Annotated in this window: 47 protein-coding genes and 1 tRNA gene (1 of these 48 cut by a window edge); 26 read left to right on the top strand and 22 right to left on the bottom strand. The window is 60.9% G+C overall.

All coding sequences use genetic code 11. The features are described 5' to 3' along the window. From DW003_RS07760 to DW003_RS07750, 3 genes are all read right to left on the bottom strand, one after another. Positions 1 to 2,298 carry the 5' portion of an RNA helicase gene (locus tag DW003_RS07760; protein ID WP_118388414.1) on the bottom strand. 384 nt of this gene lie to the left of the window's left edge, so 2,298 of the gene's 2,682 nt are visible here — the first part of the coding sequence; its start codon is at positions 2,296 to 2,298; the stop codon falls past the left edge of the window. 309 nt (positions 2,299 to 2,607) lie between these two features. Beyond that, a complete protein-coding gene (locus DW003_RS07755; RefSeq protein ID WP_118388412.1) occupies positions 2,608 to 3,447 on the bottom strand; it encodes a tRNA (guanosine(46)-N(7))-methyltransferase TrmB in 840 nt (279 codons plus the stop codon). Between the two features lie 119 nt (positions 3,448 to 3,566). Further along, on the bottom strand, positions 3,567 to 4,439 hold the full coding sequence (locus DW003_RS07750; protein WP_118388411.1) for a hypothetical protein: 873 nt from the start codon (positions 4,437 to 4,439) through the stop codon (positions 3,567 to 3,569). A gap of 267 nt (positions 4,440 to 4,706) precedes the next feature. Between DW003_RS07750 and DW003_RS07745 the strand changes: the two genes are divergently transcribed. The 4 genes from DW003_RS07745 (at position 4,707) to DW003_RS07730 (ending at position 9,209) form a co-directional block, all read left to right on the top strand. After that, positions 4,707 to 5,429, top strand: coding sequence for a helix-turn-helix domain-containing protein (locus tag DW003_RS07745; RefSeq protein WP_118238326.1), 723 nt, complete (start codon positions 4,707 to 4,709; stop codon positions 5,427 to 5,429). Further along, the gene (locus tag DW003_RS07740) at positions 5,429 to 6,325 is read left to right on the top strand and encodes a DUF4097 family beta strand repeat-containing protein (RefSeq protein ID WP_158573206.1); all 897 of its coding nucleotides are present in this window, start codon (positions 5,429 to 5,431) and stop codon (positions 6,323 to 6,325) included. The genes DW003_RS07745 and DW003_RS07740 overlap by 1 nt, the downstream gene beginning before the upstream one ends. 97 nt (positions 6,326 to 6,422) lie before the next feature. Then, positions 6,423 to 8,330 (top strand): elongator complex protein 3, encoded by a 1,908-nt coding sequence (locus tag DW003_RS07735; RefSeq protein WP_118388407.1) that lies wholly within the window; start codon positions 6,423 to 6,425, stop codon positions 8,328 to 8,330. Beyond that, complete coding sequence (locus tag DW003_RS07730) at positions 8,331 to 9,209, top strand: spermidine synthase (protein ID WP_118388405.1); 879 nt, start codon at positions 8,331 to 8,333, stop codon at positions 9,207 to 9,209. Between the two features lie 27 nt (positions 9,210 to 9,236). Here DW003_RS07730 and DW003_RS07725 read toward each other — a convergent pair whose 3' ends face one another. The 9 genes from DW003_RS07725 to DW003_RS07685 form a co-directional block, all read right to left on the bottom strand. Further along, the gene (locus tag DW003_RS07725) at positions 9,237 to 11,681 is read right to left on the bottom strand and encodes a DEAD/DEAH box helicase (RefSeq protein WP_118388403.1); all 2,445 of its coding nucleotides are present in this window, start codon (positions 11,679 to 11,681) and stop codon (positions 9,237 to 9,239) included. Positions 11,682 to 11,797: 116 nt separating this feature from the next. Further along, positions 11,798 to 13,102: an ATP-binding protein gene (locus DW003_RS07720; RefSeq protein WP_118388401.1), complete on the bottom strand. Its 1,305-nt coding sequence runs from the start codon at positions 13,100 to 13,102 to the stop codon at positions 11,798 to 11,800. Beyond that, the gene (locus DW003_RS07715; protein ID WP_233545547.1) at positions 13,095 to 14,855 is read right to left on the bottom strand and encodes a TerB N-terminal domain-containing protein; all 1,761 of its coding nucleotides are present in this window, start codon (positions 14,853 to 14,855) and stop codon (positions 13,095 to 13,097) included. The genes DW003_RS07720 and DW003_RS07715 overlap by 8 nt, the downstream gene beginning before the upstream one ends. A gap of 87 nt (positions 14,856 to 14,942) precedes the next feature. Further along, on the bottom strand, positions 14,943 to 15,659 hold the full coding sequence (locus DW003_RS07710; RefSeq protein ID WP_172622415.1) for a DUF554 domain-containing protein: 717 nt from the start codon (positions 15,657 to 15,659) through the stop codon (positions 14,943 to 14,945). A 118-nt stretch (positions 15,660 to 15,777) separates the two neighbouring features. Next, positions 15,778 to 17,208 carry a hypothetical protein gene (locus tag DW003_RS07705; protein WP_118388399.1) on the bottom strand — a complete coding sequence of 477 codons (1,431 nt, stop codon included), beginning with the start codon at positions 17,206 to 17,208 and terminating at the stop codon, positions 15,778 to 15,780. An 18-nt stretch (positions 17,209 to 17,226) separates the two neighbouring features. Continuing rightward, positions 17,227 to 17,442: a hypothetical protein gene (locus tag DW003_RS07700; RefSeq protein ID WP_117862423.1), complete on the bottom strand. Its 216-nt coding sequence runs from the start codon at positions 17,440 to 17,442 to the stop codon at positions 17,227 to 17,229. 49 nt (positions 17,443 to 17,491) lie between these two features. Then, positions 17,492 to 18,091 (bottom strand): hypothetical protein, encoded by a 600-nt coding sequence (locus tag DW003_RS07695; protein WP_118388397.1) that lies wholly within the window; start codon positions 18,089 to 18,091, stop codon positions 17,492 to 17,494. 90 nt (positions 18,092 to 18,181) lie between these two features. Further along, positions 18,182 to 18,691, bottom strand: coding sequence for a hypothetical protein (locus tag DW003_RS07690; RefSeq protein WP_099431401.1), 510 nt, complete (start codon positions 18,689 to 18,691; stop codon positions 18,182 to 18,184). After that, the gene (locus DW003_RS07685) at positions 18,688 to 18,984 is read right to left on the bottom strand and encodes a hypothetical protein (RefSeq protein WP_089573322.1); all 297 of its coding nucleotides are present in this window, start codon (positions 18,982 to 18,984) and stop codon (positions 18,688 to 18,690) included. The genes DW003_RS07690 and DW003_RS07685 overlap by 4 nt, the downstream gene beginning before the upstream one ends. Positions 18,985 to 19,330: 346 nt before the next feature. On the opposite strand from DW003_RS07685, the gene DW003_RS07680 reads away from it, so the two are divergent. Genes DW003_RS07680 through DW003_RS07670 form a run of 3 tightly spaced genes read left to right on the top strand, consistent with a single transcriptional unit; the run spans position 19,331 to position 22,956 of the window. After that, positions 19,331 to 20,932 (top strand): FAD-binding oxidoreductase, encoded by a 1,602-nt coding sequence (locus tag DW003_RS07680; protein WP_233545546.1) that lies wholly within the window; start codon positions 19,331 to 19,333, stop codon positions 20,930 to 20,932. A gap of 2 nt (positions 20,933 to 20,934) precedes the next feature. Continuing rightward, positions 20,935 to 21,750 (top strand): electron transfer flavoprotein subunit beta/FixA family protein, encoded by an 816-nt coding sequence (locus DW003_RS07675; RefSeq protein WP_118388395.1) that lies wholly within the window; start codon positions 20,935 to 20,937, stop codon positions 21,748 to 21,750. Then, positions 21,751 to 22,956: an electron transfer flavoprotein subunit alpha gene (locus DW003_RS07670; RefSeq protein ID WP_118388393.1), complete on the top strand. Its 1,206-nt coding sequence runs from the start codon at positions 21,751 to 21,753 to the stop codon at positions 22,954 to 22,956. Here the strand turns inward: DW003_RS07670 and DW003_RS07665 are convergent. After that, complete coding sequence (locus DW003_RS07665; protein WP_118388391.1) at positions 22,953 to 23,765, bottom strand: HD domain-containing protein; 813 nt, start codon at positions 23,763 to 23,765, stop codon at positions 22,953 to 22,955. The genes DW003_RS07670 and DW003_RS07665 overlap by 4 nt on opposite strands. Positions 23,766 to 23,891: 126 nt before the next feature. Between DW003_RS07665 and DW003_RS07660 the strand changes: the two genes are divergently transcribed. The 4 genes from DW003_RS07660 (at position 23,892) to DW003_RS07645 (ending at position 27,395) form a co-directional block, all read left to right on the top strand. Then, complete coding sequence (locus DW003_RS07660; protein ID WP_117629653.1) at positions 23,892 to 24,584, top strand: AzlC family ABC transporter permease; 693 nt, start codon at positions 23,892 to 23,894, stop codon at positions 24,582 to 24,584. Further along, positions 24,574 to 24,897, top strand: coding sequence for an AzlD domain-containing protein (locus tag DW003_RS07655; RefSeq protein WP_117629654.1), 324 nt, complete (start codon positions 24,574 to 24,576; stop codon positions 24,895 to 24,897). The genes DW003_RS07660 and DW003_RS07655 overlap by 11 nt, the downstream gene beginning before the upstream one ends. A gap of 142 nt (positions 24,898 to 25,039) precedes the next feature. Beyond that, positions 25,040 to 26,062, top strand: a complete 1,023-nt coding sequence (locus DW003_RS07650; RefSeq protein ID WP_117776079.1) for a 2-keto-3-deoxygluconate permease — start codon at positions 25,040 to 25,042, stop codon at positions 26,060 to 26,062. 190 nt (positions 26,063 to 26,252) lie between these two features. Next, positions 26,253 to 27,395 carry a diguanylate cyclase gene (locus DW003_RS07645; RefSeq protein WP_158573204.1) on the top strand — a complete coding sequence of 381 codons (1,143 nt, stop codon included), beginning with the start codon at positions 26,253 to 26,255 and terminating at the stop codon, positions 27,393 to 27,395. Positions 27,396 to 27,493: 98 nt separating this feature from the next. Here the strand turns inward: DW003_RS07645 and DW003_RS07640 are convergent, their stop codons facing one another. After that, positions 27,494 to 28,429 carry a DMT family transporter gene (locus tag DW003_RS07640; protein WP_118388388.1) on the bottom strand — a complete coding sequence of 312 codons (936 nt, stop codon included), beginning with the start codon at positions 28,427 to 28,429 and terminating at the stop codon, positions 27,494 to 27,496. Positions 28,430 to 28,528: 99 nt separating this feature from the next. Beyond that, positions 28,529 to 32,275, bottom strand: coding sequence for a phosphoribosylformylglycinamidine synthase (locus tag DW003_RS07635; RefSeq protein WP_118388386.1), 3,747 nt, complete (start codon positions 32,273 to 32,275; stop codon positions 28,529 to 28,531). A gap of 184 nt (positions 32,276 to 32,459) precedes the next feature. On the opposite strand from DW003_RS07635, the gene DW003_RS07630 reads away from it, so the two are divergent. After that, positions 32,460 to 34,022 carry a cation:proton antiporter gene (locus DW003_RS07630; protein ID WP_006234446.1) on the top strand — a complete coding sequence of 521 codons (1,563 nt, stop codon included), beginning with the start codon at positions 32,460 to 32,462 and terminating at the stop codon, positions 34,020 to 34,022. A gap of 284 nt (positions 34,023 to 34,306) precedes the next feature. On the opposite strand, the gene DW003_RS07625 is transcribed toward DW003_RS07630, so the two are convergent. Beyond that, on the bottom strand, positions 34,307 to 35,056 hold the full coding sequence (locus DW003_RS07625) for an SDR family NAD(P)-dependent oxidoreductase (protein WP_118388384.1): 750 nt from the start codon (positions 35,054 to 35,056) through the stop codon (positions 34,307 to 34,309). Between the two features lie 222 nt (positions 35,057 to 35,278). Continuing rightward, the gene (locus DW003_RS07620) at positions 35,279 to 36,622 is read right to left on the bottom strand and encodes a homoserine dehydrogenase (RefSeq protein WP_118388382.1); all 1,344 of its coding nucleotides are present in this window, start codon (positions 36,620 to 36,622) and stop codon (positions 35,279 to 35,281) included. A 251-nt stretch (positions 36,623 to 36,873) separates the two neighbouring features. Between DW003_RS07620 and DW003_RS07615 the strand changes: the two genes are divergently transcribed. The 6 genes from DW003_RS07615 to DW003_RS07590 all read left to right on the top strand — a co-directional run bounded on the left by DW003_RS07615 (position 36,874) and on the right by DW003_RS07590 (position 43,173). Next, positions 36,874 to 38,040: an ABC transporter substrate-binding protein gene (locus DW003_RS07615; RefSeq protein WP_118388380.1), complete on the top strand. Its 1,167-nt coding sequence runs from the start codon at positions 36,874 to 36,876 to the stop codon at positions 38,038 to 38,040. Between the two features lie 271 nt (positions 38,041 to 38,311). After that, positions 38,312 to 39,499 carry an ABC transporter substrate-binding protein gene (locus DW003_RS07610; protein ID WP_117766004.1) on the top strand — a complete coding sequence of 396 codons (1,188 nt, stop codon included), beginning with the start codon at positions 38,312 to 38,314 and terminating at the stop codon, positions 39,497 to 39,499. Between the two features lie 139 nt (positions 39,500 to 39,638). Next, complete coding sequence (locus DW003_RS07605; RefSeq protein ID WP_099432746.1) at positions 39,639 to 40,520, top strand: branched-chain amino acid ABC transporter permease; 882 nt, start codon at positions 39,639 to 39,641, stop codon at positions 40,518 to 40,520. Between the two features lie 9 nt (positions 40,521 to 40,529). Continuing rightward, positions 40,530 to 41,609, top strand: coding sequence for a branched-chain amino acid ABC transporter permease (locus tag DW003_RS07600; RefSeq protein WP_118388379.1), 1,080 nt, complete (start codon positions 40,530 to 40,532; stop codon positions 41,607 to 41,609). After that, complete coding sequence (locus DW003_RS07595; protein WP_118388378.1) at positions 41,599 to 42,459, top strand: ABC transporter ATP-binding protein; 861 nt, start codon at positions 41,599 to 41,601, stop codon at positions 42,457 to 42,459. Before DW003_RS07600 ends, DW003_RS07595 begins: the two co-directional genes overlap by 11 nt. A gap of 12 nt (positions 42,460 to 42,471) precedes the next feature. Next, positions 42,472 to 43,173 carry an ABC transporter ATP-binding protein gene (locus tag DW003_RS07590; RefSeq protein ID WP_117563737.1) on the top strand — a complete coding sequence of 234 codons (702 nt, stop codon included), beginning with the start codon at positions 42,472 to 42,474 and terminating at the stop codon, positions 43,171 to 43,173. Here the strand turns inward: DW003_RS07590 and DW003_RS10150 are convergent. From DW003_RS10150 to DW003_RS07570, 4 genes are all read right to left on the bottom strand, one after another. Further along, positions 43,063 to 43,431, bottom strand: coding sequence for a transposase (locus DW003_RS10150; protein WP_118388377.1), 369 nt, complete (start codon positions 43,429 to 43,431; stop codon positions 43,063 to 43,065). The genes DW003_RS07590 and DW003_RS10150 overlap by 111 nt on opposite strands. 254 nt (positions 43,432 to 43,685) lie before the next feature. Continuing rightward, positions 43,686 to 43,949 (bottom strand): hypothetical protein, encoded by a 264-nt coding sequence (locus DW003_RS07580; RefSeq protein WP_117637816.1) that lies wholly within the window; start codon positions 43,947 to 43,949, stop codon positions 43,686 to 43,688. 14 nt (positions 43,950 to 43,963) lie between these two features. Then, complete coding sequence (locus DW003_RS07575; protein ID WP_118388376.1) at positions 43,964 to 44,596, bottom strand: DUF1700 domain-containing protein; 633 nt, start codon at positions 44,594 to 44,596, stop codon at positions 43,964 to 43,966. Further along, a complete protein-coding gene (locus DW003_RS07570) occupies positions 44,583 to 44,903 on the bottom strand; it encodes a PadR family transcriptional regulator (RefSeq protein WP_187361915.1) in 321 nt (106 codons plus the stop codon). The genes DW003_RS07575 and DW003_RS07570 overlap by 14 nt, the downstream gene beginning before the upstream one ends. Positions 44,904 to 45,364: 461 nt before the next feature. On the opposite strand from DW003_RS07570, the gene DW003_RS07565 reads away from it, so the two are divergent. Together DW003_RS07565 and DW003_RS07560 are read left to right on the top strand one after the other, a co-directional pair. Next, the gene (locus DW003_RS07565; RefSeq protein ID WP_089573303.1) at positions 45,365 to 46,042 is read left to right on the top strand and encodes a copper homeostasis protein CutC; all 678 of its coding nucleotides are present in this window, start codon (positions 45,365 to 45,367) and stop codon (positions 46,040 to 46,042) included. A gap of 3 nt (positions 46,043 to 46,045) precedes the next feature. After that, the gene (locus DW003_RS07560; protein WP_118388375.1) at positions 46,046 to 46,843 is read left to right on the top strand and encodes a DUF4931 domain-containing protein; all 798 of its coding nucleotides are present in this window, start codon (positions 46,046 to 46,048) and stop codon (positions 46,841 to 46,843) included. A 30-nt stretch (positions 46,844 to 46,873) separates the two neighbouring features. Here the strand turns inward: DW003_RS07560 and DW003_RS07555 are convergent, their stop codons facing one another. After that, entirely contained in the window at positions 46,874 to 47,872 is a 999-nt protein-coding gene (locus tag DW003_RS07555; RefSeq protein ID WP_089573301.1) for a bile acid:sodium symporter family protein, read from the bottom strand. Positions 47,873 to 48,148: 276 nt separating this feature from the next. Here DW003_RS07555 and recJ point away from each other — a divergent pair, with 276 nt between their 5' ends. The 6 genes from recJ to DW003_RS07525 all read left to right on the top strand — a co-directional run bounded on the left by recJ (position 48,149) and on the right by DW003_RS07525 (position 57,552). Next, positions 48,149 to 51,436, top strand: coding sequence for a single-stranded-DNA-specific exonuclease RecJ (gene recJ, locus DW003_RS07550; RefSeq protein WP_118388374.1), 3,288 nt, complete (start codon positions 48,149 to 48,151; stop codon positions 51,434 to 51,436). 15 nt (positions 51,437 to 51,451) lie between these two features. Beyond that, positions 51,452 to 53,812 carry a bifunctional (p)ppGpp synthetase/guanosine-3',5'-bis(diphosphate) 3'-pyrophosphohydrolase gene (locus DW003_RS07545; protein WP_118388373.1) on the top strand — a complete coding sequence of 787 codons (2,361 nt, stop codon included), beginning with the start codon at positions 51,452 to 51,454 and terminating at the stop codon, positions 53,810 to 53,812. An 84-nt stretch (positions 53,813 to 53,896) separates the two neighbouring features. Next, positions 53,897 to 54,580, top strand: coding sequence for an MBL fold metallo-hydrolase (locus tag DW003_RS07540; RefSeq protein WP_118388371.1), 684 nt, complete (start codon positions 53,897 to 53,899; stop codon positions 54,578 to 54,580). Between the two features lie 194 nt (positions 54,581 to 54,774). Next, positions 54,775 to 55,641 (top strand): class II fructose-1,6-bisphosphate aldolase, encoded by an 867-nt coding sequence (fba, locus tag DW003_RS07535; protein WP_035137086.1) that lies wholly within the window; start codon positions 54,775 to 54,777, stop codon positions 55,639 to 55,641. Positions 55,642 to 55,992: 351 nt separating this feature from the next. Then, positions 55,993 to 57,426, top strand: coding sequence for a transglutaminase-like domain-containing protein (locus tag DW003_RS07530; RefSeq protein WP_118388369.1), 1,434 nt, complete (start codon positions 55,993 to 55,995; stop codon positions 57,424 to 57,426). 39 nt (positions 57,427 to 57,465) lie between these two features. After that, positions 57,466 to 57,552, top strand: a tRNA-Leu gene (locus DW003_RS07525). Positions 57,553 to 57,671 lie beyond the last annotated feature (119 nt).

Genomic DNA, 57,671 nt, shown 5'->3' with positions numbered 1-57,671 from the left:
GCGGTCCGCCACGACCTCGTCGATGCCCTGCGGCGGCGTGGCGTCGAGGGCTGCCGGGTTGCCAGCGTTTTCCCACTCGTCTACCAAGCTCGAGTCGACCGAGCGCACCACAAAGCCCAGCCACGAGATAATGTCGCGCAGGCGCTCGTCGCGCTTCTCGATGGGTACGGTGCGGTCGAGCGAACGGTAAGCCTCTGCCAGGTAGCGCAGCAAAATGCCCTCGGAGCGGGCGATGCCGAGCTTTTGAATGTAGCCCTTAAAATCGCTCGCGCTTTCCAGCATATCGCGCAGGACGCTCTTGGGAGAGAGCTGGTAGTCGTTTGCCCAGGGTACTTCCTGGCAGTACTTGTCAAAAGCGGCGTCGAGCAAATCCTCGAGCGGCTTTTCGTACGTGACGTCTTGAATGCGCTCCAGACGCTCCTCATACTCGATGCCGTCGGCCTTCATCTCGGCCATAGCTCGATCGCGTGCGGCACGCTCCTGCGCACGCAGCACTTGCTTGGGATCTTCGAGCGTCGCCTCGACCATTGAGATTAAATCCATGGTATAGGTCTCGCTCTCGGGATCGAGCAGCTCCAACGCGGCGAGCAAGAACGGCGAGAGCGGCTGATCGAGCGCAAAGTCCTCGGGCAGGTCGACCGTCAGCGCGTAGTCGATGTCCGGCGCGGCGTCAGCCGGAGCGTCGGGTGCGGGCGGCACCTCGGTGCGAACGACGACACCGGAATCGATGAGCGTGGCGAAGATTTCGTCGGCGCGAACCTCGAGCTTTGCCTTTTCCTCGGGCGTTTGCAGGCTCGTCTCGATGAGGTCGTGCACGCGGGCACGGGCGTCGCCACCCTGTTCGACCACGCTAATCACCATGGAGTGTGTGATGCGAAGGCGCGGCTTGAGCGTTTCGGGCTGCGTCTCGATCAGGCGCTCAAAGGTCTGCTTGTTCCAGGTGACAAAGCCCTCGGGGGCCTTCTTCTTTTTAATCTTGCGGAGCTTCTTGGGGTCGTCGCCCGCCTTGGCCATGAGCTTGGCATTCTCGATCTCGTGCTCGGGTGCCTCGGCAATCACCATGCCCTCGGTATCGAAGCCCGAGCGGCCGGCGCGACCGGCAATCTGATGAAACTCGCGGGCGCGCAGACGACGCATCTTGTAGCCGTCGAACTTGGTGAGCGCGGTGAGCACCACGGTATGGATGGGCACGTTGATGCCGACGCCGAGCGTATCGGTGCCGCAGATGACGGGCAACAGGCCCTGTTGTGCCAAGCGCTCGACCAGCAGACGATAGCGCGGCAACATGCCAGCATGGTGCACGCCGACGCCGCATCCGAGCAAGCGCTTAAGAATTTTGCCAAAGGCCGTCGAGAAGCTCGTGCCCTTGGCCGCCTCCTTGATGGCCCCACGCTGCTCCTTGCTGGCAATACCAAAGTTGGCGAGGGATTGCGCCGTCGCAAGTGCGGCGTCCTGGCTAAAGTGCACGATGTAGAGCGGGGCCTCGCCGCGGCGCATTGCGAGCTCGACCGTGCCCTCGAGGGAGGTCGTCACATAGTCATAACTCAGCGGAACCGGACGCGGGGCGTCGACAACCAAGTCGCAGGTTGCGCCGGTGTGCTCCTCAAGTGAGGCGGCGATGGCAGTGACATCGCCGAGTGTGGCGCTCATGAGCATGAATTGCGTGTGAGGCAGGGTGAGCAGCGGCACCTGCCAGGCCCAACCGCGATCGGGGTCGGCAAAGTAGTGGAACTCGTCCATGGCGACGCAGCCAACATCGGCATCTTCGCCCTCGCGCAGTGCGTCGTTGGCAAGGATCTCTGCCGTGCAGCAGATGACGGGCGCTTTGGTATTGATATGCGTGTCGCCGGTGATCATACCGACGTTATCGCGGCCGAGCACCTGTACCAGATCGAAGAACTTTTCGCTGACCAGGGCCTTGATAGGGGCCGTGTAATAGCAACGTTTGCCCTGCGCCATGCCCATAAAGAGCATGCCCAGCGCGACAAGCGACTTGCCCGATCCGGTCGGTGTTCCCAAAATGACATGGTCACCGGCGGCTAGATCCATGAGGGCCTCTTCTTGGTGATCCCACAGCTCAATGCCGCGATTGCTCGTCCATTCAAAGAAGCGTTCGAAGGCCTGATCGGGCGTGAGCCACGGTTCGGGCTCACTGCCGTCTTCGGGCTCCCACCAGGTGGGGGAGAGCGCGCCGAGCGAGCCGAACTCGGCCTCGGTTCCCGTGCCGCCCGAGAATGAGCTGGCGGCGCCGGCGCCCGAGACGGTGCTGGCGGCGGTATCTGTCGTGGTCTGTGCCATGTGGTTGCTTTCTCTCGCGTTTGTTCGCCATCCATTATGGCGTAGCGGCGGCGCGGGGTGCTAGCGCGCGGGAAAATGCAGGAAATGGGCGTTCTGCCCAGCCGTTTGGTGCAGTCGCCAGCTAAGTGAGTAGACTTTTTGCGATATCGCGAGCACATGGTTTTTACGCAAGGGCTCTACCTGCGGTTTTAGTTTTCGCTATGCGGGTTGTGCTTGGCTATTGCTAAAAAGTCTACTCACTTAGGTCTGAGGATCGTTCGCTGGCGCTTATTTGCGCTTGTCTGCCGATGCCGCGACCATCAGAAGCCCCTAGGACTCCTGCGGTAAGCGCTTCTTGCCCTTGCGGGCGCGGTTTTTAAAGTTCTCGACGGCCTCTTCCATGCCGAGGGGCACGTAGGTGAGCTCATCGAGGTTATCGGGCAGGTAGCAGGCAAGACTTTGCTCCTGCATGCGACCCGCTGTGAGCTGTTCGTCGGTGGGCTGCGCGCCGGGTGTGGCGCAAATGCCATAGACGACGGCACCCATATCGCGGGTGCGCTGCTCGTATTCGGTCTCGGGATGCTCGGGATGGTCGCGGCGAACGTCGTCACTTACCCAAAGTGTATCGTAGCCGGCCGCGGCAAACTGCCCCAAGGCGTAGTCGCGCAATGGCTTACTGTCGGTTCGCAGTGTGACGGTGGCACCGGCTGAAAAGAGCGGACGGTACAGCATTAGGTGGTCGACATGGACGAGTCGCTTTTTGGCGTACTTGGCCTTGGGCTGCGGCGTGGGAAAGTTGATGGTGATGGCATCGAGCTCGCCTGCGGCAAATAGCTGCGGCAGCGATGCGGCACCTCGGGGCAGGACGAGTGCGTTGGACAGCCCCTGCTCGCAGATTTTCTGTGCGGCATAGGCGATGCAGATGGGCTCCTGGTCCATGCCGATAAAGAGCGTGTTTGGCTCGCGGCGAGCTTGCTCAACCAGATAGGTGCCTTTGCCGCAGCCCAGATCCAGATGAAGGCGGGTGAAGGGTGCGCCGCCGGCTGGCGCGCAGGCTTCGCGCCAATTCCCGGCATAAGACTCGGGGTTCGTCTCAATCGCATTGGCGTAGCGCTCCAGGCGCTCCTCGAGCACAAAGTTCTTAGGTGTGCGAACGTGGACGGCTCCCATGAGGCTCCTTGGTCATACGTATGGAACACATTGCAGGCGCGTTCCGTCAATGGGTTGAAAAAGGGTGGGCATGGTTTGCCCGAAAGATGCGGTGCGGCTCGGCGGCGAGTCGCCGATACCTACAGGCGCTTGAGAATCACATAGCGGTTGAGCTCGCCGCTGCGACCGTCGGCATGGAAACGCTCAAGCTCGCGCACGGGGACCTCGCCGCTCTTGTAGAACGTGCGGACACCGCGCACCAGGTCGGTGATCTGCTGATCGTCAAAGTGATGGCAATAGCGGTAGGCGTGGCGGTCGTTTTGCCAGCCAATGAGGTGGTCACCGGCTTCAAACTGCGCGGAATCGTAACCCTCAAACGGCGGGGTGAGCTCGGCGCGGGCCTCGGCGCGAACGGCTTTGCGCGCCATGCGCTCGTCGTTCATAAACTCCCAAAAGCTGATGGCGATGATGCCGCCTGGGCGCGTCTGGCGCACCAGAGCGTCGAGCACGCGTACGCGGTACTCGCACGACGGCACGTGGTGCATAAATCCAAAGCAGACCGAGATGTCGGCGAGCGGGGCGTCGAAAAGCACGTCGGGTGTCTCGGCGGGGTTGAGCTTCATAAGGGCATCGAGCACGTCGAGTTCCTGGAAGTGCAGGTTGGGAATGCGCAGGGCGTGACCGTGCGCATCGATAGCCAAATCCTGACACGAGTCAACACCATAGAACTCAAACGGGCAGCTGGCGTCTGCCGAGGGGTTTGCGCCATCGACGCCCTTGGCGGCAAGTGCGCCGCCGGCGGCAAAGTTCTCGAATCGCATATTGCCGCAGGCAAGATCGAAGACGCGGACGGGATGCTCGATCGTGGCGACTTCGAGCTGCCCGAGCGCGATGTCCATGGTGCGCACCCAGCCGGGCCACGGGGCCTGCCGCGTATCGGAAAAGGAGGCGGAGTGTTCGCGATAGAACGTGTTGTTGAGCTGGATGAGCGATGATGCGAAATCGCGGTTCACGGCGCGGAACTCCCTCCGATGGCGGTGCGGAATAAACAGTACGACCATACTACCGTTAACGCCGCAACGGGGACAACCGAGCTGTGGGTCATTGCTTTGTTTGGACACATTTCCGCAGCTCATATGTGCCCGCAACCGCCGGTTGTCAAAAATCTCACTAGAATAGGTAGCATGATTTTGGCGGTGGCGGATAGATTTTTAACTGTGCAAGGCGCCTTAAGAACAAAAACGGTCCGGCGGCACGGCTGGCATCGCATAGGAGGAACCATGAATGTAGAAACTGCTCAGCGGCTCGCCGACCTTCGCCGCAGCAAGGGCTTTAGCCAAGAAGGATTGGCGCGAAAGCTGGGACTGTCACGCCAAGCGGTCAGTAAATGGGAGCGCGCGGAGAGCTCGCCCGATACCGAGAACCTGATTTCGCTCGCCAAGCTCTATGGTGTGAGTCTGGATGAGCTGCTCAATCCGAGCGATGAGATTGAGGACGATATCGAGTTTGAGAACGAGGACCGCGCCCGTCAGCGCGAGGCCGAGGCGGCGGAGCGTGCCCGTACCCACGAGGCGGCGGCACGCGCTACCGAGGCGGCAACGCAGGCGAGTGATGCTGCGGCCAAGGCGGCGCAAGCGGCAAGCTGGAGTGCACAGGCCGCCAATGCCGCTACGGCGCAGGCGACGAGTGGCGGTGCGGTTGGCTCGACTCCGGTGAAGGGCCCGTTCCAGTCGTTCCCGTATTGGGCTGTGTGTTGGCTGCTGTTCTTTTTGCTGATGTTCCCGTTTGGTGCCGGCCCCTTTGCCGCGCTGATCTTCTTTACGATTCCCATCTATCACTGGGTGGCGCGTGCACTCGATGGTGATTGGGCGCGCGGGGATATTCAGGTTGGTTCGGCACCGGTGACGGCTAGGACTCAGGTGCAGGATGCTTCCGCTGCGGTTGATGCTGGCGTGGCTACCGCGACTACCGCTGACCCGATCGCCAAAGAGGGTGATGAATGATGAAGCTTTCGCATGAATCCAAGGTACGCTTGGGCGTTGGCATCGGAGCGTTCGTGCTCATCATCGGACTTGTCTTTGGTATTTCGCGGACTTTGATTCATTTTGATGGCCCGTGGGATCTCGGCGATATTGCATCCGGTTTGTCCGGTATGGACGATGTGGTTGACGGGGACGATTCTTTGGATGGCGGTAACTATTCCGCTCAGTCTCGGCAGCTTTCGAGCGAAACGTTTGATGCCGACTCATTCCAGTCCCTTGACCTGGATGTGACATCGGGTGAGGTTGAGATCAAGTGCGTTTCCGGCGGGCAGGTGCGTGTCATCGAGAGCGGTCGTGTTGCAAAGGGGGTAGCTACCTACGATGCTGCCACTCAGAATCTGGCCGAGGTCAAGGGTTCTACACTCACGATTAGCCAGTTCGACTGCGATGACGAGCGCGCTATCGATCGTTCGGTCACCATCGAGCTGCCGCGGGATGTTGCGGATAACCTGGTCGGCATTACGGCGAGGGTGGGGTCGGGAGAACTGACGGTCGCGGACATTGCATGTCACGACTTCGAATTGACGTTGGACTCGGGAGACGTTGAGTTTGCGGGCACCGTAACCGACACCTTGGATGCCGAGGTCGGTTCGGGCGATGTGGCGTTCGAGCTCTACCAGGCCCCCGCGAAGTCGATGGACGTAAGCGTGGACTCGGGCGATGTGGAGATAACGGTTCCGAACTCTACGGGCTTTAAGGCGAGCCTCACCGTGGGCAGCGGTGACTTCGAGAGCGATTTCCTTCCGCTTGGCTACGATGGCGAGACCATATTGAATCTTGAATTCGACAACGGTGATAAGTCTGCCACGTATCGTTTTAAGGTCGGTTCGGGCGACATGTCGTTCGATCCGGAGTGACATGCGGTTTTCGGAGATCGGTGCATATAGGCATGCTCTTTGATGGAGGCGCCGGGGCCGTGACTGGCTCCGGCGCCTTTGCCTTTACAATGGGGGCATGGAACAGATTATTTTGAACATACTCGAGGCTCTGCGTCGCGGTGAGACCGTGGACGACAAGGCGCTCGTCAAACTGATACATGCCGAGGCGCGCCGTGAGGGTGCCGACAAACGAGATCTGGCCAAGCGCCGTCTGCTGCCGTTCTACCAGCGGGTTAAACGTGATGAGCCGGCTCGTTGGGCTGGGTGGAATGTCGACGCCGAACTGGAACGGCAGTTGCTGCAAGTGCTACGCATGAAGCCTCGCCGCACGGCTTCGGGCGTAGCGACCATTACCGTCATCACCAAGCCCTGGCCGTGCTCGGGCGATTGCCTGTTTTGCCCCAACGACCTGCGCATGCCCAAGAGCTATCTGCACGCCGAGCCGGCATGCGCCCGTGCGGAGCAAAATTGCTTCGACCCGTATCTGCAAGTGAGCGCTCGCCTGACCGCGCTTTCGCAGATGGGGCATGCGACCGACAAGATAGAGCTCATCGTGCTCGGTGGTACCTGGAGCGACTATCCGCAAGGGTATCAGACGTGGTTTATGTCGGAACTTTTCCGTGCGCTCAATGACGATGCCGTCGCCGGCGTGGCGGCCAACCCCATGTTGGCGCGTCCGGGCATCAGCCGTGCCGAGGCGGGGCGCCTGCTCGATGACGCTCCCGCCGATGCCCTGCCGCCGGTGGTAACAGAGCGTCGCGAGCGCTATCGAGTTGCCGGCATTGCGACAGACGAGGCTGAGCTTGCAGCAGATGTTGCCGACGAGCAGGGACGTGTGGATGCTGCCGTGGGAGGCTATAACCGTGCGGTGCGTCGTCTGTACGGCCCCGGTACGCCGTGGGGCGAGGTCACCGAGTGGCAGACGGCAACGATGGAGGAGCTTGAGCGTCAGCAGCACATCAACGAGACGGCGAAGCATCGCGTGGTGGGACTCGTTATCGAGACGCGCCCCGATGCCGTGACGCCACAGGCGCTCACGCTCATTCGTCGTCTGGGCTGCACCAAGATTCAGATGGGCATCCAAAGCCTTGACCAGCACCTGCTCGACATCAACGAGCGCCGTATTACGGTGGCACAGATCGAGCGGGCGTTTTCGCTTGCGCGCCTATTTGGCTTTAAGATCCACGCGCACTTTATGCTCAATTTGCTGGGTGCTACGCCCGAGGTGGACAAGCGCGACTACGAGCGCTTTATGACCGAAGGGGCCTTTATGCCCGACGAGGTCAAGGTTTACCCGTGCGCGCTCATCGAGGGTTCGCGCCTGGTGGGCTGTTATGAGCGCGGCGAGTGGCGTCCCTATACCGAGGAGGAGCTGCTCGACGTGCTGGCCGACGACATCGTGGTGACGCCGGCGTTCTGTCGTATCAGCCGCATGATTCGCGACTTTAGTTCCGACGACATTATGGTGGGCAACAAGAAGCCCAACCTGCGTCAGCTCGTCGAGAACCGCTTGGCGGCTCGTGGAGAAGGCGCGACGGTGCGCGAGATCCGCTATCGCGAGATCAGTACCGCGGGTGCCGACCTGGATGAGTTGACCCTTGACGAGGAGGTGGTGTACGAGACGCCGGTGACGCGTGAGCGCTTTTTGCAGTGGGTGACGCCGCAGGGCAAGATCGCAGGCTTTTTGCGCCTGTCGCTACCCGACCGCGCGTTTGTTGCCGCGCATGCGGACGAGTTGCCGACGACACCGGACGAGGCGATGATTCGCGAGGTGCACGTGTATGGCATGGCGGCACGCGTGGGGGATCAAGGTCAGGCGGCTCAGCATCACGGTCTGGGGCGTCTGCTCGTGGAGCGTGCGTGCCATATTGCTCGGGACGCGGGGTATACGCACATCAACGTGATTAGCGCGATCGGTACGCGCGAGTACTATCGCCATTTGGGTTTTTACGACCGCGGACTCTATCTGCAAAAGGAGCTCTAGATGAACAAGCCGAGTGTTTCTGCTGGCGTCGTTGCCGGCGTTGCCCTGGGAGCCGCGGCGCTTGGTGCGGCTGCCGTCGCTGTTCGCGCTGCCTGTCTGCAGGTTGCGCGAACTCGCAATGGGTTGGCGCGTGTGAAACGCGTGCACGATGAGGGCGGCGATGAGATTCGTGTGTTGGTGCAAGGCGGCGTCTACCAAAGCGCAAGCTACGTTGGCGAGCGCTGGGCGGAGCCCGTCTTTGCGTACTATCGCGCGTTTGACGACGTGTTTGAGGCCGAGGATGTGATGCGCGACGCTTATGGTCACGGTATCAACCGTATGCTTATGCTAGGTGGCGGCGGGTTTGCCTATCCCAAGTTTGCGCTGATGTCGCACAAGGTCCTGCGCATGGACGTCATCGAGTATGACGGAGAGATAACGCGCTTGGCGCGCCGTTGGTTCTATCTGGATGAACTGGAGCACGCGGTGGGCGATCGCCTGCGGGTGATTACCGCTGAGGCTCGCTCGTATCTGGGTGTGACGAGCGTGGGCCATCGTCGCTACGACGTGGTCGTGAGCGATTGCTTTGGCGGTGCCGAGCCCGTGCGCGAGCTGGCGACCGTTGAGGCGCTGCGCCTGGTGCGGGGCAGCCTGAACCCCGGGGGTATCTACGTGGCCAATATCGTGAGCGCAAACGAGGGGAGCGATGTGACGTTCCTTCGCGACTGCGCTGCCACGGCGCTCGAGGTATTCGTCCACGCCTGGGTGGTCCCATGTGGCGATGCGAAGTTCAGCGGCGAGGAAAACTACCTGCTCATCGCCAGCGACGGCGACTACGCCTTTGCCGAAGCCGTGCCCTTCGACACCGACTTCCTCGGCACCGTCCTTCACGACAAGTAAGTCTCCCCGTCCCAAAAAAGACTGGTCTTAGGCGTGGTCGCGCCAGCCGTGAACGCGCTGCTTCATGCCCTCTATGTCGAGCACGCCTTCGGCAAAGCCCTTGCGCACGAGCTCTTCGGGAACAAACTCGTCGTAGCGGTCAAAGTAAGGCACCTCGCCAGGATAGACGAGCTCGATGGGATCGAAGTCCTTCTCGGCCTCGGCGGCGAGCACCTCAAAGAACGTCTCCTCGTCGGCCTTCATCTTAAACTGCATAAAGTACGGGCGTGACGGGTCGAGTCCGCGAAGGCCCAGCTCAGCGGCGCATTTGATTTTAAGCATGCGCTCGAGTGCTAGGAAGGCGTAGCTGCCCAACCAGGGGAAGAGCACCCAGGTGTCGCCACCCAGGTTGATGAGCGGCTTAGTTCCCGCGCCCGAAATCTCGGCGGTATGACGAGCCTGCGCCAAGCGAGCCCGTGCGTTACCCATAAGGTACGGATATACTGCGTGCTCAGTGAGCGCTTGGCGCATGCGCTCGAGCACATGCGTGTTAATGTCGCCGGGGCAGTCGCCAAAGTAGGCCGGCACCCGGCCCTTGACCTGCGTGGCAAAGACAGTGTGGCGCTTCCAGTCCACTTCCTCGACAATCCAGCAGTGTCCGGCGATGGCGATGCGCTCACCGGGCGGGGGCGGATTAACGATCGTGCCCAGCTCAGCAGATTCGCTCCGGACGGTAAACTCCTCGTTTTCCTGGAACACGGCGTAGAACTTAAAGTTGTTGATGATGCGCTCGCCCGCGAGACCCACGATGAGCCCGCCACCTTCGGTGACCTGGATATGGTCGATCTTAATGAGGTGACGTAGCAGCACACGGTAATCGTCTGCCGAGACACGGTGGAAATAGCTGAGCGTGAGCACGCGCTGGGCAAGTTCGGCCGGCGTGAGCTCGCCGGTGCTGGCGAGGGTCGACATAGTCTGGTGATAGAGCAGGCTGTAGGGGAGACGATCGAGCTCGGGTGGCTCGACCCACTTTTCCTCGCGATAGAGTTGTACGAGCGCGATACCCTGCAGGAGCTTCCAGGGAATGGTTTCGGGCATCATCGTGCGCGGCTCGGGCTCTTCCTCGCGCATGACAAACCACATCTCGGGCGGAAGATCGCGACGGCCTGTGCGCCCCATGCGCTGCAAAAAGGAGCTGACGGTAAACGGCGCGTCAATCTGGAAGGCGCGCTCCAGGCGGCCGATATCGATACCGAGCTCCAACGTAGAGGTGGTGACGGTTGTCTGCGTCTGCTCCTCGTCGCGCATGAGCTCCTCGGCCGTCTCGCGTAGCGATGCCGAAAGATTGCCGTGATGGATGAGAAAACGGTCGGGCTCGTGCCGGCTCTCGCAGTAGCTGCGCAGCATGGAGCACACGGCCTCTGCCTCCTCGCGCGAGTTGGCAAAGACCAGGCATTTGCGGCCGCGCGTATGCTCAAAGATATAGCCCATGCCGGGGTCGGCGTTGTCGGGCGCCGTGTCGGTGGGGTTGAGAAGCGCCTGCTCGGTCGCTCGTGGGATGTCGACTTCGCCCTCGGGGGCCGAGGAAGTGCGACGGTCTTTGGGAGCGGCCTTGCCCCGCGCCTGCTCACGACGTTGACGGTGTTCTTCCTGTGTAAGCTGTCCGCTGTGGCACATGTCTTGTCCGGATGCGGGCAGCGCCGCGGGCGCCGCCGTCTCAATACGCTCGCAAGCAAGCACCTCGGCTTCTTGTGGACCTGTGCCTACGAATCCTCGTTGCTGAGCCTGGGGGCCCGAGTTGTAGAAGTGCTCCATGGAGATGCGCCACACGCGGCGCGGTTCCTCAAAGCGGGGGATAACGCAGTCGCGCCCCGTTCCCTGCGAGAGAAAGGCGCCCGTGCGCTCGGGGTCGCCGATGGTGGCAGAAAGGCCGATGCGTCGGGGCTGCACGCCTGCCATGCGTGAGAGACGCTCGATAAGGCAGAGCGTCTGCCCGCCGCGGTCGCCGCGCATGAGCGAATGGACTTCGTCGATAACCACATAGCGCAGGTCGCAAAACATGCGCGGGATCGCCATGTGCTTATGGATCAGGAGCGCCTCGAGTGATTCGGGCGTAATCTGCAAGATGCCGCTCGGTTTTTTGATGAGCTTGGCCTTGTGCGACTGCGAGACATCGCCGTGCCAGTGCCAGACAGGGATATCGGCTTCTTCGCACAGGTCGTTGAGGCGAACGAACTGGTCGTTGATGAGTGCTTTGAGGGGGCCAATGTAGAGGGCGCCCACGCTCGCGGGCGGGTTCTCCCAAAACTCGGTCAGGATGGGAAAGAAGGCCGCCTCAGTTTTTCCAGATGCCGTGGATGCCGTCAGGAGCACATTGTCTTGCGTGTTGAAGATGGCATCTGCCGCCGCAACCTGGATGGAGCGCAGGCTCTCCCAATCGTGGGAGTAGATGAAGTCTTGGATAAACGGGGCGTAGCGGTCAAAGGCGTTCACGGGGCCTCCTCTCAAAAACGAATTTCTCAACGCTGCCGACAACGGCTTGCTGCATTACAGTCTCAACGTTTGCCCAGATAAAACCTGCCAAAATAAACCTGTCCCTTATTGGCAGGTTAGATGGTGAATTCGGCGAAGTTACGGTCGCCGCCTGCGGTATCGGTGTCGCCTGTTGCGGTTGCCGGCGCCAACGCGTCGCCGCCGGCGCTTTGCAGCAGCTCGGCCACGTTGGCGTCGGGGTTTTGGCATAGGATGTCGAGCAGCTCGATAAAGTCACGAATGACTTCACGCGGCGTCAGATGCGTGTCGGCTCCCACGCGACCGAACTCGATCTTGAGGAAGTCCACCAAGTCGTTCTCGGCAAGCGTGGGCGTCCAGCCAAAGTAGCCGGCATGGATCTGCATGAGTTTTTCGATGAGCACCAGCAGCTCCTCGTAGGTGAGTGGCTGCAGGCGGATGATGGGTGCGAGCATGTCCTTAAGGTCCTCGCGCGCAAAGCGACCCTGAGCGAGTCGGCTGCGCAGAGCCTCGTAGGAGAACACGCCGCGGCGGCGGTCTTCGATGGAGGTTGGCGTGCCGCCCATGATCATGCCCAGGTACTGCGCCTTGCCCTGAAGTGTGTCGTTGTACATGGTCAGGATCTTCTCGTAGTTGTACTGGCGCGTGATGGCATTGGGAATCTTATACAGATTCACGAGCTCGTCGATGAGCACCAGCATGCCCTTGTAGCCACTGCAAACCAAAAAACGCGCGATGAGTTTGACGTAGTCGTACCAGTCGTCATCGCTGATGATGGTCGAGGAGCCCAGCTCGGCGCGTGCCTCGCTCTTGGTGCGGTATTCGCCGCGAATCCATTTGGTCACGCGGCTCATGGTCTCTTCGTCGCCCCCGGATGCGGCCATGCGATAGCGGCGGAGCATGCGGGTGAAGTCGAAGCCGTGGACCATCTCCTCGAGCGGGGCCAGTTGGGCATTGACGACCGACTCGTCGACGTCGGCACACGAGGCGACCCAGCGATCCAGAATAAGGTTGAGCGCACCGCCCTCGGGGCGCGTCTTGGTCGATATATTGCGGATGAGCTCGCGGTAGGTGGCAAGACCCTGTCCCTGACCGCCCTGCAGGCGGCGCTCGGGCGACAGGTCGGCATCAGCGACGACGAATCCCTCGCCCATGGCGTGCGTGCGGATAGTCTGGAGCAAAAAGCTCTTGCCGGCGCCGTAACGACCGACCAGAAAGCGGAAGCTCGCGCCACCGTCGGCGATGAGACTCAGATCGGTGAGCAGGGCGCGGATCTCGACCTCGCGCCCTACGGTGATGTAAGGAAGGCCGATGCGCGGGACCACGCCGCCCTTGAGCGAGTTGAGAATGACGGCAGCGACGCGCTTGGGCACGCGAGGTGCTGCGGATGCGGTATCACTCATGGTCTAGGTATCCTCTCACGTCTGCTTCGTAGTCCTCGATAATCTGCGGCCCTGCCGCGCTAAATTCAATTACGGTGTCGCCCACCAGGTCAAAGAGCGCCTCGTTGATGGTATCGACGAGCATGTCCTCGCTCTGCTCCGATTGCACTACCGCCGATTCCGCCTGTACTGCGTTGTGCTCGAGCAGCGCGCGGAGATAGGCGTCTGCGGCGGGCGCGAGTTCGTTTGTGGCGTCAGCGGGCGTAGCAGCTGCGAACGCGGGCGTCGGCGCGAGAAGCGGTGCCACGACACCAAACTGTTCGGTGGATATGGTCGGCTCGTCGGACTCGTCCTGCCCTGCGGCCGCCGCGACCGCCTCGACCGTCGCGGCGGCCGCAGGCTCGGCTTCCGGTTGCCCTGAGTCCGCTGCCTCGGCTTCTGCGGACGCGCCGTCCTCGCGTTCCTCGTCGATCAAAAGCGCTTCGCGCGTTTGTGCGGCAGCGCTCCGAATGTGCCCCAGCTGGCTCAAATCGATATCGATCTTGACGGGCTGGTGTGCGGCGTCCCACGAAAGCCATGCCACAATCTCGTCATCGATAATCTTGGCCAGATATTTGGGGACCTTTTCTTCCTTAAGGGGATGGGCGGGGTCCAGCGCCAGGCGCAGGCGTTGGTCGCAGGCGCGCATCATTTCACCGAGCTTGCTGCTCTTTTGCCTGCTACCGTGAATCCGCATGCATTCCCAAAAACCGTTTTGGCAACGGTAGATATGGATGGGGTCCAGACGGTATTCGCAGTCCTCGTGGCGCTCGGGCGCAAAGAATACGGCCGAGGCAAACATGGTGTAGGGCATGGCCGTCTCCTCCCCAAATAAACTTGCCACGATGCCGGTCTTTCGGTGCGTGTCATAGTAGCGCGCCATGCGGACATACACGGCGCACGCCACGTGGCACAGATCGCGGTGGTGGCTGCGGTCGAGCCGCGAGTTACTTAGGTTGTACGTGGAGAGGGCGTTGATGGCGGCCATGAGTCGCTCCTCGCGCACCTCATCGGGCGGAAGGGGGAGCGTGGGCTCGGAGGTTTTGCGACGCTTGGGTGCCGGGTCAGACGGCGTCGGTGCTGGTACAAGGTCTCGTGCCGCGCGCCGCAGCTCGATAAGGGCGTTATCGAATATGACGGTTTTAGAGTCGCGAAGCAGCTTGGGGTCGAGCCCGTGGAACACGGCGTAATCTTGCAGCCACACGCGCGCAAACCGGTCGATGCCGGGCTCGAAGGCGCGATAGACATCCCAAAAAGCCTTGATCTTGTTAAAACCATCGAGTGGATTATCTACGCCAATGCCGCAAATCAGCTCATAGAGATACAGAAAGGCAAAGGACGTAGACGTTTCCTCGACGGTTCCGCGGCGCACTTGGGCACGCCAGGTAAAGTAGCCGCGCAGCTGCCGGTCGCTCATGGCGTTGTAGGTGGGAAAGTACGACTTAAAGGTGCCGTTGTAGGGACAGTCGTCCTCAAAGTCGGCCATCAGCAGGCCCTGGCGGTAAAAAAGCTCGGCTTCCGAAAGCCAGCGGCCCGCACCGCCCTTGGGGTCATCCTGCCAGCGCGATATCTCGCGCATTTTACGGTACTGGTCGGGGAGGAAATTCTGCATCTGTCGGCCGGTTTTGAGAATCGGCTCGTCTGCGTAGGTTTCGTTTGAGAAGCGGGCGGACTGATGGGTCCGGGCCTCGGCCATAATGCGCTCGATGAGCATCTTGATGTCCTGGTCGGCCACCGCTCCTCCTCTCGAACACAGCTACGGTGACCTCATATCATAGCACAGCATCAAACAGATGTTCGAGATACCGCTGCGTTGATAGATTTAGAAAAGGAGGGCGTATATGACGGCGATGACGACGGAGGGAAGCATATTGGCCGTGCGGAAGGTCTGAGGACGGATGAGGTTGACGCCGACGCAGAAGATGAGCATGGAGCCTACGAGCGAAAGGCTGTTGAGGGCTGCCGTGGTCATGATGGGGGAGAGCGCGCCGGCAAACAACGTGATCGTCCCCTGGAACACGGCGACGGGCAGGGCGGAGAAGATGCAGCCGCGGCCAAGCGAGGCCGTCATGGTGCAGACGATGATGCAGTCCAGTGCGCCCTTGAGGGCAAGCGTTGACCAGTCGCCGAGCAGGCCGTCCTGGATCGATCCCACAATGGCCATGGCGCCGATGCACACGGTGAGTGAAGTCGAGACAAAAGCGTTGGTGAACTCGTTATCGCCCTCACTGCCAGTCTTGCGCTTGAGCCATTCGCCAAGGTTCTCGATGGCGGCCTCCAAGTTGATGGCCTCGCCGATGAGCGAACCGAGCGCAAATGAGACGATGAGCATGGTGGTACCGGTGGTCGCTAGCGCCTTTCCATCGATGATGAGCATCTTTTGCATGGTGCCGCCCAGGCCGATAAACAGGACGCACAGCCCCGATGCTTTCATGAGCGTGTCTTGGATGCGCGGTGTAATGAAGCGGCCGCCCGCTAATCCCAAAAGACCGCCCGCAACTAAAAGCGCAACGTTGATGATTGTTCCCAAGCCCGGCATGAGCCCTCCTGTATTGATGCCAACGTGGCAATCGTAGCAGAATGAAATGCGAGGCACATCGCGACTCATCTAATACGTTATATAAGTGGTATTAGGAATGATGCGCAGCATTTAAGCCTCAGGTGGTTGTCGGGACATAGGGATAGTAGTCAAAGCGCAGTGTCATAAGCCGCTGTGGGGATTCAATAGCCGCGGCGATGATATTGGCATCGCGGGCACGATCAAACCCTTCGAGTTCGATCTGATACGAGACGTCTTGCATAATGTCCAGACGTCGCCAGGCTAGAAGTGTGTCGCCATCGAATTCCAGGGTCTTGCTTCCGTCTGGGGCAACGGCGTATAGACGCAGTTTAGCGGTGGTTGCAGGGTCGACAACCGTGACCTTTTTAATTTCGTTTCGAGTATTCTTGGCGCCCAACAAGGTGAGCAGTGTTGGGGCCACGACCTCGCCCGATGGCAAAAAGACGACTTCGATGGATTCGGGAAATGCGATGATGGCCGACTTGCGGACGGGCTGATTGGCGGCGGCAACTTCGATGCTCGCGGCGTCGATGACCTCTGTGTGGTCGAGGGCGGCAAGCACGCAGCAGTTACCTTCATCGATCTCCTGAGGATCAGCAAGCCCCAGACTGTCCGCGAGCTCGGGATCGTTTGGATCGGCAGCGGGCTCATTCGGTGCTTCGAAAGAGGCTGGGGCGCTGTTTGTCGGCGACGGCGTGTCGCCCGCACCTGCTTCTTTGTCCGCGCTTTCTTCTTGTATGGTTGCGTTGATGGGTTCGTCGTTTGAGGGGAGCGTCTTGGCGTTAAGCGCGGAGGGGACAATCCCGACGGCTCCGGATCCGTTCCACTCCATCTCGAGAAGCGCCGGGTCGGCAAGAATGCGTTGCCTGCCTAGCGTGTGGGCATCGATTTCAATAGGGCCCGCCTCTGTCCCTCGTGTAAGGCTGAGTGATCCGGCTGGCTTCTCGAAATGAGCGTCTGTGTCTTTGGCGCTGACGGCGTAGAACAGCAGGGATGCTTCTCCCGCCGCGATGGCATCGGTGCCGGCTTTGGTCAGCCGCAACGATGCCGTGAATGAGAGGGTGGGCTGCGTATCGTCTGCATTCGCGGCGGCGCAGCCCAGACATATACCGCCTCCTTTCTCGAAAAACGCACCGTCGAAGGCGACCTTCGCTCCGTTCGCCGAGTCATCGACCGAAGCGATGTCGATGCGCAGCTCTAAATTGCATGGATCGCCATCTGCATCGAGCACAACCGAGCGCCATGTGCAGACAGCGCGCCCCGCCTGGGAGCCGTTTGCCTTGTTCGAACGATTGATATCCACGACTATCGAGCCGTCCGTATTACGACGAAGGCATCCCGAGGTTGAGATTGCGGCCTGTGCGATCGAAAAACGCTTGCACGCAATGGCACTCGACGGATTTGGTGCGGAGCTTAGGGCTGCCGGCAAGGAGTCCGCCATGGCGGGAGTCGCCCAAGCGACGACAGGCGTTCCGGTTGCGAGCGCGCCGCAGAGTGCGACAACGGGCAAAAGGTTCTTCGATGCCATGAAGTCTCCTTAGCTAATTTAGTGCGGCCTGTCCGTGTTTTGTTTCTGGCTGCGTTTGATATGCAGACCGAGGCCGGCGGTTCCCGCGCCTGCTGCTGTGGCGCCTGCTGCCAAGAGCCATCGTCTGTCGTCTGTCTGTGCCAACGGTTCCTGGCGGTCGCCGCGGTCGAGCTCCGAGAGGTCGACCGTCACTTGCGTGGCGGCCCGCGCCTGTTCTTGCTGGGCAAAGGCCATAGCTGGCCCACACGCTAGGATACTGACGGCGGCGGCCAGGGCGACGGCCTTATGCCGTGTGCGCACCGGGCTCGACCGTCCAGGTGATCGTTGCAACCTGATCGCCTTCGCCGGTTACGCGGAAGATGTCGCGCGTGACGTGGGCGACGTTTCCGCTTGTCTTGAGCTTAATTTTGTCCGTGCCGCCGGCAATGCCCTGGTAGCCCATGTCGAAGGCTGCATTCTTGGAAAGATCGAGGCCCGTCTCCTGCATTGCGGCGCTGGCGTTCTGGAGTGCGCCGTCGGGGCCGACCTTAAAGTCGATGGAATTCTGCGCGGTTCCGGCCTTGGCGTCGGCGGCAATGGTCCAGGTGTTCATGGCGTCGATCTTCATGTTGGTGACATGGATGCCGTAGGCCGAATGATTGTCGATGGTGGTCGCGTCTTCTGAGGGGCCCTGAAGCGTGCCGTCGGCCTTGGCGACGAAGGGAATAACCGTCGGAACTTTGAACTCTACGTTGTCGATCTCGGTCCTGACCATTACTTTCGTGGTTCCAACGCGCCCGGCTGCCAGAGCTGGCGTCGGGGCGGCGCCCATTGCGAGCGCGAGCGCGAGCCCTGCGCCCACGACGAGCGCTCTGGCTCCGTTCATGTTCCTGGTGATGTCCATGGTCGTTCCTTTCTATTCGCCGCGGGCCGTCCCCGCGATGATTGGACGAATGCTGGTGAATTGCGTGCGGTGCCGCGTCGGCCGAAAAAGCTAGTTCTCGGCTTGCTCAACCCGTACCTTGACACGTGTCGGATTGCCGTGGCTGTCGAGGGTCTTGGCATCGAGTGCCTGGATCTCGATGTATGCCTCGCCTTCTTTGATGTCGCCGGCGGGGCACGTCTCGATTGTCTTGCCGGTCTCGACCACACCGGATTCGTACATGGTCTCGTCGTTTTGGATGACGCGGAATCGCTGGGGAAATTTATTGTCTTGGACGTTTTGCACGTTGACGCGCAGCTTGCCGTCCTCCTGTAGCTGAGCGACCGGCGCGACCGAAATCGTCATCATGTTGTCGCGGACGATGGCATCGAGCTCATCTTGGATTTCTTGTCGCGATTTGCCCTCTGCCGTCGTGACTGAGGCGCCCGCTTCGGGCACGGGCTGCGACTGCCAGGCGTATAGCCCTACGGCGATGAGGGCGCAGACGATAGCCAGGCAGACAACGACGAGTTTCTTGCGACGCCCCAGTCCTGCGAGGCGGGGCGGCTTCTTCGCACTCATGCGGCGTCCTTGGTGGTGTAGACACGTGCGAACGTGGACGGGTCCGCTCCAAAGAGCATGTGAAGCATCAGGCGGCGCGAGTAGATGAGCTCGTCAAAGTCGTGAGGGAGCTCGATGTCGTGGATACGCGCGATGTGGTGGGCGAGCGCCGAGAACGACTCGGGGTCGCAGATAACATCGGTGGTGACGTGGTAGACCGCCGTATCGGGGAACGCCTCTTCGTCGAAAGGCAGGAGATAGGGATCGTCGTCGACCTCGATGGCGACGCCGTACTGGGGCCAGTAATATGCCATGGGAACCTCCCTGCTTCTGGGGCCAAAACTTCTATCGGTTTTGGTTGTCGACGCCGACCGTATCAGCCGCTACTTGACCAATTTCTGACCAAATGCTTGACGGATTGACATCTCCGCAGGTAAAAGGTGGAAAAAATTACTCCAACTTTTTTCGAGCGACAATCGAGCGGTCGGCGACGGCGGGGCGATATGTGTCAAAAGCATCGTCTGCCGAGGAAGCCTTGCCGTTCGCCGAATTGCACAAACGTAAAAATCGCCAATTATGGAGACGGTCTCGAACACGTCGACGAAACGATGCGGTAACATCTCCCTGCAAACACTGTAGTTAGCTAAAGGGGGAGTTCGCGTGTCTGCAACCATTAAACCCTTCACCGATGAGTTCGAAGAGTATGGCCGCGATGAATCTCGTGCATCGGGCGAAGCATCGAGCATCTCGTTTCCGACAACGGAAGACGAGGTCCGTGCCATTTTGGAAACGCTCCATGCCGAGCGTGTCCCGGTAACGGTTCAGGGCGCCCGAACCGGCCTTGCCGCCGGTGCCGTGCCCCACGGTGGGCATATCCTCAATACTTCCCGTATGAATCGCTACTTGGGCCTTCGCCGCGATGAACAAAGCCAATTTCTGCTGCGCGTGGAGCCGGGCGTTGTGCTCTCGGAGCTGCGTAAGCAGCTGAGCAAGAAGGTACTGCCGACCGCTGGTTGGGACCAGGCATCGCTTGAGGCCTACGAGGAGTTCCAAGAGTCCCCCGAGCAGTTCTTTCCCACCGATCCCACCGAGGCATCTGCCTGTCTGGGTGGCATGGCGGCATGCAACGCCTCCGGCGCCCGCAGCTACGCTTACGGCCCCATGCGCCCGCATATCACGGGACTCCACGTCGCGCTGGCTGATGGCGATTTGCTTGAGCTTCAGCGCGGCGAGGCTTTTGCCCAGGGCCGCCACCTGTCGCTCGTGACGGCAGAGGGCCGTACGCTCGAGCTCGATCTTCCCGGCTATACCATGCCCGAGACAAAAAATGCCTCAGGCTATTTCGTTGCGGACGATATGGACGCCATCGATCTTTTTATCGGTGCGTGCGGCACGCTCGGCGTCATTACCGAGCTCGAGATCGCCCTGCAGGCGGCACCTTCGGTCGTATGGGGTGTGAGTTGCTTTTTCGATAGCGAAGACAAGGCCGTGTCCTTTACCGATTCCGTGCGTCCCGTGCTGTCCCATGCCGCCGCTATTGAGTATTTCGATGCTGGCGCTCTGGATATCCTGCGTCGCCAGCGCGAGCAGTCGACGGCGTTTGCCTCGCTGCCGGCGCTCGACGACGAGGCAAAGGTCTGTGTCTACGTGGAGCTCGACTGCGATGACGAGGCGCAGGCGACCGAGGAGCTGTGCCACCTGGGATGGATGCTGGAGCTTGCGGGCGGCCGCGACGATGCGACATGGGTCGCCCGCACCGAAGTCGATCGCGAGTGCCAGCGGTTCTTCCGCCACGCGGTCCCCGAGAGTGTCAATATGCTCATTGACGAGCGTCGCCGCATCGACCCCACCATTACCAAGCTGGGATCGGATATGTCGGTGCCCAATGCACGCCTTGCCGATGTCATGGCCCTCTATCGCCGCACGCTGGCCGAAAGCGGGCTTGAGTCTGCTGCCTGGGGACACATCGGGAACAACCATCTGCATGTGAACATCCTGCCGCGCGATGCGCAAGACTACCGTCGTGGTGGAGAACTCTTTGCCCAGTGGGCTTCCGAGGTCACGGCCATGGGCGGTGCCGTTTCTGCCGAGCACGGCGTCGGCAAGATCAAGGCGGGCTTCTTGGAGACGATGTACGGCCACGAGGCCATGGTCGAGTCGGCGCGGCTCAAGCTCCAGCTCGATCCCGACGGGCAGCTGGGTCGCGGCAACCTGTTTGCGGAGAAGCTCTTGGATGAGCTCGTCCAGAAAGGGGGCGCGTGAAGATGAGTGATTTCCATATGGTGGTGTGCGTCAAGGCGGTGCCCGGAAGCACCGAGGTCAAGATGGACCCCAAGACCAATACTATCGTGCGTGATGGCAAGCAGGCGGTCATTAATCCCTTCGATGCAAGTGCCCTCGAATGTGCGCTAGCGCTGAAGGACGACTTTATCGGCTTTGGCATGGACGTGCGCGTAACGGTGGTGTCGATGGGCATCCCCGCGACCGAGTCGCTGCTGCGCGACTGCATCGCCCGCGGTGCCGACGACGCGCTGCTGCTGACCGACCGAGCCTTTGCGGGCGCCGATACCCTAGCCACCACCTATGCCCTCAAATGCGGCATCGAGGCACTCGATGGGGACTTTGACCTGCTCATCTGCGGCAAGATGGCAGTGGACGGCGATACGGCCCAGATCGGCCCCGAGCTGGCCGGCGCCTTTGGGGTCCCCTGCGTGACCGACGTGAGCTGTGTGCAGAGCGCGGGATTTACGACGTGTGGCTCGCTGGCGCTCGTTCACGGCTGCGATGCCGGCGAGGAGACGGTGTACCTGGAGATGCCGTGTGCGATGACGACTGCCAAGGAGATTGGCCAGTTGCGTATGCCGAGTATTGCCGGTATTCGCGCGGCAGAGGGGGCGGACGTGCGCGTGATCAGTGCCGCCGACGTGAACGCCGACCCCTCGCGTTGCGGCCTTGCCGGATCACCGACGCAGGTCGTGCGCTCGTTTGTGCCCGACCGTGACCAAACGTGCGAGGCCGTTGAGGGAACGGCGTCCGAGCAGGCGGTAAAACTTGCCAAGATTATTGAGGGGATGGCATAGATGAGCGGGCTGATTATCGATAGCGAAGCCTGTATCGGCTGCGGTCGCTGCGTTCGCGCCTGCGCCTCGGGCGGCATTGTGGTGGAGGGTGAGCGCCCCAATCGCTGTGCCCGCGTAACCGACGGCTGTATCCTGTGCGGTGGGTGCGTCGACGCCTGCCCCGTCAACGCCATCTCGATTGAGCGCGACGAGGCCGCCGGCGCGGCAGACCTTGACGCATATCGAGACATCTGGATCTTCGTGCAGACTGACGAGCACGATGCCGTTGCATCCGTGGCCTTCGAGCTCATGGGCAAGGGGCGCGAGCTTGCCGATGCCCGCGGCTGCCGTCTGGTGGCACTGGTCGGCATGAGCCCCGAGGGCTCACTCGGGGACCTGGAGCATCTGATTTGCGCCGGTGCGGACGAAGTTCTGGTCTGTCGTGACGAGCGCCTGCGTCAGAACGACGCGGAGGTCTACGCTCGCTTGATCTGCGATTTGGTAGCCGAGCGCAAGCCCGAGGCCATTCTGTACGGCGCGACCGCCTTTGGTCGCGAGCTGGCGCCCGGTGTGGCCGTGCGCTTGCAGACGGGTCTTACGGCCGATTGCACGGTGCTTTCTATGGATACGGAGACGGGTCTGCTGCAGCAGACGCGCCCGGCGTTTGGCGGCAACCTGATGGCCACCATTATCTGCCCCAACCACCGTCCTCAGATGGCAACGGTGCGCCCCGGCATCTTTAAGGCGCCCGAGTTTGACTATAGCCGCTCCGGCACGATTACCCAGGTAGTGCTTGCGGATGACGTTAAGGCCCGCGTCGAGATCTCGATTCCCGCCGAGGAGTGGGGACAGCAGGCCTCAATTGCCGATGCCGAGCGTCTGGTCGTGGTGGGCCGCGGCATCGGCTCCAAGAAGAATCTGCCCCTGATGCGAAAGCTCGCCGATGCCCTGGGTGCCGAGCTTGGTTGCACGCGTTCCATTGTGGAGGCAGGCTGGTTGGAGTATCGCCACCAAATTGGCCAGACGGGTGTATCGGTCTCGCCCAAGCTCCTCGTGAGCATCGGTGTCTCGGGCGCTATCCAGCATCTCGCCGGCATCGGTGGGGCGGAGTGCATTTTCGCCATCAATGAGGACCCGGATGCCCCCATCTTTGGTGCCGCCCAGTACAAGGTCGTCGGCGATGCCGTTGAGATCGTTGAGGAGCTGCTGGCTCAGCTTGAGCGCTAAGCGCGCGTCAGCCAGTCGCGCATCTCGTCCTTTAGGCGGCTCCAGGTTGCCTGCGTGGCGGGGTCGGTAAAGGGCCGCGTAATGCCAAAGGGCGCGTCGAGCAGGCGGTGGATATCGCCCTGTTTGCGCGCCAGCGCGCGGCTCGCTGGATAGGCGAGCTCAAACATAAAGCAGATGAGTCCCACCAGGTAGTCTGCGGGCTCATCGCGCTCATCGCGTGCGACGCAGCGGTGCTCGTCAAAGGCGGTAAGCGCCGGTGTCGAGAAGTGGCTGGCGAGAAACGTGTCCTCATCCACCTTGAGGATGGTGTCGACGGTGCTGTCGGCGATGGTGCGCATAATGTCGATCTTGTCGCCATCGCGCACGATCTCGCAGAAGCTCCGTGTACGGGTGTCGAGTTCCGTGGGCAGGCGAAAATCACTGTGGTGGGCGATGCTCGCGCGGATCAGTTCGTCCTCTGCCGGGTCATCGATAAAGTCGCGGATGTTCGTTACGGCGGGTGCATCGGCGGGATTCTCGCCAAAGAGGATCTCGATGCCCAGCGCTGCATGGCTCATGCTCTCGGCGTCCTTAAAGGTGTCCCAGTGCCGCAACTGCTCAAAGCGGCCCATATCGTGTAGCAGGCCGCAAAGCCATGCCAGGTCAATATCTTCTGACGACCAGCCCTGCTCGCGCGCTACGGCATCGCATGCCTCGGCCACGTGGTACGTATGCTCGATTTTGAGCGCGATGCGTGGGCTGGTGGCGTCGTAGGCATCGGTGTAGCTTTTGAAGGCCGCGCGCGCCCGGTCTCGATCGATAGCTGTCATAATGACTTCCTAAAAAGTTGTGTCTTTCGATCCGGTGGCAATTGTAGGTGAACTCGGTTGCTGTCGGATGATGATTCTGCCGTGTCGCTACATGCGGCTCGGAGACCTTGTCAGGATGAGAAGCGTATGGTGCTCAAAATCGTTAGAACCGTCTGGCCAGTGATGCTTACCTATGTTGCAATAGGCGCGCCGTGCGGAATGATCATGGGGCAGACGGGAATGGAGCCCTGGATGGTCTTTGCTCTGAGCAGCACGTTTGTGACGGGCAGCGGCCAGTTTATGATCTGCAATCTTTGGCTGGCGGGCGTGCCTGCAGCATCGATCGTCGCGAGCGTTGCTGCCATCTCCTCGCGCTTTGCGCTTTACTCGGCATCGATCGCGCCGCATCTGACGGGTGCCTCGAAGCGTCAGACGCTGGCTGTTGCCGCGACACTTACCGAGGAGGCATATGGCATCTCGCTTGCCAAGTTGGTTGAAGGGGAGGATTGGGGCCCGCGCGAGTCCTTCGTGCTCAACGTGATTCTCATCGCAACATGGGGCGTTTCGTGTACGATGGGCGCCATCGTCGGCGCCGTTGTCGATGTTCCCACCGCCATTGCAGCCTTTGTCTGCACCTCGCTCTTTATCTGCCTGCTCTTTTCGCAGCGGCTGTCGCGCGGCAACGTTGTCGCGGCGGTTTCGGGCGCGGTGTCCGTCGCCGTATGCAAGTTCTTGGGCCTCACGAATATTGCCGTGCCGGCAAGCGTCGTGGCCGGCATTGCCATTGCGTTGGCGTGCGATGCTGTATTTGACGGAAGAGGTGCCCGCGATGCCCGTTAACGAGTTCTTGGTTCTGTGGCTGTCGTCGTGGGCTGCTATCGCGTTCTTTCGCATCGCGCCGGCGTTTGCCTTGCGCGGGAGAACGCTGTCGCCCCGCATTACCGAGGCCCTGGGTTATATCCCGCCCGCTGCCTTTGCCGCGCTGGTCGCCAACGACTTGGTGAGCCCCGGCGCGTTCGACGCGGGACCCTGGCCTGCCTTGGTTCCCTGGATTGCGGCTGCCGGCGTCGTGGCCGTGGCGGTCAAGACAAAATCGATGCTGTGGTGCTGTGTTTCGGGCATCGTGTTCTATATCGTTTTGAGCCTCATATAAGAGCGGGGCACGTTTAGCGCCCCTGTCCAACGAATCGAATTTCTCACCGAGCTGGTCTATTTCTTCTGGTACCATGGTCAAACTTTACTGTAGCAAAGCGTGACGTGGGCTTTTGTACCCCGTCAGCGGAAATGGGGGTTTCATGGCACAGGAAGCGACCGCCAACGAGCAAAAGAAATTCAAGGTCCCGCGCATCCCGGGCGACATCATGATCTATCCGATGATCGTCGGTCTTTTGCTCAACACCTTCTGCCCGCAGGTTTTTGAGATCGGCGGCTTCTTTACGGCTGCCTGCCGCGGTGGCTCCAATGCCATCGTCGCCGCGATCCTGCTGTTTGTGGGCGCCGGCATCAGCTTTAAGTCCACGCCGGGTGCCATCAAGACCGGTATCGTCGTGCTGATCCCCAAGCTGGTCGTCGCAGCGGCTCTCGGCCTGGGCGTGGCATATTTCTTTAACGACAACTTCCTGGGTCTGAGCTCCGTGTCTATCATCGGCGGCATCACGTTTTGCAACATGGCGCTCTATACGGGCATCATGGGCGAGTTCGGCGATGAGTCTGAGCAGGGCGCCGTCGGTATCCTGTTCTTTACGGCCGGCCCCGCCGTCACGATGATCATCCTCGGTGTTTCCGGCCTCGCCAACATTCCCATTGGCACCATTATCGGCTCCATCTTGCCACTCGTTATTGGCATGGTTCTGGGCAACCTGTTCCCGTTTATCAAGAACCTGCTGGTTCCCGGTGCCAATCCCGCGATTGCCGTCATCGGATTTCAGCTCGGTGCGTCCATGAGCCTGTCGAGCTTTATCACCGGCGGTATTTCCGGCATCTTGCTGGGCCTTGTCACGCTGTTTGTCGTCGGTCCCATCACCTTTGCGTTCGAGCGTCTGTGCGGCGGCAATGGCAAGGCCGCTGTGGCTTGCTCCACCATTGCCGGCACGGCTATGACCACACCGGTTGCCCTCGCCGAGGTCGCACCGCGCTACGCCGAGCTTGCGCCCATCGCGTACGCTCAGATCGCCACCGCCGTTATCATCACGGCGATCATGGCTCCGATTCTGACTGGCTGGGTCGACAAGAAGTTCTGCCAAGGCAAGGAGGATCTGTCGCCTGTCGGTGTCGAGGCCATAGAGGAGGCCGTCGCGACTGACATCGATGGCGAGTAGCAATCGATACCCATCAATGATGCCGGCGTGTGCAATTCGCGCCGTATGGGCGCCCGAACAGAAACTGTTTTGCAGTGATGTTCGGGCGCTCTGCTATTATCCCCTTTACCCCTGTGGAGTAAAGGGGTGTTTATTGCCCTGATTCGAATTGGGCGATTCTGACCACTTGGGTATTGAAGGGATGGCGCTAGTGGTTAAGGCACTCAAGATTGAGATATTCGTGCTATGCATGATTGTTCTTATCGGGCTTGCCGTGCGAAGTCGTCGCTCCTTGTTCTCGAGCACCCAGCAGCTATTGTTTAGCATGCTTGGCTACACCTCTGCCGCGTACATATTATTCGATATGATCTGGACGCTTTCGGACGGTGTGGACGGCACGTTGGGCATTGCTGCCAACTGGATTTCCAACGCGGTTTCGTTTTCGCTCTTTGCTATCGCGTGTCTCATTTGGTTTATCTATTCCGAGACGGTGCAGGGTTCTCGCCTTTTGACCTCGCGCTATAGGGTGGTGCTTGTAGCGTTGCCTACGGCTCTGGTGGTCGTGCTGGCGTTTACCAGTTACTGGACGCACGCCCTGTTCTATATCGATTCGCAGGGCGTGTATCGTCGCGGCTTTGCCTATATGATCCAGCCCATCGTCAGCTACTGTTACGTTATACATACGTCCCTGCATGCATTTGTGCAATCTCGCAGGGTCGAGAGCCTGCAGACGAAGGCCATCTATCGAACCTTGGCATTTTTCGCCATTCCGGCCCTGGTGGGCGGTACCTTTCAGGTCGTATACTCGGTGCCCGGCCTTTGTGTCGGCATAATGATTAGCATGTTGCTGCTCTACATCATCTACCAGGAGCAGCTCATCTCGACCGACCCGTTGACTGAACTTAACAATCGCAACCGTTTTGAGACCTATATGCTGTCGCTCTTCTCAAATGTGGATCAGGCCGAAGATGTATATCTGCTTATGATGGACGCCGACGGCTTTAAGCAGATTAACGATCGCTATGGGCATGTGGAGGGCGACCATGCTCTTCAGGTCATATCCGCTGCGCTCAAAGAAGTCTGCTCGGCGTCTGGCGGCTTTATCGCACGTTATGGTGGCGATGAGTTCGTGGTGCTCCAAAAGGCAGCGGCGGAACAGGATATCATGCATCTGTGCGCGACAATCAACGATGAGCTCGCGCGCGCCGAGGTTCCGTATCTGTTGCGGATGTCCATCGGCTACGCACGGGTCGGTGATGGCGTCGATACCTGGCAAGACTTGTTTCGTGCTGCCGACGCGGAGCTCTACCGCGTAAAGCGCGAGAAGAAGAAAGCCGGCGCCCAGATACGCTAGAAAAAGGGCGCACGCTGGCGGGCGTGGCGGCCCTCGGCTCTCCGATGTACTCCATTAAGCTAAAGTGTGCGAACATCCTCCCTAAAAAGGTGAGCTCGCTAGGCCTTTTTGGGCCTGTTGACGATGATGATGCCGCCGCAGACCAACAGCAGGGCAACAAGTACGGTAACAGGGCTCGTGCCAGCGCCCTCGCCGAGCAGCAGAGCGCTCAACAGTACGCCAAAGACTGGATTCATAAAGCCAAAGACCGACACACGGCTGACGGGGTTGACGGCAAGCAGACGCGACCATAGCGAGTACGCGACGGCGGAAATGAGTGCCATATAGATAATGAGTGCGATGGCGGGGATGATCGCGGTGGGGGAGAGCGCGCCGCCCATCAAAAACCCGATGGCGGTAAGGACCAAACCTCCGACTAAAAACTGCCAGCCGGCGAGCAAGACGCCGTCATGCTTGCGCGAGAAGATGCCGATCAGGCAGGTCGAAAGAGCACCCGCGACAGTGGAGGCTAGGATAAAGCCCTCGCCATCGAGCCTGAAGCCAAAGGTGCCATCTGCGCCCGAGAGGTTGACGAGCGCGACGCCGGCAAAGCCCAGCGCACAGCCAAGCACCTTGGCCGTATTGAGCTTCTCGGTGTGAAATGCCAGGGCGGCAAAGAGGATTGCGAGGAAGTTGGCGCTGGCCTCGATGATGGAACTCGACATGGCGCTGGCGCGCGAGAGTCCCAGGTAGAAAAAGAAGTACTGCCCGATGGTCTGGAAGAGCGACAAGATGCAGATGGGCTTGATATCGCGCACTTGCGGAACGAGCGGACGGCGCTGGGCCACGCTCATGCCAACAATGACCAGCATGCCGGCAAGGGTGAAGCGCAGACCCGCGAAGAGCAGCTGCGAGGCGCTGTCGTGTGCGGGAATGCCAAAGAGGCCGTAGCCGATCTTGATGCAGGGAAAAGCCGATCCCCAGAGCGCGCAGCAGACGAGGCAGCCCAGGATGAGTCCGGGCAGGGTGGCGAGATACGGCTTGCGGCTTTCCATGATGTCCTTCCTGTATGCGCGAAGCAAAAAAGAACCCGCCACCGGATGTGTCGGTGGCGGGTGTTGTTACCCGAGGGAATTGTACCCGATGGGAAAGGTTTAAGCGAAGTAGGCCACGCCGCTCTCAAAGATCGGCATGAACTTATCGCCGGGGACATGCTCGGGCACGTTGCGGTACAGGTTGTCGCCGCGACGCTCGGCATGGCCCATCTTGCCCAGGACGCGGCCGTCGGGGCTCGTGATGCCCTCGATGGCGAGTGCGGAGCCGTTGGGGTTGACGGAGAGATCCATGCTGGGCTTGCCGTCCTCGCCCACGTACTGCGTGGCGACCTGGCCGTTGACGATCAGCTGGGCGAGCACTTCGTCATTGGCGACAAAGCGGCCCTCGCCGTGGCTGATGGCGACGGTGTAGGGGTCGTCCAGGCTGCACTGCGACAGCCACGGGGACAGGTTGGACGAGATGCGGGTGCGCACCAGACGGCTCTGGTGGCGACCGATGGTGTTGAACGTCAACGTGGGCGCATCGGGCGTGGCGTCGACGATGTCGCCGTAGGGCACCAGGCCGAGCTTGATCAGGGCCTGGAAGCCGTTGCAGATGCCCAGCATCAGGCCATCGCGGGCCTTGAGCAGGTCGCGGACTGCCTCGGTGACCTCGGGAGCGCGGAAGAACGCCGTGATGAACTTGGCAGAGCCGTCGGGCTCGTCGCCGCCCGAGAAGCCGCCGGGGATCATAACGATCTGGCTTGCACGGATGCGGCGGGCAAGCTCGTGGGTGCTCTCGGCGACGGCCTCGGGCGTGAGGTTGTTGATCACGAAGGTGTCGGCCTCGGCACCGGCGGCACGGAAGGCGCGGGCGCTGTCGTACTCGCAGTTGTTGCCGGGGAACACGGGGATGATCACGCGCGGGCGGGCGATCTTGGCGCCGCCGTACACGTGGATATCCTTGGCGCGGAAGTCGATGGTCTCGACCTCGGGGGTCTCGCCGGCGCTGCGGTAGGTGAAGACGCCCTCGATGCCGCTCTCCCAGGCCTCCTGGAGCTCGGAGAGCTCGATGACTTCGGAACCGGTGTCGATGACATAGCCCTCGACGGTGGTGCCCAGGGGCTCGACGACAACGCCGTCGGCGACCTCGGGCAGCTCGGCATCCTCGGCGAGCTCGACAATAAAGCTGCCGTAGAGCGGGGTGAAGAGGCTCTCCACGTCTACATCCTCGGCAAGCTCGATACCGATCTGGTTACCGACGCACATCTTAAAGAGGCTCTCGGCGCCGCAGCCGTAGCCGGGCGTGGAGATGGCCAGGGCGTTGCCGGTAGCAGTGAGCGCCTCGACGGCGTCAAACGCGGCGAGCAGCTGCTGAGCATCGGGGCGGTAGTCCTCGCCATAGATGGCGGGGGCGATGCGGACGACGCGGTGCGTGAGGCCCTTGAACTCGGGCGAGACGGCGCGGGCGGCCTTGCCCACGGCGACGGCGAAGCTGATCAGGGTCGGCGGAACGTTGAGCTCGCCGGCCTCGTCCTCAAACGAACCGCTCATGGAGTCCTTGCCGCCGATGGCGCCGGCACCCAGGTCGACCTGGGCCATAAGGGCACCCAGGACGGCAGCCATGGGCTTGCCCCAGCGCTCGGCCTCGGTGCGCAGGCGCTCGAAGTACTCCTGGAAGGAGAGGTAGGTGCGCTTGTGCTCAAAGCCGGCGGCAACGAGCTTGGCGATGGACTCGACCACGGACAGGTAGGCGCCCGCAAACTGGTCGGCCTCCATCAGATAGGGGTTGAAGCCCCATGCCATGGCGCTCGCCGTGGTGGTCTCGCCGTCCACGGGGAACTTGGCGACCATGGCCGAGCTTGGGGTGAGCTGCGTCTTGCCGCCAAAGGGCATGAGCACGGTCGCGGCGCCGATGGTGGAGTCGAAGCGCTCGGAAAGGCCCTTGTTGGAAGCGACGTTGAGGTCGGTGACGAGCGAGGTCATGCGCTCGGCGAGCGTGGTACCGGCCCAGCTGGGCTGCCACACACTGCGGGCGCAGACGTGGGCGACCTGGTGCTTGGGCGCACCGTTGGAGTTGAGGAACTCGCGGGACAGATCGACGATGGCGACGCCGTTCCAGGCCATGCGCATGCGCGGCTCGGCGGTAACCTCGGCGATAACGGTCGCCTCCAGGTTCTCCTCGGCGGCGTAGCCCATGAACTCCTCGACGTCACCGTCGGCGACGGCGCAGGCCATGCGCTCCTGGGATTCAGAGATGGCGAGCTCGGTGCCGTCAAGACCGTCGTACTTCTTGGTCACGGTATCAAGGTCGACATACAGGCCGTCGGCAAGCTCGCCTACAGCGACCGAGACACCGCCGGCGCCAAAGTCGTTGCAGCGCTTGATCAGACGGCAGGCATCGCCGCGGCGGAACAGGCGCTGCAGCTTGCGCTCGACCGGGGCGTTGCCCTTCTGGACCTCGGCGCCCGATGTCTCGATGGACTCGGTGTTCTGGGTCTTGGAGGAGCCGGTGGCACCGCCGATGCCGTCACGGCCGGTGCGGCCGCCCAACAGGATGATCTTGTCGGTGGGGGCGGGGCACTCGCGACGCACGTGGTTTGCCGGGGTGGCGCCCACGACGGCGCCGACCTCCATGCGCTTGGCGACGTAGCCGGGGTGATAGAGTTCGTTGACCTGACCGGTGGCAAGGCCGATCTGGTTGCCGTAGCTGGAGTAGCCGGCGGCAGCAGTGGTCACGAGCTTACGCTGCGGCAGCTTGCCCTCGAGCGTCTCGGACACGGGGACGGTGGGGTCGCCGGCGCCGGTGACACGCATGGCCTGGTACACGTAGCTGCGGCCCGACAGCGGGTCGCGGATGGCACCGCCCACGCAGGTGGCGGCACCGCCGAAGGGCTCGATCTCGGTCGGGTGGTTGTGGGTCTCGTTCTTAAAGAGGAACAGCCAGTCCTGGTCCTCGCCGTCGACATCGACCTTCACCTTGACGGTGCAGGCGTTGATCTCCTCGGACTCGTCGACATCGGTCATGACGCCGGTCTTCTTGAGGTACTTGGCGCCGATGGTGCCCATGTCCATGAGGCAGACGGGCTTGGTGTCGCGACCGAGTTCGTGGCGCATCTCCATGTAGCGGTCGAAGGCCTGCTGCACCACGGCGTCGTCGATCGTCACGTCGTCCAGGACGGTGCCGAAGGTGGTGTGGCGGCAGTGATCGGACCAGTAGGTGTCGATCACGCGGATCTCGGTGATGGTGGGGTCGCGATCCTCATCGCGGAAGTACTGCTGGCAGAAGGCGATGTCCGCCTCGTCCATGGCAAGGCCGCGCTCGGAAATAAAGGCGGCAAGGCCGGCTTCGTCGAGCTCGCGGAAACCGTCGAGCACCTCGACGGGCTGGGGCTCGGGGGTCTCCATGTACAGCGTCTCGGGCAGGTCGAGCGAGGCGATGCGCGCCTCGACGGGGTTCACCACGTAGTGCTTGATGGCATCAATGGCGGCCTCGTCCAGAGCGCCCGAGATCATATAGACCTTGGCGGAGCGCACGGCGGGGCGCTCGCCCTGGCTGATGAGCTGCACGCACTCGCTGGCGGAGTCGGCGCGCTGGTCAAACTGGCCAGGCAGGAATTCGACGGCAAAGACGGCGCCATCGCTTGCGGGGAGCTCGTCGTAGGTCACATCGACCTGGGGCTCGCTAAAGACGGTCGGCACGCAGGACCGGAAAAGCTCCTTGTCGATGCCCTCGACGTCGTAGCGGTTGATGATCCTCAGGGCCTCGATGCCCTTGATGCCGAGAATTTCGGTCAGCTCGCCCTTGAGCTGCTGAGCCTCGACGTCGAACCCGGGTTTCTTCTCCACGTAGATACGAGAGACCATTGGTTCCTGCCTTCCTGATCGGTTGGGCGTACGGTACGGTATGCGGCAGCGGTCGGTTTGCGGGGTCTGCCCTGCGGTCGCCTTGAGCCACATGTTTGTAAACCTCACTATGATACGACAGCTCGCGGCGCGTTGAGGACGGCGAGGGTGCTACAGTGAAGCGCAAACAAGAGAAAGGCATCACATGGCATTCGTTTCGCTCGCCATCATCGCACTCGTGGCCTTTGCGAGTCCTTTTATCGCCTCGGCGATTCCCGGAAAACCCGTTCCCGAGACGGTTTTTTTGCTCGTGCTCGGCGCGGTACTGGGACCCCATATGCTCGGCGTCATCCATGTAGATGCTGAGGTCTCGCTTGTGTCCGAGCTGGGCCTGGCCTTTTTGTTCCTGCTTGCCGGCTTTGAGATCGACCCCAAGAGCATCACGGGCGTCGAGGGGCGCTACGGCTTGGCGACGTGGGTCGTCACGTTTGGTATCGCCTGGCTTGCCGTGCGCTTTACCCCGTGGTTCTCAGTCAGTCATTTCGACGGTATCGCCGTGACGCTTGCCCTCACTTCGACGGCGCTCGGTACGCTTGTGCCCATCATGCGTGAGCGCTCGCTCACCGGCACGCGCGTGGGCGACTCGATTCTCGCGTATGGCACTTGGGGCGAGCTCGGTCCCGTGCTCGCCATGTCGGTGCTGTTGTCTGCCCGCACTGGCATCCAAACGCTCGTTATCCTTGGCTTGTTTGCGGTGGTTTGCGTGTTGCTGGCCGTGGTCCCGAGCCGCTCCAAGCGCGTCGGCAGCCGCTTCTTTGCATTTGTTGAGGAGCGCGCCGATACCACGTCGCAGACCTTCGTGCGCCTGACGGTGCTCATCCTGGTCACGCTCGTGGCATTCTCGGCTGTCTTTGATCTCGACATCGTGTTGGGTTCTTTTGCCGCCGGCTTTGTCCTGCGCTATATCATCCCCGAGGGCAACCATACGCTCGAGACCAAGCTCGACGGTCTGGCCTACGGTTTTTTGATTCCGGTGTTCTTTACCGTATCGGGCGCAAAGATCGATCTGACGGCCGTGGCGTCGCGCCCGGGTCTGCTCGTGGGCTTTATCGTGGCGTTGTTGATTATTCGTGCCGTGCCCATTCTTATTTCCATGAGCATTTGTCCTGCGACGCGCGATGTGTCGGCGTATGGTCGCATTACCGTGGCCCTGTACTGCACCACGGCGCTGCCGATCATCGTTGCCGTTACGAGCGTTGCCGTCAACGCGGGCGCGCTGTCGCAAGATATTGCGTCGGTCATGGTTGCCGCCGGTGCCATCACGGTGTTCTTGATGCCATTGCTCGCGCAGCTCTTCTACCGCGTGGTGGATGCCGCACCGGTCGCCGCCGTGGCAGAGGTTGCCGAGCATCCATCCGATGCGCTCGACATCTTGCGCGCCCACCACGACCTAGCGAGCTTGCTCGCGCGCGAGCACGAGCTGCTGACCTCGCATGGCCATGGTCGCGTATTCGAGGGCCTGCCTACGCTCGATACGATTGCCGAGCGTCTTTCCGCCGAGGCAGCGAGCGGCCACATCGATGCCCGCATCGTGGACGCGGCGCACCTGCTTGCCGATAAGACCTATGGAGACGAGGTCGACCCGTCCGAGCTGACTCCGCGTGAGCGCCGCCGCCTGGAGCGCGCCAAGCTCGCTGTGCGCGAATACCGCCGCCGCATGCTGGAGCTCTATGCGCGCGAAGAAGCCGAAGACGACGACGGTAAGTAGTCGATACTTTCTCGGGGAAGCCGCGTCCCGCTTTGAAGGCTCGGAACGGGATGTGGTTTCCGAAACGGGGGCCGTTGGGAAACTGTGTCCCGGAATGGGCGCTCAGAGTGGGATGCAGTTTCCGCAAGGAAGTCCTGGGGGAAACCGTGCCCCGTTCTGATCCGAAATACTGGGACATAGTTTCCCTTTCATAACAGGAGAAGGCGCGCTGTCTGCAGTTGATTCAGACGGCGCGCCTTTTTGGTTGAGCTATGTTGAAGCTTGAAGCCAAAGCTTGTGGCTCCTTAGGAGCGGGCGGCTCCGTCGACGGGGAGCACGGCGCCCGTGACATAGGAGGACATGTCGCTCGCCAGGAAAACAAAGGCGTTGGCGACATCCTCGGGCTCGCCCATGCGACCCAGCGGAATGGTGGCGATGATGGGCTTGATGACCTCTTCGGGCAGGTTGGCGACCATGTCGGTCTTAGTCACGCCGGGGGCGACGGCGTTGACGCGGATGCCCATGGGGGCGAGCTCGCGCGAGAGCGACTGGACCATACCGTTGACGGCAAACTTGGACGTGGGGTAACCGACGCCGGAGGGCTGGCCGTACTTGGCGACCATCGAGCTTGTGGTAGTGATGGTGCCGCCGTGGCCGGCCTCGGTCATGATCTTGGCGGCAGCCTGGTGGCCATTAAAGACGGCGACGACGTTAAGGTCCATGACCTTTGCGAACTCCTCGGCCGTGTAGTCCAAGAGGGGTGAACGCTGGGAGATTCCGGCATTGTTGACGACCGTGTCCAAGCCGCCCATGTCGGCTGCAGTCTGCGTAAAGGCCTCAGTCACGGCCTCGAGCGAGGTGAGATCGCAGGAACGACCCCAGACCTTGGCGTCGGGATAGGCGGTCGTCAGTTTCTCAACGGCAGCGTCGGCAGTCTCCTGGCGCGAGCCAAAGACGGTGACGGCAGCACCTTCCTCGATAAAACGGCAGGCGATGGCATAGCCGATACCGCGCGTGCCGCCGGTGATGATTGCTTTCTTGCCCTCGAGCAACATGGTGCTTCCTCTCTTTGCGGGCGGATATACACAGCACAGCATAACGGCAGCCAAAATCGGCTCCGGCTGCATGTCGGCGAACGGTACCCCCGGCTGTCAGGAGCGGCCAAGTCGTTCAAATGCGGATTGCGCCAATACGCCCCATGCGCGCAAGCAAAGGGGCTCCCGTCCACTGCTGAACGGGAGCCCCTCACACATATAGGTCGTAGAGCGAAAATCGAATTAGTTGGCCATGACGCCTTCGGTCCAAGCCTCGACGTCCTCGATGCGCAGGACGTTGGCGACCTCGGCCACGCAGTCGACGCTGGCAAGCTCGGCGGCGGCAGCCTGGACGTCCTTCTCGAGCGCGCGGTGCGTCAGGAAGATGACCGAGCAGGCATCGCTGACGCCTGACTTGCCGTCCTCGACCTGGTTGATGAGCGAGATCGAGATGTTGTGCTTGGCAAAGATGTCGACCGTCTCGGACAGGGCGCCCACGCGGTCGGCGACCTTCAGGCGCACATAGTACTTGGTCTGGAGCTCGTCCATGGGCTTAAAGGCGAGGTTGTGACCATAGGGCTCAATCTCGGGCAGCGGAGCCACACCGCGGCTGATCTGCTCGGAGAGCGACAGGATATCGCCCACGACGGCGCTTGCGGTGGGGAAGGAGCCTGCGCCCGCGCCGTAGAACATGGTCTCGCCCACAGCGTCGCCCACCACGTATACGGCGTTCATGGCGCCGTTGACCTTGGCGAGCATGTGGTCGGCGGGGATCAGCGTGGGATGCGCGCGGACGTCGACGCCGGCGTCGGTGTTGCGCGCAATGCCTAGCAGCTTAATGGTGTAGCCGAGCTCGCGGGCCTGGGCGATGTCCTCGGCGCCGATGGTACGGATACCCTGCTGGTACACATCGTCGGTGGTAACGCGGGTGCCAAAACCGATGGAGGCGAGGATTGCCGTCTTGCTGGCGGCATCGAAACCGTTGACGTCGGCGGACGGGTCGGCCTCGGCATAGCCCTTGGCCTGCGCGTCGGCAAGCACATCGGCGTAATCGGCGCCCTCGGCGTCCATGCGCGACAGGATATAGTTGGTGGTACCGTTGAGAATGCCTGCGATGGTCAGGATCTTGTTGCCCACCAGGTCGTGCTCGAGCGTGCTGACAATGGGGATGCCACCGCCGCAGCTGGCCTCGCACTTAATCTGCACGCCGCACGCGCGCGCCTTCTCGGCAAGCGTCTCGACATGACGGCCCAGCAGGGCCTTGTTGGCAGAGACGACGTGCTTGCCGTTCTCGAAGGCGGTGGTGAAGATCTCGGTTGCGGGATGCTCGCCGCCAATCAGCTCGACGACGATGTCGACGGCGGGGTCGGTGACGACGTCGTGCCAGTCACTCGTAAAGGCCTCGCGCTCAATGCCTGCCGCCTCGGCCTGCTCCCAAGCAAGCGCGCAGGCGCGGGTCAGCTTAAGGTCGATGCCGTAGGCTGCCAGGTACTCATCGTGGTGGCTCTTGATCAAACGGGCCACGCCGCCGCCGACGGTTCCCAGACCGATCAGACCGACGTTCACTGTGCGCAGGGGTTCGCTCATAGATAGCTCCTTCGTGCATCTTATGGATGGATTAACCGCTTAAAGGTTGAGTGCATTCTAGCGTGAACCGAGGGCGCATGCTCGCCAGGCAACAGGAGTCGCACAAAACGGCACCACCGAAACGCTGCGGAAACATTGGAAACATGCTCGCTACAAATGAACTTCCGTAACAAACTGTCAACGTTTGCGCCATAAGGTTTGCCCCGTACCGCAAGACGGCCGCACTGCGGCCAGCGAAAAAGGGGGACACCATGTTCAGTATCAATAACGCGCTGAGCCGCAGGAGTTTCTTGACAGGAGCCGCGGCGCTTGGAAGCACCGTCGCGCTTGCCGGTTGCTCTTCGGGCGGCGCGGACGGTGGGTCGGCCAATGACGGCAAGACCTTCAAGATCGGCGTTATCGGCCCCCTGACCGGCGCCGCGGCTACCTATGGCGTCTCTGCCGAGAAGGGCGCTAAGCTCGCGGCCAAGGATTTCTCGACCAAGGACCTCAAGCTCTCGCTTAAGTCCGAGGATGACGTCGCCGACGGCGAGAAGGCTATCAACGCCTTCAATACCCTGTGCGACTGGGGCATGCAGGCGCTCGTCGGCCCTGTCACCACCGGTGCTGCCGTCGCCGTCTCGGGCGAGATCGCCGACGATATGCTCATGGTCACGCCTTCGGCCTCGTCGCTCGACGTCACCAAGGATAAGACCACGGTCTTTCAGGTTTGCTTCACCGACCCCACCATGGGCGCCAGCGCCGCGAAGTTCTTGGCTGAGAAGTACGCGGACGCCAAGATCGCCCTGTTCTACAACTCCGGCGATACGTACAGCTCGGGCGTTGCCGACGCTTTTGCCGAGCAGGCCAAGGCATCCAAGCTCGATGTCGTCGATACCGAGACCTTTAAGGACGACTCTTCCACGAGCTTTACCAACCAGCTCACCAAGGCCAAGGAGGCCGGCGCCACGCTCATCTTTGCGCCGATCTACTACACGCCGGCGTCCGTTTTGCTCAAGAACGCCAAGGACATGGGCTACGACATGACGCTCATGGGTACCGACGGCATGGACGGCCTGCTCTCTGTGGAAGGCTTCGATACCTCTCTTGCCGAGGGCGTACTGCTCATGACCCCGTTTTCGGCTGACGATGAGAAGAATGCCGACTTCGTCAAGGCCTATAAGGATGCCTACGACGAGACGCCCAACCAGTTTGCCGCCGACGCTTACGATTGCGTCCACGCCATCGCCGAGGCTATCGATAGGGCGGGGATTGACATTTCGGCCGACGGTGCCGACATTGCCGGCGACCTTGCCCGCGCCATGCGCAAGATCAAGATCGAGGGCCTGACGGGCGAGCTGACGTGGAATGACGAGGGCCAGGTCGAAAAGCCCGCCACAGCCTATGTGATTCAGGACGGCAAGTACATCGCCGCCTAAGTGCGCATAAAGCGCGACCGGTGAGGCCGTTTTATTCAGGGCGGGGACGCCTGTAACAGAACGGAAACATTACTTTCACACAATAAAGTGGCATTACTGCATAAAGTAATAGAAATACGCAGAATTATGGATAAACGAACAAATCCAAAGAAAAGTTGAAATAATCACCACTTTCCTTAACTAAAGCGTCTAGTATTTTGCGAACGCCGAACACGGCGAAGGATGGCCTGTCGGGTAACCGAAACCCGACGAGATTTGAGAGGAGAGCCGCATGTCGAGCCTCACCGGTAAGTCATTGAACCCTGTTATGAATCGCAGGAGCGTTATCGCGAGCGCAGCAGGTCTGGGGGCGATGTCCATTCTAGCTGGCTGCTCCTCCAACGGCGGCGACAGCGGTTCCGCGTCGGGCGACGCTTCGTTTAAGATCGGCACCATCGGCCCGCTGACCGGCGCCAACGCGTCCTACGGCAAGTCCGTTACACAGGCTGTCGAGCTTGGCTGCAAGGATTTCTCGACTAAGGAGCTGCCGCTTGTCAGCAAGGCCGAGGACGACCAGGCTGACGGCGAGAAGGCCGTCAACGCCTTCAACACCCTGCTCGACTGGGGCATGCAGGCCCTCGTCGGTCCGACCACCACGGGTGCGTCGGTTGCCGTTGCCGCCGAGTGCGGTAACGACCCCGAGACGTTCATGATCACCCCGTCCGCGTCCTCCGAGGACGTTACCAAGGGCAAGGATTGCGTCTTCCAGGTTTGCTTTACCGACCCCAACCAAGGTGTCAACGCTGCCAAGTTCCTGGCAGAAAAATATGCGAACGAGAAGTTCGTGCTGTTCTATAACTCCGGCGACGCCTATTCTTCGGGCATCGCAGATTCCTTTAAGGCCCAGGCCGCTAAGTCTAAGCTTGAGATTGTCGACGAGGAGACCTTTAAGGACGACTCCGCCACGAGCTTTACCAACCAGCTGACCAAGGCCAAGCAGGCAGGCGCCACCATGATCTTTGCGCCGATCTACTACACGCCGGCGTCCGTCCTGCTCAAGAACGCCAAGGACATGGGCTACGACGTCAAGATGATGGGCTGCGACGGCATGGACGGCATCCTGGGCGTTGAGGGCTTCGACACCTCTCTTGCCGAGGGTCTGCTGCTCATGACCCCGTTCTCCGCCGACGACGAGAAGAACGCCGACTTCGTCAACGCTTACAAGGATAAGTACGGCGATACCCCCGACCAGTTTGCCGCCGACGCCTACGACGGCGTGCATGCTGTGGTCGAGGCTCTCAAGGAGGCCGGCCTGGGCGTCGACGCCGACCCCACCGAGGTTGCCGAGAAGCTTCCCGAGGCTATGCGCAACATTACTGTTGACGGCCTGACTGGCAAGCTCTCCTGGAACGACAAGGGTCAGGTCCAGAAGGACCCGACGGCGTACGTCATTACCGACGGCAAGTACGTACAGGCCTAATAGGCCGCCTTACATAGAGCGGTTTTGATCCCAAGCAGGGGAGGTTTTGGCCTTCCCTGCTTGCTTGGTATCTAGGGACGATGTAACGTCCCTGTTTCATATATCAACTGGAAACCTATTCGAAAGGGGGATGTGGAACATGACGGTCTTTATTCAATACCTGGTCAACGGCCTGTCCATGGGCAGCGTCTACGCCATCATCGCGTTGGGCTACACCATGGTCTACGGTATCGCCAAGATGCTCAACTTCGCTCACGGCGACGTCATCATGGTCGGTGCCTATGTCTCGTTCTGCGCCACATCGTATCTCGGCCTCCCGGGCTGGGCATCTGTAGTTCTCTCTTGTGTGGTCTGCACGGTTCTCGGTGTTCTCATCGAGGGTCTGGCATACAAGCCGCTGCGCCAGGCGGGCCCTCTGGCCGTTCTGATCACGGCCATCGGCGTGTCTTACTTCCTGCAGAACGCCGCGCAGCTTCTGTGGGGCGCCACGCCCAAGAACTTCACTTCGCTCGTCACCTTCCAGGTGCCGGAGTTCTTGGCCAAGTTCAACGTAAGCGCCGTCTCGCTCGTCACCATCGTCGCCTGCCTGGTTATCATGGCCGGTCTGATGTTCTTTACAGGTAAGACCAAGATGGGCAAAGCCATGCGCGCCGTGTCCGAGGACAAGGCCGCCGCTCAGCTCATGGGCATCAACGTCAACCGCACCATCTCGATGACGTTTGCCATCGGCTCTGCGCTTGCCGCCATCGCCGGCGTGCTCCTGTGCTCCTACTCGCCGGTGCTGCAGCCCACGACGGGTGCCATGCCTGGCATCAAGGCCTTCGACGCCGCCGTCTTCGGTGGCATCGGCTCCATCCCCGGCGCCTTTGTCGGTGGCATTCTCATCGGCATCATCGAGGCGATGGCACAGGCCTACATTTCCACGAGCCTTGCCAACTCCATCGTCTTTGGTGTTTTGATCATCGTCCTGCTCGTCAAGCCTGCCGGCCTCTTGGGCAAGTACGTCCCCGAGAAGGTGTAGGTGAGCGTTATGAAGTTTCTTAAAGACAGGCAGACGCGTCACGACTTTGTTACGTATGCCATGTGCATCGTGGCATTTGCCATCGTGTTCTTTATGCAGTCTAACCATATGATCCCGCGCATGATCGCCGGTCAGCTGGTTCCCATCACGGCCTATATCGTTATGGCCATCTCGCTCAATCTCGTCGTCGGCATCGCGGGCGATCTGTCGCTGGGCCACGCGGGCTTTATGAGCGTCGGCGCCTATACGGGAATCGTCACCGCCGTCGCGCTGGAGAGCGTCGTTCCCTCCGATCCGATGCGCCTTATCATCAGCATTGTGGTCGGCGCCATCGCCGCCGCCATCCTGGGCTTCTTGATCGGCATCCCGGTCCTGCGCCTGAGCGGCGACTACCTGGCCATCGTGACTTTGGCCTTTGGCGAGATTATCAAGGAGATCGTCACCTGCCTCATTGTGGGCGTCGACTCCCGCGGCCTGCACGTGATCTTTAACATCACGGGCAACTCCACGATCGACGACCTGCACCTGCTCGAGGACGGCACCGCCATCATCAAGGGCGCCCAGGGCGCCTCGGGCGTGTCGACGTACTCGACCTTCCTCGCCGGTGCCATCCTGGTCATGGTCGCACTCGTGATCGTGCTCAACCTGGTTCGCAGCCGTACCGGCCGTGCCATTATGGCCGTGCGCGATAACAAGATTGCAGCCGAGTCCGTAGGCATCTCCGTCACCGAGTACCGCATGATCGCCTTCGTGGTTTCCGCTGCCCTCGCCGGTGCTGCTGGAGCTCTGTTCGGCGGTAACTTCTCGCAGCTCTCCGCCACCAAGTTTGACTTCAACACGTCCATCCTCATCCTGGTGTTCGTGGTCCTGGGCGGTCTGGGCAATATGCGCGGCTCCGTCATCGCGGCGGCGTTGCTCACGGTGCTTCCCGAGCTGCTCCGTCAGTTCTCGGACTACCGCATGCTCATCTACGCCATCGTGCTGATCCTGGTCATGATCTTTACCAACAACCCGCAGCTCAAGGCGTTCTTCGCACGCATTAAGGACCGCTTTGCTTCCAAGAAGGAGGTGGCAGCCGATGCCCAGTAAATTTGAGTTCAACAAGGGCAAGATGGTCCCGTATCCTTCTGGCGCCATCGTTCCCGATCGCGATCTGGGCCAGCGCCCGGCGCTCGAGTGCATCCACCTGGGCATTGAGTTCGGTGGCCTTAAGGCAGTCGACGACTTTAGCCTGACTATCGGCAAGACCGAGATCGCCGGCCTGATTGGCCCCAATGGTGCCGGTAAGACCACGGTCTTCAACCTGCTCACCAAGGTGTACCAGCCCACGCACGGCACCATCCTGCTCGACGGTGAGGACACCTCGGGCAAGTCGGTCTATCAGGTCAACCGCATGGGCATCGCCCGTACTTTCCAAAACATCCGCTTGTTCAACACTATGACGGTGGAGGACAACGTTAAGGTCGGTCTGCACAACCAGGAGCGCTACTCCGGTATTGAGGGCGTGATGCGTCTGCCGACGTATTGGAAGCACGAGAAGGCCGCCCATGAGCGCGCCATGGAGCTGCTGTCCATTTTTGACATGGAGCACCTGGCAAATAAACAGGCCGGCTCGTTGCCTTACGGCGCTCAGCGTCGTCTGGAGATCGTCCGCGCGCTTGCCACCAACCCCAAGCTGCTGTTGCTCGACGAGCCTGCCGCCGGCATGAACCCGTCCGAGACCGCGGAGCTCATGGAGAACATCGTCAAGATCCGCGACACCTTCGGCATCGCCATCATGCTTATCGAGCATGATATGTCGCTCGTTATGAACATCTGCGAGGGCATCTGCGTGCTCAACTTTGGTAAGGTCATCGCCAAGGGCACGGCCGAGGAAATCCAGAACAACGATGCCGTAATTGAGGCATATCTGGGCAAGCAGGATAAGGGGGAGAACTAAATGGCAGAGCCGATGCTTTCCGTCTACAACATCAACGTCTGGTACGGCGCTATCCACGCCATCAAGGACATCTCCTTTAACGTCAACGAGGGCGAGATCGTGGCCCTGATCGGCGCGAACGGCGCCGGTAAGTCCACGACGCTTAAAACCATCTCGGGCCTGCTGCGTTCCAAGACCGGCTCCATCAAGTTTATGGGCGAGGACATTACCCATACGCCTGCCGATAAACTGGTGGGCAAGGGCCTGGCCCAGGTTCCCGAGGGCCGTCGCGCCTTTTTGCAGATGACGGTCGAGGAGAACCTGGAGATGGGCGCCTACACGCAGCCCAAGTCCACGGTGGCTCCGGGCCTTGAGCGCGTCTACGAGCAGTTCCCGCGCCTTAAGGAGCGCCGTCGCCAGGTCGCCGGCACCCTTTCGGGCGGCGAACAGCAGATGCTCGTTATGGGGCGCGCCCTTATGAGCAACCCCAAGCTGCTCATGCTCGATGAGCCTTCCATGGGTCTGGCGCCGATTCTGATTGAGCAGATCTTCCAGATTGTCGAGGACCTGCACAAGGCCGGTACCACGGTGCTTCTGGTCGAGCAGAACGCCCAGATGGCGCTTTCAATCGCCACGCGCGGCTACGTGCTCGAGACCGGCAAGATCACCATGACCGGCACCGGCCAAGAGCTCCTGCACGACGACAACGTCCGCAAGGCTTACCTGGGCGGCTAGGGACTTCCGCCGTTCTACCGAACGGCGGACCGGCCGACGCTGCGCGGGCGCCCTGATCGACGTGCCGAAGCTCCTCACCCTTGGGACTATGCCGCGGTACGAGGCCAGGTGGTCATGGTCCGGGAACCTCGCGATGTCGAATGACACCGCGAGGTTCGCCGCCGTCCTCGGCGGCCTCGGCCCCCGAGTGGGCGATCCCCACGCGCTAACGCCTGCAAACAAGGGGATCGCCAAGACGCCGCCGGGCACCTCCGTCATAGACGTGGAAGTGCGGCCGCGCTGAAGCTCTGCGCGGTGTCTGCTCGCTTATGTGCGCATCACGAAGGAAGACCAGATCGGTGAGCGGGATTGGCCCGAAGTCGAGAGATTCCCATCAGCCTCTCGTCGGTCGATGACCGGTTCACCACGCGGGAAGAGCGTGACGGAAGGTCTCGCAAAAAGGCTCTGAGCGCGGCGTGCTCATGCCCGTCGTGGTGCGCCCGAAGGGGGGGGGACGGCTGCTACGAGCTCGATCATTTGCGAGGAGAAGACGAACCAGTCGTTGCAGATCCAATATGGATCTCGCCGACCTCGGCAAGCTGCTCGATGAGTGGAAGCCCTGTCGGGTCGTCTATTTCAACACCACCCAGAATGATGGTGTCATCGCGCAGGTCGATCTGCGTGTTGAACACAGCGAGGTTAAAGCCGGAGGCCACAAATCCGATAGCAGCCAGGACGAGCCCCGTGGCAACAAGCCCACCCGCTACGGCAAGGTAAATCTTTTTTACGCTGGACATGTTTGCACTCCTTCCTATGCCGTGAGCGGCGCCGCTTCAGCGCCCATGCGGCTCTTATTGCCTCGATCTTTCCAGAAGGGCGAAACGGCTTTCTTCGCCCAAAGGGCAGAGAGGCGCGCGATCTGCTTGGACGCCGTCCAGGCACCGGCTCCCGCGAGGAGCGCCACACCGATGGAAGCGAATCCCATTCCCATCGAGGTTAAAACGTACGGAACATGCCCGATAATGATGCCGTCCACGGTGAACAGGAGCCCCACCACGCCCGCGCCCCCGAATGCCGCGGCCACGATCCACACGCAGAGCGCAAGAACCCAAATGCAGATGTAGACTGTAGCGGCAACGGCGACGAACGCGAACAGCAGCGGAATCCATACCGGAGAGCCCACGATGGCGAGCGCCCATAGAAGCGCCGTGCTCTTGCGCTTGGTCCTCGCAATTGCGCGCGGCACGGCGGGCAGTTCGTCGAGCGTTGCCTCGGCGACCTCACCGAGCGTGCCCATGGCGGCCACAGCCTCGGCCTCCGTCATGCCGTCCTCCATACGGTCGGCGATGGCCTCCGCGTAGAACTCCTGCGTTTCCTTTACCTGATCTGCCGGCAGACAGGCCAGAAGCTCGCCCAGCCGGTTCAAGAACTCATCGCGCGTCATGGTGCGCTCCCTTCACGTAACTGTAGATTTCCTGCACGGATGGCCATTCGGCGAGGAACTCGGCGATACGCTCATGCCCGGTGTCCGTGATGCGGTAGTACCTTCGCAGCCGCCCGTTGTGCTCGGCGGAGCGCGCCGTGATGCACCCTGCCTTCTCCAGGCGCTTGAGCAACGGATAGAGCGTGGACTCCGTGAGCCCCATGCTCGCGGGCACGTCCTTCACGATCTGATAGCCGTAGGATTCCTCGCCCGAGACGGCCGCGAGCACGCAGGCCTCGAGGAAGCCGCGCTTCATCTGTGCCTCCATCCGCACACCTCCTTTCGTAGTATACTGTGTAACACCTACTATATGACACATAGTATATGATGTCAACAGTTGTCGTATAGGGAGTCCGGTCTGTCTATCTCCGGTATAGCGACGAGTGTCGGTTGACGCATCGCGCGAAACACCAACCAGTGCTCCTTTGATGCAACTCTCATTCGACCACATTTCTGAGCAGCTACCTTCCCGCACCAAAGCGTGCCTGATCCTGGGATAGTCGTTGGGGACGTTCTTGAATGAATAGTCGTTTAAGAACGTCCCCAACGACTACTTCTATACAGCAAAAAGGGGTGCTGACCATTTCGGTCAGCACCCCTTTAAGTTGCGGTGAAATAGGGACTGAATACGGGCTCCAGAGGCCAAAACAGTCCCTATTCCACCGCAACTTCATGGGGGCGTGCGACAATGCCCGTCGGAAAACATTTGCTGTCTTTGGGGGTCTATCTATGCTGTACGAGTTTTGTGCCGAGAACTTTGAGCGTGTGCCGGCGGCTATCGATGCCGGTGCTAAGCGCATCGAGTTGTGCGACAACCTTGCCGTCGGTGGTACCACGCCCTCGGCCGGCGTTATCAGCACTACGGTCAGCTATGCTCACGAGCATGACGCGCGAGTGATGTGCATGATTCGCCCGCGTGGCGGTGACTTTCACTACAACCAGGACGAGCTGCGCATGATGGAGATGGACTTGGGTCTTGCCGTGAGCGCCGGCGTTGACGGCCTGGTCTTTGGCTGCTGCAAGCCCTGTGCCGGCGGCTGGGCGCTCGACGAGCTCACCCTCGGCGCCCTCGTGATGGCTACGGGCTGCGCGACCGAGGAGTGCAAGCGCGGGGCCATCGATATCACCTTCCACATGGCCTTTGACCAGCTCTCGCCCGAGGCTCAGCTGGACGCCATTGACACACTCGCCGACTGTGGCATCACGCGCATCCTGACGCATGGTGGTGCTGCCGGAACGCCGATCGAGGACAACCTGGAGCACCTGTCGCGTCTTGTCGAGTATGCGGGCGACCGCCTGACCATCCTTCCCGGCGGCGGCATTTCTACGGCCAACCGCGATACCGTGGCGGCGGCATTGAGCGTCTCCGAGCTCCATGGCACCAAGATCGTGCCGCTGGAGGCGTAACCCGTGGCGCTGGTATTTGACGTTCAGCAGGCGAACGGTAAGCCCGACGACAACCGGCGCCCTGGCACCGCGTGTCCCTTTTGCGATACCGAGGAACTTGCCGATATCATCCGGCGCGATGGTGACTGCATCTGGCTCGAGAATAAGTTCAAGACCCTGCGCGCCACCCGTCAAACCGTGCTGATCGAGTCGGCCGATCACGATGCCGACCTGGTGATCTATGAGCCGGATGAACTCCACCATGTGATACGGTTTGCCCTGGGTTGCTGGCAGCAGATGATCGATTCACAGCAGTATCGCAGCGTTCTCATGTACAAGAACAAGGGTCCGCTCTCGGGCGGTAGTCTCGTTCATCCGCACATGCAGATTGTGGGTTTGGAGCAGGAAGACGGCTACACTTCGCTGACTTCTGCCAATTTCGAAGGCATCAATGTCTGGCAACAGGGGAGAATCTCGGTCAATATCTCAACCGAACCGATCATGGGGTTCTTTGAGATCAACGTTTCAGCCCCGCAGGGAATCGCCGCCAGCGATGACGCACGAGACCAAGCCGAGGCGGATCTCTTTGCCGATGCGATCCAGGTAGCTCTGCGCTATATCCTAAACGAGCACCACGGTGGTCGCGCAGAGTCGTACAACTTGTTCTTCTATCACCTGGGCGGTCGGACCATTGCCAGGGCGCTGCCGCGTTGGGTGGTTTCGCCCTACTTTGTCGGCTATCGTTTGGCCCAAGTCAATGCCGAGACGACGCTCGATATCGATGCTGAGCGTCTGCGTGCGCATCTGGAAACGCTCGTATAGCAAGACTAACACCCGCGTAATGCGGACAGCCTAGCGCGCCATGGCGTCGCGGCCGGCTTCGACCCGCTTGCGCTGTTTGGTGCGCTCCTCGCAGGTTAGGCACTCAAAGAGATGCCCGATAATCGAGGCCAGCACCTGCTGAAACAGCGTGCCGCACATGACGGGGAACACGACCTCGCCCGGAAAGTACTGCGTGGCGATGACGGCACCCGAAGAGATGTTGCGCATGCCGCAGGTAAAGCACATGGTAGTCGTCTCGCTATATGGCAGATGCAGCGCACGTGCGACCAGAAAACCGACGACAAAGCCGCTGATGGCGAAGACCAAAATAAAGAGGGCGACTTCCAGGCGCACCGCGTTTATGTGCAGCACGTACTCGCTCATAGCGGTGGAGTTGGACGCGATGACGCCCATCATCATGAACTTGCAGGCGGGCGAGAGCACGGGAGAGAGTTTCTCGTGGCCCCAGCCGCGCGTGAGTTCATTGATGGCAATACCGAGCACAGCGGGGATGGCGATCATAAAGGCCATGTTCTGCATCATGCTCGGCACGTCGATCGAGACGGTGGCGCCCAGCAGGAGCTTGAGCGTAAGCGGAATCGTCACAGGTGAGATGACCGAGGACGTCAGGATGATGGTGAGCGCGAGCGGGCCGTTGCCGCCGAACATGCTGATCCACATAAAAGCGGTGACGGCCACGGGCACGCTGTATTCGAGCACAATGCCGCAGACAAGGTTGGGGTTGGAGCCAAAGAAGAGTGACCCCATGGCATACGCCGCGATGGGAATAAGCACCGCCGAGACGAGCAGCGCCAAGACTAGGTGCAACGGACGGCGGAACACCTCGGTTACCTGGTGAAAGGTGTTGCTGAGCGCACCCTGAAACGTCATAAAGGCAAACAAGGTGGGAACGATGGGCTTGAGTACGCCAATCTGTTGGGGAAAGAGCACGCCGAGTGCCACGCAAATCGGAACGATGACCTGCATGTGCCCCGCGAGAAACTTGCCCAGTCCAACCCATTGCTTCATATGCGCTTGTGACTCCCTTTGCCCGTGAACCCGTTTTGAATGGATATGCTAGACGCTCGCATGCGTCCGTGCGTCAGAAACGCTCGAATATTTCGGGGCTATTACCGGCATCGTTTACCGAAACCGCGGCGTGCTGCGGCGATTTGCGTCTGCTCTGCACGGTATAATAAATCCGTTCAACAGATCTGCCTGCCGAAGCGGGCATACACAGAGGACTCATCGCTATGAACCGTGAGAGGTATCGCGGCGACCTGCCCCTATCGGGGGTGGGCGCCTATGTCATCGCTTAAGACGACGCATCGCTGGGCGGTCGCTCAGCAAAACCCCGAGCTCGAAAAGGAGCTTTCGGCTGGCCTGGGCATTCCCGGGCTGGTGGCGCGTATTATGGTCGCGCACGGCATTACATCCATCGAAGAAGGTCAGCTGTTTTTGACGCCTTCGCTCGATCGCGACTGGGCCGACCCACTCATTATCCCGGGCATGTCGGTCGTTGCCGACCGCGTCGAGCGTGCTATTTGCAACCACGAGCACATTGCGGTCTTTGGCGATTTTGACGTTGACGGTATTACGTCGACCTGCCTGTTGACCGAGGCACTGCGCACGTTTGGCGCCGATGTCACGCCGTTTATTCCGCATCGCTTTGACGAGGGCTACGGTCTTTCGCGCGCGGCGCTCGACCGCGTTAACGAGCTCGCTCGCCCTCAGCTGATCGTGACCGTCGATAACGGTATTGCCGCCAAGGAAGAAGTCTCCTATCTGGAGAGCCTGGGGATCGATTTGGTGGTCACGGACCATCACGAGCCCTCCGACCAGGTGCCGCAGGGCGTGCCCCTGACCGACCCCAAGCTCGAGGACGAGGGCCCCTCGCGCGAGCTTGCCGGTGCCGGCGTGGCACTCAAGCTGGTGCAGGTCCTGGGCGAGCGTTTGGGCAAGCCGTCGTATTGGCGTTCGCTGATCGAGGTCGCGGCGCTGGGCACCGTGTCCGACATGATGCCGCTCACGCCCGAGAATCGCGCACTGGTCGCCGAGGGCATCCAGCAGATGCGCGTGACGGCCCGTCCCGGCTATATCGCGCTTGCCGCACTTGCCAAGGCCGACCTTTCTACCATTACGGCCGACGGCCTGTCGTTTTCGCTCATCCCTCGTCTGAATGCTGCCGGCCGCATGGCTGATCCCAAGCTGGCGCTCGACCTGCTGCTTGCCCGTGATCCTATCGAAGCAAGTGCACTGGCAGCCGAGCTCGAGGAAATCAATCGCCAACGCCGTGAGATCGAGGCGGAGCTCACGCGCGATGCCATGGCGAAGGTCGAGGAGACTTATGACGGCGGGCGCGCAATCGTCGTGGGCGGCGAGGGCTGGCACGAGGGCGTCAAAGGCATCGTGGCGAGCCGCTTGACCAATCGCTATCACGTGCCGGCGCTGCTGTTCTCGATCGAGGACGGTATCGCGCGCGGATCGGGTCGCTCGGTGGGCAAAGTTAACCTGTTTGACGCCGTCGAGCGTTGTTCCGACCTGCTGATTCGTCGCGGCGGACATGCCGGTGCGGTGGGTGTGACCATCGAGGCATCCAAGCTCGATGAGTTCCGCCGCCGCCTTTCCGCCGTGCTATCGGAGCTTTCCGCCGAGGACTTTGAAGACACCGACGAGGTCGCCGCCACCGTCGACCTTTCCGAGCTGAATATCGAGACCATCGAGCAGATCTCCCGTCTTGAGCCGTTTGGCCAGGGCAACAAGGTGCCGCTGCTGGCTGCCGAGGGCGTGACGATGTGCGACCGCGCCGTGGTGGGCAAAACCGGCGAGCACATGCGCTTTGTGGCGACCGATGGCGCCGCGAGTGTGCCGGCCATTATGTTCCGCGTGCCGCAAATCGATAAGCTCATCAACTGCGATAGCGCTGTCGACTTGGTGTTCGAGGCCGTTGCCGAGCATTGGCAGGGGCGTGTGAAGCCCAAGCTCATGATCAAGGATGTTCTGGTCCGCGATACCACGCTGCCCAGCGTCGACGATCCGGCATGCGAGCTTCGTCGTGGCGTGCGGCCGGTGGATTCCGGCCTGCGCCTGGAGTCGCGTAAGCGCGAGACGCTCGCCCAGCTTTCCTATACCGAGCTCACGCGCTCGCTCATTCACAGCTTTATCGGCTCGAGCCAGCCACACCGCGCGCAGGTTGAGGCGCTCGATGCCTTGGCCGATCACCAGAGTGTCTTGGCCGTTATGGGAACGGGCCGCGGCAAGTCTCTCATCTTCCATGTACATGCCGCGCGTGAGGCGGTGCTTCGCGGACGTGCGAGCATCTTTGTCTATCCGCTGCGTGCGCTCGTTGCCGACCAGGCCTATCACCTCTCGTCGACGATGGCAGCGCTTGGCATTGGTGTTGGCGTGCTGACCGGCGAGACCGTGGAGGCGGCGCGCGATGACGTGTTTGCCGGCTTGGCTTCGGGCCGCACCGGCATCGTGCTCACGACGCCCGAGTTCCTGTCCATTCACCGCGATCGCTTTGCGCGTTCGGGGCGCATCGGTTTTGTCGTTATCGATGAGGCGCATCATGCCGGTCTTGCCAAGGGCGGCGACCGCAGCGCCTATCTCGACATGCCCGACATCCTCAAAGTTCTGGGCGACCCGGTCGTTATGGCTGCGACGGCCACCGCGACGGCTCCGGTCGTGGCCGAGCTTGCCCGCATGCTGCCGATCACTCGCACGGTGGTCGACGAGACGGTGCGCGAGAACCTGCAACTCGAGGACGATCGCGACCTTGCAAGCCGCGAAAATCGCCTGGTGTCGATTGTGGCGACGGGGGAGAAGACCGTCATCTACGTCAACTCGCGCGACCAGTCCGTGGCGCTTGCCAAGACGCTGCGCAAGCGCGTGCCAGACTGTGCGACCCATATCGCGTTCTATAACGCTGGGCTTGCGCGTTCCGATCGCCGCCGCGTCGAGGAGGCGTTTCGAGATGGCAGCCTCAGTTGCATCGTCTCGACCTCGGCCTTCGGTGAGGGCGTCAACCTGCCCGATATCCGCCATGTCGTGCTGTACCACATGCCGTTTGGCGCCATCGAGTTCAACCAGATGAGCGGACGCGCCGGTCGCGATGGCCGGCCCGCTGTGATCCATCTGCTCTATTCGTCGCGCGACGCCCGCATTAACGAGCGCCTGCTCGACTGTTACGCGCCCGAGCGCGACGAGCTCGTCACGCTCTATCGTGCGCTGCAGACCATGTGGCGATCCAACCGTGGCAAGACGGGGGACGATTCCTTTAGCGCGAGCGATATCGACATCGCGCAGATGTGCCTTGCCATCGATGCGCGCACGCCGGTCGACGAGCGCTCGGTGGAAAGCGGCCTGGGAATCTTCGAAGAGCTTGGTTTCTGTCGCGTTTCGGGGTTTGACGACACCCGTCGCATCGCGATGGCCGAAAACCCTGGCCGCGTGCAATTGAGCAGGTCAATTCGCTATTTGGAGGGCTTGCGCTCGCGCATGGAGTTCTCGGCTTTCCGGAGCTGGGCGCTCGATTCGTGCGCTTCTGATATGCTAGCCAAAGTTAACCGCCCGATCGTACCGCGGGCCTAGGGGAAGGGGACCTCGATGGATGCCGCAGCCCGTACCGCCCATGATTCCACCCTCCAGCCGTTCTCGGAGATGGAGCACTATAAGCATGCCGATGAGCTGCCGCCCGAGATTATGGCGGACAGTTACGACAAGCTGGAGCGTCTGTGCCTCAAATATATGAATGAGGATGACTTCTCCATGGTGGAGCAGGCCTACTGCTTTGCCGCCGAGAAGCATTGCAACCAAAAGCGCCGCTCGGGTGAGATGTACATCAACCATCCCGTCGAGGTGGCCATCATTCTGGCTGATCTCAAGATGGACTGCGATGTGGTGTGCGCCGCGTTGCTGCACGATACCGTCGAGGATACCGAGACCTCGCTTACCGATGTTTCCGGCCTGTTTGGCGATACGGTGGCCGAGCTCGTCGATGGCGTGACCAAGCTCACCAACATCGAAGTCGACAGCATGGACGAGAAGCAGGCCCTCACGCTGCGCAAGATGTTCCTCGCCATGTCCAAGGACATCCGCGTCATCATCGTCAAACTCGCCGACCGCCTGCATAACATGCGTACGCTGGCGGCCCTGCGCGAGGACCGCCGTCTGTTTAAGGCGCGCGAGACCATGGACGTGTATGCGCCCCTGGCCGACCGCCTGGGAATGAGCTCTATTAAGTGGGAGCTCGAGGATCTGTCCTTCTTCTATTTGGAGCCCGATGCCTACCAGCGCATCGCGCGCATGGTGGCAGAGTCGCGTGAGGTTCGCGAGCGCTATCTGGCCGAGACTATCAAGACGCTCACCGATGAGCTCAACCGCATTGGCCTGGAGGGCTTCCAGATCAACGGTCGCTCCAAGCACTATTGGTCCATCTACCAAAAGATGAAGCGCAAGGGCAAGGAATTCTCCGAGATTTATGACTTGGTGGCGTTGCGCGTCATCACCCATTCGGTGCGCGATTGCTATTCCACGCTCGGTGCGGTGCATACGCTGTGGCACCCCATGCCCGGTCGCTTTAAAGACTATATCGCCATGCCCAAGGTCAATAACTACCAATCGCTTCACACGACGGTTATCGGACCCACGGCTCGTCCGCTCGAGATTCAGATTCGAACCTACGAGATGCATGAGCAGGCCGAGTACGGCATTGCCGCCCACTGGCTCTATAAGAAGTCGGGCGGATCGTCTGCCTCAAAGACCAATGATGCCCAGCGTCTGGATGATCAGATTAACTGGCTCAAGCACTCACTCGACTGGGCGGCGTCTGACGAGATCACCGATGCCAAGGAATACCTGCACTCGCTGAAGGTCGACTTGTTTGACCAGGAGATTTTTGTCTTTACGCCCAAGGGCGAGGTCATGGCGCTTCGTGCCGGCTCCACGCCGCTCGACTTTGCCTACGCCGTTCACACCGAGGTCGGCAACCACTGCGTCGGCGCTAAGATCAACGGTGCGGTGGCGCCGCTCACACACGAGATCAAGACGGGCGACCGCGTTGAAATCCTGACCAATAAGAGTTCCAAGCCGTCGCGTGATTGGCTCAAGATCGTTAAGACACCTTCGGCCAAGTCAAAGATCCGCCGTTACTTCGCCGCCGCGACCAAAGACGATGACGCTGCTGCCGGCCGCGATATACTGGCCAAGGACCTGCGCAAGCGCGGGTATGGCATCTCTACGCCGCGGTCCACGCGTGCGCTCAATGCCGTGGCCGAGCAGTTTAACTACAAGCAGCTCGAGGACCTGTTTGCCGCCGTTGGTGCGGGTAAAGTCGCCCCACGTGCCGTGGGCAACAAAGTCGAGCAGATCTTGGATCCCAAGCCCGAGGAACAGCTCACCAAGGCCGAGGCTATTGCCGAGGTCGTGAAGCAGCCTGCGCGCGGATCAAACCGCAAGCCGCAAAAGCGCGGCAAGAGCGCCAGCAACGGTATCATCGTCAAGGGCGAGAGCAACAGCGGCCTGCTGGTCCGTCTGGCGCATTGCTGCAATCCGGTGACGGGCGACGACATCGTCGGTTTCATCACGCGCGGCCGCGGCGTTTCGGTGCATCGCGCCAATTGCCCCAACGTCAAGGGTCTTATGGAGCATCCCGAGCGCATGATCGAAGTAGAGTGGGACGGCGCTGCCGACACCCTCTTCCAGGTCGAGATCGTGGTCGAGTGCCTGGACCGCATGGGCCTGCTCAAGGATGTCACCATTGCCATTGGCGATGCGGGCGGCAATATCCTTTCCGCCGCCACGTCGACCAACCGCGAGGGCATTGCAACCCTGCGCTTTATGGTCGAGATCTCGGACGCGAGTGGTCTGGATCCGCTGCTGGCCTCTATCAGCAGCGTTGACTCGGTCTATGACGCACGCCGTTTGATGCCTGGTGAGGGTGGGGCTCAGCTTAAGCGCCGCGTTTAGTTGCGACGAACGTGTCACATTATCGATATTCGCTACACTCGAGGCATCGTTTGATGCCTCGAGTTTTATAGAGAGGAGAGGGACATGAGTGCTGTGCCCTTGGATTTAACTCCCAAGGGATCGGTCGAGATCGAGACGCTCGTAAACGGTCCCATTCAGACCAATAGCTATGCTGTTATTTCGGACAATGAGTGCGTGATTATCGACCCCGCATGGGAAGGCGAGCGCCTGGTGGAGCATATTCGAGCCGAGCATCCCGGCGTACGCGTGCTTGGCGCCGTATGCACTCATGGCCATGCCGACCATGTTGGTGGTGTTGCCGGGGTTCGAGCTGTCATTGGTAACGGCGCATTATATGAGTTGTGCGCTAAGGACGTGACGGTACCTCGCGCAAATATCGAGGAGCAGCGCGCCATGTGGGGTATCGAGACGCCCGATCCGGGTGAGCCGACGCGCCTGCTCGCCGAGGGCGATGCTATCGAGGTGGGCGATATCTGCCTGCAGGTCATCGAGACACCCGGGCATACGCCGGGCGGTATCGTCTTGTTTGCTGCCACCGAGCAGGGGAACATTGCCTTTGTGGGCGACACGCTATTCCCGGGCAGCCACGGCCGCACCGATCTTGCCGGTGGCGACGAGGCAGCGATTCTGCGCTCGCTCTCCAAGCTCGCCCGGCTTCTCCCACCCGATACCGTTTGCCTAACCGGCCATGGCGATTCGACCACCATGGCACGCGAGCTCATGCAGAACCCTTTCATGCAGATGTAGCTTAATAGTCGGCTTTTGAAGCACGAGAAGCGTCCAAACGTCAAGCTATTTTTCCCCAACGGGCCGATTCCGTAGGGCAAACGGTCAAAAAAGTCTGTTTGGACGATATTCGTGAACAAACGAACGTTTATGCTCGGGTGCGCCGTGGTAAAATCTCAGGCGTTATCGGAGCAACCTTACAGGAGGTTTCTTTTATGCTCGTCAACGCAGCAGACATGCTCAAGAAGGCCGAGGCCGGCAAGTACGGTCTCGGTGCCTTCAACACCAACAACCTCGAGTGGACCCTGGCTATTCTCCAGGCCGCCGAGGAGGCCAAGTCTCCGCTGATCCTTCAGTGCACCGCTGGTGCCGCTAAGTGGATGGGCGGTTTCAAGGTCTGCGCCGACATGGTCAAGGCTGCCGTCGAGGCCACGGGCGTTACCGTTCCCGTCGCCCTTCACCTCGATCACGGTTCTTACGAGGACTGCTTCAAGTGCATCGAGGCCGGCTTCACGTCCATCATGTATGACGGCTCTCACGAGGAGACCTTCCAGCTTAACCTCGACCGCACCAAGGAGCTCGTTGAGCTTGCCCACTCCAAGGGCATGTCCATCGAGGCCGAGGTCGGCGGCATCGGCGGCACCGAGGACGGCGTGACCTCCAGCGGCGAGCTCGCTGATCCTGCTGAGTGCAAGCAGATCGCTGACCTGGGTGTCGACTTCCTCGCCTGCGGCATCGGCAACATCCACGGCGTGTACCCCGCCGACTGGGCTGGTCTTTCCTTCGAGCGTCTGGGCGAGATTAAGGCCCAGACCGGTGACCTGCCCCTCGTTCTGCACGGTGGCACCGGCATCCCCGAGGATCAGATCAAGAAGGCCATCTCCCTGGGCATCTCCAAGATCAACGTCAACACCGACCTGCAGCTCGTCTTCGCCAAGGGCGTCCGCGAGTACATCGAGGCTGGCAAGGATCAGCAGGGCAAGGGCTTTGACCCCCGCAAGCTCCTCAAGCCTGGTCGCGACAACATCGTTGCCCGCACCAAGGAGCTCATGGAGGAGTTTGGCTCCGTCAACAAGGCGTAAGCGTCGCTAAACTTCCCGCCGGAAGCCCCGTCCCCCTACACTGTTTCCTTTGCGCTCACCTGGCTTTGCCAGAAGTCGCGCCAAGAAAACAGCTCCGGGGGACGGGGCTTCCTTCGTTTAACGCCGCAGGGTTACGAGGCTGAATTAAGATGGCTACTGGCTTTGCCAGAAGTCGCGCGACGGAAACAGCTCCGGGGAAACGGGGCCTCCTTTGTTAACTTGCTACAGGGTTACTGGTCTGATTTTAGTTATATGGTTACCGTTCAGCGGTGTTGATGGCTCCCTTGTTGGGGCTTTCTTTTTATCTCGCTACAATGGGCTTCAAGCGTTCTAGTGACTTGGAGTTTTGGTATGGCTGTTATTAATGTGCTGCCTTCGGATGGGAAGGTTATTGACGAAGGTCCTGTTGGTTGCTCTGTTGATGTCTGCTGTGATGATTTTCGCCATCTCGATATTGGGCTACCGCCCGAGATTCTTCGTCTTAAGGATGCGGGGTATTTGACGCAGGCTGTTGCTGCCTGCGATCGCCTTTTGGAGCAGAACCCCGAGCCTTCGCTGGCTGCTTGTGTTCGTGCCGAGCGGTATCGCATGCTCGAGACGCCGCTTCATTTTTCGGTGTCGCGCGATCAGGCTATTGCGATGATTCGCGAGGAGTGGCCAGAGTTTACCGAAGAGCAGTTTGATGACCTGATTAATCGTAAGCGTATTGACTGGCGCTTTATCGATGGCGAACTGTTCGTTCTCGACAACTTCCTCGATTCGCTTCGCGTATATCCCAAAGAGGTTCCCGGCATGCGGCCCGATTCTACGGACGGAGTAGCACTGCGCAACGAGATGCTCAAGGAGATGGAGTCGCAAAACGGATTGGCTCGCGTCATTACGCTTAAAGCGTCCGTGTCTGTCCCCGGCGCTCTGGAAGGGGAGACCGTTTGCGCTTGGCTTCCCGTCGCGGCTGCCTGCCGTCAGCAGTCTCGGGTCGAGATTCTCGACATGACGCCGGAGGGCGCTGTTGCTCCCGCGAATGCTTCGGCGCGTACCGCCTCGTGGTCTTCCTCGAGCGAGCACTTATTTTCGGTGACCTATCGTTATCACATCGATGCTGCTTATTGTGATGTCTACGGTGGCACACTTCCGGTTCACCCGCGTATGGACGCGCCTCTGCCCGAGGATATTTCCGAGGACCGTCCGCACATTGCATTTACGCCGTATCTGCAGCAGCTGACGGCCAGTGTTGTTGACGGACTCGAGGATCCGCTCGATCGCGCCCGTGCTATCTATGATTACCTGACGCAGCATATCGACTATCGCTATCAGCCGCCGTACTTGCTTTTGGGATCTATTGCCGATGACTGCGCGCATTCGCTCCGCGGCGATTGCGGCGTTATGGCGCTCACGTTTATCACCATGTGCCGTATCGCGGGCGTGCCTGCCCGTTGGCAGAGCGGCCTGTATGTTGCGCCCGATTCGGTGGGGTCGCACGACTGGGCAGAGTTCTATACGCCGCAGACCGGTTGGCTCAACGCCGACGTGTCATTTGGATCTTCTGCTCGCAGGATGGGGGAGGAGTGGCGCCGCCGTCACTACTTTGGCAATCTCGACCCGTGGCGTATGGTGGCCAACAATCGATTCCAGGCAGAGTTTGAGCCCTCTTTCGACGGCATGCGCGAGGACCCTTACGATAACCAGATGGGTGAGGCTTCGGTCGACGGTCGCGGATGCCGTTGGCGCGAGATGCTCCGCACGGTCGAACTCATCGAAATGCTCGAAGTTCCATTTTCGGACTAATCGGTAGAAAGCTGTGATAAACTAACTCACGCATTGCGTGCCCGAGTGGCGGAATTGGCAGACGCAGTGGACTCAAAATCCACCGTTGGCAACAACGTGCGAGTTCGAGTCTCGCCTCGGGCACCATTCATGCAAGCGAGCGTTCAAGGGGGTTGCGGCCCCCTTTTTCGTGCCGAACTCGCGTGAGCGCGCGAAGCGTTAAGCAAACAGGCCTGTGGCCTGTTTGTAGCGGAGCGTGGCGAGGG

It is taken from the genome of Collinsella sp. AF36-3AT (assembly GCF_003475205.1).
In the GTDB taxonomy this organism is placed as follows: Bacteria; Actinomycetota; Coriobacteriia; order Coriobacteriales; family Coriobacteriaceae; genus Collinsella; species Collinsella aerofaciens_AF.
This window is presented reverse-complemented; position numbering and strand designations above follow the sequence as displayed.

Coding starts and splice junctions, on each gene's coding strand:
- DW003_RS07755 (WP_118388412.1), bottom strand. CDS start 3,447: ATGGGAGCCGTCCACGTTCGCACACCTAAGAACTTTGTGCTCGAGGAG.
- DW003_RS07745 (WP_118238326.1), top strand. CDS start 4,707: ATGAATGTAGAAACTGCTCAGCGGCTCGCCGACCTTCGCCGCAGCAAG.
- DW003_RS07740 (WP_158573206.1), top strand. CDS start 5,429: ATGAAGCTTTCGCATGAATCCAAGGTACGCTTGGGCGTTGGCATCGGA.
- DW003_RS07735 (WP_118388407.1), top strand. CDS start 6,423: ATGGAACAGATTATTTTGAACATACTCGAGGCTCTGCGTCGCGGTGAG.
- DW003_RS07730 (WP_118388405.1), top strand. CDS start 8,331: ATGAACAAGCCGAGTGTTTCTGCTGGCGTCGTTGCCGGCGTTGCCCTG.
- DW003_RS07720 (WP_118388401.1), bottom strand. CDS start 13,102: ATGAGTGATACCGCATCCGCAGCACCTCGCGTGCCCAAGCGCGTCGCT.
- DW003_RS07710 (WP_172622415.1), bottom strand. CDS start 15,659: ATGCCGGGCTTGGGAACAATCATCAACGTTGCGCTTTTAGTTGCGGGC.
- DW003_RS07705 (WP_118388399.1), bottom strand. CDS start 17,208: ATGGCATCGAAGAACCTTTTGCCCGTTGTCGCACTCTGCGGCGCGCTC.
- DW003_RS07700 (WP_117862423.1), bottom strand. CDS start 17,442: ATGGCCTTTGCCCAGCAAGAACAGGCGCGGGCCGCCACGCAAGTGACG.
- DW003_RS07695 (WP_118388397.1), bottom strand. CDS start 18,091: ATGGACATCACCAGGAACATGAACGGAGCCAGAGCGCTCGTCGTGGGC.
- DW003_RS07690 (WP_099431401.1), bottom strand. CDS start 18,691: ATGAGTGCGAAGAAGCCGCCCCGCCTCGCAGGACTGGGGCGTCGCAAG.
- DW003_RS07685 (WP_089573322.1), bottom strand. CDS start 18,984: ATGGCATATTACTGGCCCCAGTACGGCGTCGCCATCGAGGTCGACGAC.
- DW003_RS07675 (WP_118388395.1), top strand. CDS start 20,935: ATGAGTGATTTCCATATGGTGGTGTGCGTCAAGGCGGTGCCCGGAAGC.
- DW003_RS07670 (WP_118388393.1), top strand. CDS start 21,751: ATGAGCGGGCTGATTATCGATAGCGAAGCCTGTATCGGCTGCGGTCGC.
- DW003_RS07665 (WP_118388391.1), bottom strand. CDS start 23,765: ATGACAGCTATCGATCGAGACCGGGCGCGCGCGGCCTTCAAAAGCTAC.
- DW003_RS07660 (WP_117629653.1), top strand. CDS start 23,892: ATGGTGCTCAAAATCGTTAGAACCGTCTGGCCAGTGATGCTTACCTAT.
- DW003_RS07655 (WP_117629654.1), top strand. CDS start 24,574: ATGCCCGTTAACGAGTTCTTGGTTCTGTGGCTGTCGTCGTGGGCTGCT.
- DW003_RS07650 (WP_117776079.1), top strand. CDS start 25,040: ATGGCACAGGAAGCGACCGCCAACGAGCAAAAGAAATTCAAGGTCCCG.
- DW003_RS07640 (WP_118388388.1), bottom strand. CDS start 28,429: ATGGAAAGCCGCAAGCCGTATCTCGCCACCCTGCCCGGACTCATCCTG.
- DW003_RS07635 (WP_118388386.1), bottom strand. CDS start 32,275: ATGGTCTCTCGTATCTACGTGGAGAAGAAACCCGGGTTCGACGTCGAG.
- DW003_RS07630 (WP_006234446.1), top strand. CDS start 32,460: ATGGCATTCGTTTCGCTCGCCATCATCGCACTCGTGGCCTTTGCGAGT.
- DW003_RS07625 (WP_118388384.1), bottom strand. CDS start 35,056: ATGTTGCTCGAGGGCAAGAAAGCAATCATCACCGGCGGCACGCGCGGT.
- DW003_RS07620 (WP_118388382.1), bottom strand. CDS start 36,622: ATGAGCGAACCCCTGCGCACAGTGAACGTCGGTCTGATCGGTCTGGGA.
- DW003_RS07615 (WP_118388380.1), top strand. CDS start 36,874: ATGTTCAGTATCAATAACGCGCTGAGCCGCAGGAGTTTCTTGACAGGA.
- DW003_RS07610 (WP_117766004.1), top strand. CDS start 38,312: ATGTCGAGCCTCACCGGTAAGTCATTGAACCCTGTTATGAATCGCAGG.
- DW003_RS07605 (WP_099432746.1), top strand. CDS start 39,639: ATGACGGTCTTTATTCAATACCTGGTCAACGGCCTGTCCATGGGCAGC.
- DW003_RS07600 (WP_118388379.1), top strand. CDS start 40,530: ATGAAGTTTCTTAAAGACAGGCAGACGCGTCACGACTTTGTTACGTAT.
- DW003_RS07595 (WP_118388378.1), top strand. CDS start 41,599: ATGCCCAGTAAATTTGAGTTCAACAAGGGCAAGATGGTCCCGTATCCT.
- DW003_RS07590 (WP_117563737.1), top strand. CDS start 42,472: ATGCTTTCCGTCTACAACATCAACGTCTGGTACGGCGCTATCCACGCC.
- DW003_RS10150 (WP_118388377.1), bottom strand. CDS start 43,431: ATGACGGAGGTGCCCGGCGGCGTCTTGGCGATCCCCTTGTTTGCAGGC.
- DW003_RS07580 (WP_117637816.1), bottom strand. CDS start 43,949: ATGTCCAGCGTAAAAAAGATTTACCTTGCCGTAGCGGGTGGGCTTGTT.
- DW003_RS07575 (WP_118388376.1), bottom strand. CDS start 44,596: ATGACGCGCGATGAGTTCTTGAACCGGCTGGGCGAGCTTCTGGCCTGT.
- DW003_RS07570 (WP_187361915.1), bottom strand. CDS start 44,903: ATGGAGGCACAGATGAAGCGCGGCTTCCTCGAGGCCTGCGTGCTCGCG.
- DW003_RS07565 (WP_089573303.1), top strand. CDS start 45,365: ATGCTGTACGAGTTTTGTGCCGAGAACTTTGAGCGTGTGCCGGCGGCT.
- DW003_RS07555 (WP_089573301.1), bottom strand. CDS start 47,872: ATGAAGCAATGGGTTGGACTGGGCAAGTTTCTCGCGGGGCACATGCAG.
- recJ (WP_118388374.1), top strand. CDS start 48,149: ATGTCATCGCTTAAGACGACGCATCGCTGGGCGGTCGCTCAGCAAAAC.
- DW003_RS07545 (WP_118388373.1), top strand. CDS start 51,452: ATGGATGCCGCAGCCCGTACCGCCCATGATTCCACCCTCCAGCCGTTC.
- DW003_RS07540 (WP_118388371.1), top strand. CDS start 53,897: ATGAGTGCTGTGCCCTTGGATTTAACTCCCAAGGGATCGGTCGAGATC.
- fba (WP_035137086.1), top strand. CDS start 54,775: ATGCTCGTCAACGCAGCAGACATGCTCAAGAAGGCCGAGGCCGGCAAG.
- DW003_RS07530 (WP_118388369.1), top strand. CDS start 55,993: ATGGCTGTTATTAATGTGCTGCCTTCGGATGGGAAGGTTATTGACGAA.